Raw genomic sequence first — 57,671 nt, forward strand, 5'->3', positions numbered from 1 at the left:
TTTTGTTCTTCCTACTTCAATGCCAAAATACTTTTCTGCGGATTCTATTTCCTGTTCCATATCAAGAACATCTTGCGCCGAGTCTGTTTTGGGCAATCGAACAACATTTACTCCTGCACTTACTACTGCTTTCACATCCTCTTTTCCATACTCAGAGGTTAGAGAATTCACCCTTACAATTTTTTCAATCTCTCTATAAAAGGGGTGTTTTAATGCTTGCACCACTAACATACGTGCTCCATCCTTTTCTTTTAGTGCTACTGAATCCTCTAAATCAAACATAATTGAATCTGGCTTGTAAATAAAAGAATTACTTATCATAGCTGCGTTTGCGCCAGGTACAAACAGCATGCTTCTGCGTAATTTTATTGAATTTTCTCCCATAATGTTTGATCTTTGGTTGAACGTATTAGTGCAGTTATTAGGCGAGCTCTTAAAACGCAGTCCAAGGCTCCCTTATCGTCTATCAATATTTTAATTTTATCAATGTTTAGCTTTGAAAGAATTTCTTTTACGGTTTTCAAAATTTCATCTCCAAATTGTGCTTCTACCGTACTGTTAATCACTATATCAAGCTCATCAGAGGGGGATACTCTAATCATTATATCACTGGATTCTAATGTACCGGCAACAGCTTTTTGTACTATTTCCATAATTTTACACTCATTTATTTTTTACATTTTTATTTTTCTCAAGAAATTCATAAGTTGTTGGTGGAACATACAGTTTCAGCTCTTCCATTTTATCCGCTAAATACAACTCTCTTACTTTAGATGCTGAAATGGGCTGACTGTTGACTGTTTTTCTTTCAATAATTGTAGTTTTAATTGGGGGATAGGCTAAAGGTGCTTCTTCTAGCCAATAATTCATCTCGCTATTATATTTGTTAGTAATTGGAGATGTCGGCTCTGTTCCTACAAATCGATGGGTTATATTTAAAGACGGTGCTATATAATGCCTAAAGATTCTTAGGTCTAATTCTGCATAATTTTCATCTGCTATTTTTTCATCTTTTAAAAAATAGGTAGGAAAGGTTACTCTGGAAATTATGTATCTTGATCCTTCGTGTAGAGTTACATTTTTTAGATGTGATATTCCTTTATTCACCAATTCAAAACGATCTTCCCATGAAAAGTAGGAAGCATCTTCTTTGACAACAAATACATGCAGCCAATCGCAAAGTGATGCTGCACTCTCAACTAAAAATTGATGTCCTAAAGTAAAAGGGTTAGCATTTAATACTACACTTCCTATTTTTGTTGCATTTATACGACTGTTTATTTTTTGAAGATCTTTGCAATAATTAGTTAATCTGGTTTTACTGTTTTCCATTAAAATAACTTTGGAGGCTATCTCTATGGGAAAAAATCCACAATTCCTAAATATTTTTTCGTTTTCGGGTTTTGTATAGATAAATAAATCTTTAAAGCCTAGATCAAAACATAAATACGTAAGTTCTGTAAATAGTTTGAGGACTAAACCTTCTCCTCTATAATTGGGATGTATAGCTGTACATTTAATTATACCGCCTTCTGCTATACCTGCGCTAGCTACAATTTCTCCACCTATGGAAATTGTTAGATATTTAATTACATCTTTTCCTAGCTTTAAATCGTTATTGTTTAAAAATTTTTCAATCTCAGCGATAAGTTTATCCTGACCTGCATCTACTTCTCTTACTTTGTAAATAGTATCTATATCCATCATAACCTTAAAAATTTATTTAGTAAATTCCGTTTAAAGCTTAGTTTAAAACTCCTAGCTCTATTAGGAATTTCCACCATAAGATTCCTATTGTACAATGAACGATAAGTGTACCATAACCTATAACTCCACCTATTTTCCACCATGATTTTGTATCGTTATATCCGCAAGCCATAACTATGGGTGCAGCTGCTCCTCCATAGTGACTGGTTGTTCCTCCGTAGGAATTGGAAAATAGTAATCCTATAGCTAACAATTCATAAGGTACTTTCATTGCTACTCCTAACAATCCGAATACCGTAACCATAGCTGCTACATAAGCACCCCCGGATGCGAATAGATATCTAATAACTATACTGATTGTTAAAATAATTACAATACCTACCATACCTCCTCCTAATTGCATGGTTGGTGTTATTCCAGATAGTTGTGTGGCTAAAGCTTCTCCTAACCATTTAAAAAAGTTTACTTGGCTTAACACTCCAGACATTCCTATGATACCTCCATACCATATTAAAGTACTCCAACCTCCTTTACTTTTTAATACTTCATCCCAATTGATTACATTGGTAATTAGTAGAATAGACATTGCAGCTATGGCAACTGCAGAGGAATCAATTCCTAACATACTTCCGAATACCCATCCTAATAATGCCAATATAAAAACTATCGTTAATATTTTTTCTTTAACGGTCATTGGACCTAATTCTCTAAGTCCTTCTTCAGAGATTTTTTTATTATCTACTTTTTTTAATTCTGGTGGACACAATAGATAAATAACTATAGGAGTTAGAAACAAACAAATGATTCCTGGTACGGATGAAAATAACAGCCATTGAATCCATGTTAAATTAAACGCCGGATTCACTTGATGTAATAAACTTAAGGCTAATGCATTGGGTGCCATACCTGTTAAGAATAAATAACTTGTTGTTTTAGTTACCATATATACGTTTAGTAGTAGATATCGTCCTGCTTTTTTGGGTGATTTTTCTGGATCTGATCCTAAAGCCAAGGCTATACTATTAAATATAGGAGTAACTACTCCACCAGCCCTTGCTGTATTGGATGGCATTGCCGGGGATAATAGAAGTTCTAAAAATACATTTACATATCCTAGCTTTAATGTACTATTTCCAATCAACTTGATTAATAAATAGGCTATTCGTTTGCCTAGCCCTGTAACTACAAATGAAACACTTAAAGAAAAAGCAGAAAAAACCAACCAAGTAGTGGTGGAAGCATACCCCCCTAAAACTTTTTTCATTTCTATCACTTGTTCTTCCTTTGGAATATAGAACTTATTATAAACACCTATAATTAAAGCTGATATAGCTAAGGCTGATAATAGTATTACAGGTTCTTTATAAGGTTTCATGATCAACCCTAATATTGCTGCTAAATATACTCCAAAGAGTTTCCATGCCAACGGATTCAATCCTTCTGGATTGGGGGTCATACAAGTGATTACTATAACCAAGGCTAAGAGTCCTAATTTATAAATTTTAGATTTATCCATATTTTTTGCTTATTTTTTAAATTTTAAAAACTACATTCTAAAAATAAATAGATTGTATTAATATTTATGTCTTTTTGATTTTGATTTGCATTTTTTAGAGTTCTTAACATATAAGCTGGTGCAATTTTAATATTCTTAATAAGCTTATATTCAATTCCAAACATTGCTAAATTGTAATGTCCTGCAAAAGCCCCGTTTTCCCCATAAATATCGTATCCACTAAATGATTTTGAAGATTCTGTGTTTTTTACTTGATCGTATCTGGCAATTAGTTTAAATTTTTCATTTAATTTACCATTAATAAAAATAGAATAACCGTATTTATTCAAATCGTCCTTACCGTCGTTAAACGTTTCAGCAAATTCAACACCTCCTGATATGAATTTATTTTTATAACCGGCTAAAAATGACATAAACATTTTATCTTTAAGGTGGTTATCTTCACCTGTCTTTATACTAAATAAGGGTTTGAATTCAAAGTTTTTTGTAATTTGTAATGGCACTGACAATGTATATAAAAAAGAACCATTTTTAGAAATTGTTTTATACCCCTCCCCATTCATGATCGACGCTTCAACAGAGATCAATTTATTAAATCTATAATTTCCAGCGATACCTATATCCGTTCCTTTGTCCATTTTACTATCTACAGCCAACCCTTTGGATATATATCTATTGCCCCAATATTTTAAGTAACCGGTATTTTCAAGTGTTGTGAACATTCCGCCCATTATGTAATACTTATTCTCTTTATCTTGGTATTTAATATATGCATTTTTTAAAACTGGATTTTTTAAACTTGCTGTATTAGATTTTCCTGTCTGTGCTAAAATTCCTTCAGGTGCGGCATCGATCATTACTCTTGCAGATAATTCTTGCGTCATTTGATAATCATAGCCTAAATAAGCTCTTGAAATATCAATTCCTTGTCTCCTATCTCCTGCATGGGTAAGATTATTAGCATAATCCATAAAAATTCTAGCAAAAACTTTCCCCTTATTTATATAAACCGGTCCTTTTTTTAATTCTTGCTCAGGAGATGTTTGAGATGATTTATCCACATTGGCAGGAACTTGTGTTCGATAAAGTTGTTCTTTCAACATTCTCATTTCTTCTTGTAAATCCTGAATTTGTTTCTGTTGGTTTTCAAGTTGTTTTTGTGGATTACTAGATTCTTGATCTACAACTTGCGATTCCAAATGGATTGGTAAAAGCATTGATAAAAAAACACATAAGCTAAGTAGTAATTTTTTTTTTTTCATATATTTTAATTCACGTCTATTTTTTCATAAATTAATTATAAAATTCAAATTATAAAATTCAATTTTTTTAATTATTTAAAATCATATTTAACAATAACAAAGTTAATATTTTAACTAATTCATTTTCCAAAGGTGATTAATATCAGAATTTCGTACTTATCATATCTATTAATATTTTTTTTTAAGTATTTTTTAATATAAAAACAACAATTTCCATTGTTGTTAAAAATATCTTCAATACATTTACAATGTAAAATCATAGTTAATATATTAAGTGTAAAAACATAGTGTATTGGCGTATTTTTTAAGCCTTACATATAGTATTCCTGAATATTATTATAAGTCTAATTCATTAAGTTACATTAATATTTATTCTTCTTCAAATATTTAATAATATGATGTAAAGTTTAAAATATAGATAAATAATTTAATTATTATCTTCGCAACTATTTTTTCACAACACTATATCTTAATATTTAAAGGCATAAATCATGTTTATAAACTCTACTGGATATTACATACCTGAGAAAAGAATAGATAATCAATATCTAGCTCAAATAAATGATTCTACAGAGGATTGGTACGTTAAAAGGACTGGAATTATAACTAGAGCTAGGGCTAATGAAGGTGAAACGGTTAACTATATGTGCATTGAAGCTGTAAAATCGGCGATTAAAAATTTACCTTATGATATTCATGAAGTGGATTTAATAATTTTTGGTTCTTACACACCCTCTGACACTATAAGTACAACGGCACATGTTATACAAAAAGAATTTAATATAGATAAAGCTAAAGCTTTCTATATCTCCTCTGCTTGCTCTTCAGCTGTAAACGGAATGGAAATTATAAAATCATTTTTTGAAACAAATATCTCTAAAAGGGCCTTATTAGTTTGTGCTGATCAAAATTCTCAGTATTCAAACGATCATGATAGAGAATCTGGACACTTATGGGGCGATGCCGCGGTAGCTTTATTTTTCTCTAATGAAAAAATTACCTCTAATGATTCCAAGGTAATTGATGTTATAACTAGAGGATTAGGAAATGTAGGCAAAGGCCCGGATGGAATTACTCTAAATCCTAAAGTTGGTATACAAATGCTTTATGGCAAAGATGTATTTACTAATGCTTGTACTTATATGAGTGAATTTACTAAATATATTGTTAAAAAAAACAATTATACCATTGATGACTTATCTTATTTCATTGGCCACCAAGCCAACAAAAGAATTATCTCGTTTGTTTGTAATGAATTAGGTATATGTGAATCTAAATCTTTAACCAATATTGAAACCTTGGGCAACACTGGATGCGCTAGTGCCCCATTGGTACTCGCCCAAAATTATGATAATTTTAAAAGTAACGATCTAATCTGTTTATCTGTATTTGGCGGAGGTTATTCTTCAGGTACTTGTTTAATTAGAAAAGGTTAATTATTTAAAATTCAATCTCATAGATTATTTGGTAGTATACTTATAATAAATACATAGATATGTATAATTAATGATGGATATTTAAATATTCCATCATTTTTTTTAATAGTATCGTATTTATTTCTTCACTCTTTCTTAACCAATCTCTAGACTTGTTTTACATACTTTTACACTATTAAAATTAATTTAAAATTCTTAATTATTTATCAATTTTATTAAGAATAACAAGAAATTTTCACTAAAAAACAAGAAAAAAAAACAATTCTAAACCAGAAATTTTTATGAAAAAAAAGATTTTAAACCTAACTTCATTACTTTTTATCATTTATTGCCTAATTCCATTAAATTTATTCTCTCAAGAGAATAATGATTTTAAACCTAGTGGAAATGTAATCTTACGTACTTTCTTTGATTACCATACAGATTTTCACGATCATAGAGGTTTTGATATAACAAGAGCCTACATAGGGTACAATTATAAATTCACTCCAACTTTACAAGCGAGAGTTATTGTAGATGGTGCATCAGGCAAAAACTCTTCCAATCAATTGGTTCCTTTCTTAAAAAATGCCTATGTAAATTGGAACTACAAAAATTGGGATGTTAATGCTGGATTAATTAACTCGCTAATTAATCCAACACAGGAAAAATATTTTGGACTTAGATATGTTATCGAAAATATAGCTACTTTGAATAAAATTGGACAAAGTGCTGATCTAGGTATTAATGCTACTTATAAGTTTAACAAAATTGTTTCTGTAGATGCTAGTATTACCAACGGAGAAGGATATAAAGATATTGAAATGGATAATACTATGAGATATGCTTTGGGTACAAATATTAAACCTGTTAAAAATTTATTAATTAGAGGATACGTTGACTATTACAATAAACCTTCTGATACTGTAAACCTTAATAGCAAAAAAGATTTAATGACTATGAATGTTTTTGTAGGATACGACAACTCTAAATTAGCCGTAGGAGCTGAATACATTCAGCAGTTTAACAATAAATTTATTAAAGAAAATGATTTTCAAGGTTATTCCGTTTTTTCTACGATAAAAATTGCTCCTAAGTGGAAACCATTTATCCGTTACGATTATATGAAATCTACATCCATCAATGATAAACCTTGGAATAAAACGGATGGTAGTCTGGCTATTTTAGGTATTGAATATCAACCTACAAAACTTCTTAAATTTGCAGCCAATTTCAGAAACTATAACTACATCAAAAAAGATGCGGAACAATTTATATATTTAAATGCAGAATTCAACTTGTAATAATTTCCTATATAATTTTCTTAAAAGCTGCCTCTATTTCATTATGAATTAGAGGCATATATTTATTTATATTTATAAGCTCGTGTACATCATCCAAATCCAAAGTCTTAAAATCATCTCCAAATACTATTTTATAATACTTATTATTCAAAGTTTGATCATTTTTAGAAATAATTAAGTGTAAATTTTTATTCATAATAGAATCAGAGGTAGCCTTAAATATTTTAGATTTTAATTCAGGTTGAATTCTACTTTGATCTATAATTTGATCTGCTGCAAAAACAGGGTTCGTCATTACATAATGCATGGATGGAAAGTGATTAACGATATGCCAAGCCAAATTTGCCCCCATACTATCCGCAAATATAATTTTCTCTCCTTCATCTTCCATTAAAACTTTAGATTTTTCAAGGATAAATTTAGCAATATCTAAATTTTCATCCCATTCCCAATAAATTGGTAAATATTCCTTAGAATTTTTATAATACTCTTTAATGGCTAAAAATTTCTTACCTGAGGTTTTATATCCATGAAGAAAATATATTTTTTTCATTTCTTTATAAGGTTTATCACAAACCTAATCAATTTCATTAAATTTGTTGATTATATTTAAAACTATTTTTATTAATCAAACAATAAAATTAATTTTAAGCTCCAAAATAAATCTATTTTGTATAAAAAATTATTTAGTCAAACCTTAATTTACGGATTAAGTAATGTATTGGTTAGAGTATTTCCTTTTGTTTTAACTCCCATGTTAGTTAAAGCATTTGGACCTTCAAAATATTCAGTTTATGCCGATTTTTATTCCGCTGCAGGAATTATATCTGTTCTTTTAACACACGGCATGGAAACAACTTTTTTTCGTTTTTTTCAAAAGTTTAAGGAAGACCGTTCTCAACAAAATATGGTCTATTTTACTTCTTTAACCTCAGTATTTATTGTTTCTTTAATTTTTTTGGGTTTTGGTTTACTTGCAAGGGTTCCCTTAGCAAATGTATTTAAACATCCAGATCAAGTTAATTTTCTCGTCTGGTTTCTTTTTATATTGGCTGCTGATGCAATGTCAGCTGTGCCGTTTGCAAAATTAAGAATAGAAAATAAGGCCTTACGATTTGCTTCACTTAAGATTATGAATTCTATAGTTATGTTTTTTTTAACCGTACTATTTATATTCGTAATTCCTAAACAAATTGAGAGTTATGGAATTGGATCGTCCATATTTTCAAAATTTTATAATCCTGAATATGGAATTGGTTATGCTTTTGTTGCCAATTTAATTGCTAGCATTGTTACATTTTTAGCGCTCACTCCCACAATGTTTAATGGTAAATATTCATTTAATATTCCACTTTGGAAAAAAATGTTGCTATATGCATGGCCGATTACTATTGCTGGCTTGGCAGGTATTATTAACGAAACGATGGATAGGCAATTTCTAAAATACTTATTACCGGAAGGAACGGCAGAAATAGAAATGGGGATATATAGTGCAGTATATAAAATTGCAACTTTTATAACCTTATTTAAGACTGCATATTTGTTGGGGGTTGAACCATTTTTCTTTTCACATGCCGGTGAAAAAAATTCTAAACAAACATATGCTTCATTAATGAAGTATTTTACTATTTTCAGCGCATTAATTCTCTTATTTTTAGTAGCTAATTTAGATTGGATTGGAAGATTATATATCCGCAATCCTGAATATTGGTCTGGACTTAAGGTGGTACCCATTTTACTAATAGGTTCAACATTTCTCGGTATATATCTAAATCTTTCCATTTGGTATAAACTTTCTGATAATACTCATTATGGTGCTATTATATCTGTAATTGGTGCGGGTATTACTATTATTTTTAATTGGATAGGTTTAAAATACACCAACTTAGGATATTGGGCTTGTGCTTACGCCACTTTTCTTTCTTATTTAGTTATGATGGTTATTTCTTATGTTTGGGGACAAAAAAATTATCCTATACCTTACAACCAAAGAAAGCTTATCTTCTATATAGGTGGTAGCTCGTTACTTAGTATTCTCTCTTTCTATACAAGCAATAGTATATTTGTTCATATAGTTTTAGGAAATTTTTTGTTTTTTATTTTCCTGTATTTTATGATTAAAATAGAACAAAGAGATATTAAAATAATTAAAGAAAAACTAAAAAATTTTAAAAGAAAGGGAAAAGGCTAAACATTATTTTTCCTAAATGTTTTGTAAATAAAATTGATCAATAGCAAGGCTAGGAAAAAGTTCATAATTGTAGTAACTATTATATTCCCAATCATCCATAGATGCATGTTATCGTAAAAACGAATCAACGTAAAACTCCCTGTGAAAAATACAACCCAAAACCAATATATCATAACATTATTAGTATAAACATTCAAATTACATACTACAGGCATTTTTTTTATGGAATAATAAATAAGCCATGCTCCAACTATTGAGCTTAAATGTTGCAAAATATTATAAATAGGTCTTTTAAAAATTGTTTCTTTCAAAATAGGAATTTTTTGTACAAAATATCCATACTCATGGGTAAAAGCATCCCAAAACAAATGGGAATAAACTCCTAATAATAGTGAATAAACTACAACGAAAAAATGTTTCTCTACATATTTATTCCAATTGAATTGTTTAAAAAAAATAAATCTTTTTCTAAAAAAATTAGGCAAATGATCAATAAAAGTATTGCGTATGCAATAATGATAAATATAGGTAAACAAAAATCCGATAGGTAAATCAAAATAATATACACCTAAAGCTGTATGTCCATGCTCTCCCACTATACGCATTCTTAGAAAGTATTCAAAATCTGGCATCATACTTCCAACAATTAATCCCGTACAAGAAAAAATTTTCAAATTCCTTAACGGCAAAACTATGGCCGGATGTGAAAATGTGAATGGCATATTTATAGCTCGTCCATGTTTATTTTTAATTTATTACTTTTAGGATAGGCAACACAGGTAAGAATTTTATGATTTTGTAAATCTTCATCCGTTAAAACTAAGTTTTCTCCTAAAACAACATCTCCGCCTTCTTTTGTGCATTGACATGTTCCACATACTCCACCTTTACAAGAATAAGGAGCATCAATACCCAAATCAAGCAAAGCATCTAAAAGAGTGCTTCCATTATTCAACCACTGAATTGATTTTGTTTCGCCTTCATAGGTGAAAATAACTTCCACCTCATCAACAGAAGACGATACAACCTCATCATCCATAAAAACTTTATCAACCGGTTCATACAATTCATAATGAATATTTTCTTTGGGTATGCCTTGTTTATAAACGGCATTGGCTAAAGTAACAGTCATACTGGTAGGTCCACATATCATAACTTTATCCACTTCATTCCAATCCACAATTTGGTTAATAATTAATTTTAATTTATTTTCATCTAATTGACCTTCATAAAATTTATCATTCACTTTTTGCTGTGAGTAAAAATAATGTACAAAAAAATTATCTGGATTTTTAGATCTAAGCAAATCCAAATCTTCTTTAAACATTACATCACTCTCTTCAGAGTTGCCATAAAATAAATAGAATTTTACATCCTTTTCTTTTTGTAGGGTATCTATAATTATACTTAAAATGGGTGTAATACCACTCCCAGAAGAAAAAGCTACCAATGTTCTTTTTTCATTAGGACGTGAGTCAATCCCGAAATTTCCTAAGGGTGCAGAAACTTGTAAATGCATTCCTTCTTTTATATGCTCATTTAAATAAGAAGATATGTACGGATTTTTAGTTTTTTTAATAGCTAATGTAATACATTCATTGTTAGGCGCATTGCAAATGGAATAATCTCTTTCCACTTTTTCACCATTTATAGAGAATTTCAAACACACAAATTGTCCAGGTTTCCATTTAAATACAGCCTTGAGCTCTTCAGGAATTTGTAAATCAATGGATTTACTGATAGATGTTAATGGTTTTACTTTTTTTACGGTTAATGGATAAAATTTCATATTATATTTACAAAGAATTAGTAAATATAATAAATTGTTTTCAGCAAAGTTGTTATTGCAATTTTGATAAGATTTTAGTATTAAATAAATTTAATATATGCCATCATCAAACGTTCAACAAACCCATTACGAGTGGATTGATTTACAAAACCCGAATAAAGACGAATTACAAGAAATTGCATTAAAATATAATCTAAATTACTATAATTTGGCTGATAGTCTAGAACCCAATCATTTACCTAAGTATGAATCTGGAGAAGATATAAACTTTTTAATTGTACGAATCGTTAATATAAATGCTAAAAAAGAAGCAAACATACAATCAATTACCAATAAAATAGCCATATTTTACAATGATAAAGTTATTATTACGGTTCACCGAGTTAAAATTGATTTTCTTTTAGATATTAAATTGAAGTTCGTAGATTCAAACAAAGCAAAAACTACCCTTGCAATAATTATAAAAATACTGTCAGAATGCCTTCAATCCTATAATCAAGCACTCTTAAGCACTATGAATAAATTAGAATCTTACGAGAATAATTTATTTGCAAGTAAGAATACTTCAGTCTCATTAAAAAACATTTACTCTTTAAAAAGAAAAACCAGTTTATGCTCTAAACTTCTCATACTTTCAGATAATGTTATCAGCGCCCTCAAGCCCAATAAAAGTGAAAAACCAGAATTTCAAGATTTAAAAGATCTCTATACAAAATTAACCACCCTGCATGAACAGGTTTCAGATGATTTAAATAACTTATTGAATTTGTACATATCCTTATCTTCTCAAAAAACCAATGAAATTATGAAAACTCTTACCGTTTTCTCTATCTTTTTTATGCCACTAACTTTCATTGCTGGTATTTATGGAATGAATTTTAGTTATATGCCTGAGCTTCAAAATCGATGGGGATATCCTATAATAATGATTGTTATGGTAGTAATTACCATTTTAATTTATTTCTGGTTAAAAAGAAAAAAGTGGTTGTAAAATATTCAGATTAATAGTTAAAATCTTTAATTAAACTATATACATTTTTATGACTATCGTAGTAGAAATATAAATGATTCAACCCATTAGTTAAAAGCAGATAAGGAGCTTTAATTTCCAAATTGTATCTTGCTGCTTGTTCAAATACTGCTTCACTTATAGAAATTTCTGGAGCCTTACATTCTACAAGTAAAAAGGGTTCCGTTTTTTTTAGTATTAAAAGATCCAGTCTTTTTACCTGATTATTTAATTGTATTCTTCTCTCAATTAAATAAGCAGATTTAGGTATTTTTTTTTCTTTTTGTAAATACTTAATCACATTTTGTCTAACCCACTCCTCAGGAGTTAGTATTAGCCATTTTTTTCTAACTTCGTCAAAAATATACCAAAGAGAACATTTCTCTTTAATTTGAAATTCATATTTTTCAGGAAAGTTTAATACCGAAAGCTCCATTGATTTCGCCTATGAAAGAATACAATAATTTGGTCAAAGATATTAAAAACAAAAAGTTTTTACCCATTTATTTTTTAGAAGGTGAAGAACCTTTTTATATAGATAAAATCAGCACATTATTAGAAGAAAATGTACTATACGAAGAAGAGAAGGCTTTCAACCAAACCATCGTTTATGGTACAGAAACTGATCTTGATTCTATTATCTCCTTAGCTAAACAGTTTCCAATGGGTGCAGAACGGCAATTAATAATTGTAAAAGAAGCGAAAGGACTGAACTTTGATAAATCTGAATCTTTTGAAAATTATATTAAAAACCCTCAATCATCCACCATATTGGTGATAAACTATAAGTACAAAGCCTTAGATAAAAGAAAATCTTTGACGAAACAACTAAACCAACGAGGCTATATTTTTTCATCAGATAAATTATACGATAACCAAGTCCCCGCTTGGATTGGTAGCCTTTGCCAATCATCAGGACTAGAAATAGATGAAAAATCTAAAGCTTTATTGGCTGAATTTCTAGGATCAGACTTATCAAGAATTGATAATGAAGTACAAAAATTAAAACTTATTCTTCGTGATTCGAAAAAAATTACTCCTGAGATCATTGAAAAAAATATAGGTATAAGTAAAGAATATAACAATTTTGAGTTAAGAAAAGCGATTGTTGAAAAAAATGCTACACAAGCTTATAAAATAATAGATTATTTTGAAAAAAATCCTAAAGCAAATCCTATAGTTCTAACATTTGGTACAATGATTAGTTTTTTTTCAAATTTATTAATCGTGCACAGCTTACCTGTGAAAACCCCACAAAATATTGCTAAAGAACTAAAAATTAATCCTTTTTTTGCAAATGAATATATAACAGCAATAAAAAACTATCCCTTAAAAAAAACTACTTTATGCATTTCCTACCTAAGGGATGCAGATATAAAATCCAAAGGAGTACAAGTATCCTCGCAAGCAACCACCAAAGATATCCTTATGGAAATGATATATAAAATCCTACATTGACTTTAAAAATTAAAATATTGAAATTATTTTAAGCAATTTAATAATACAATCATAATTATACACATATATAATTTAGAAATATACCTGATAGTTAAAAATCTATTATGTAAAATGTTACAAATTTTTAATTATGAAAAAAATTATTGATTAATCAATAATTTCTAAACTTATATATTAAATCATTAAGTATATGTAAGCTATAAATTCTATCAATAAACCCATCAAAACTTATAAAATCTTATTTTTGTTATTTCATAGGAATTAATGTAAATTTGTGGCACAATACAGAAAAAGGATGAAAGAATTTAACAAAGAGGTTTATCTCAAATGGTTTGAAGATATGACCAAATGGAGACGTTTTGAAGAAAAGGCACGTTCTCTTTATTTGAAAGATAAAATTAGAGGTTTTCTACATCTTTATAATGGACAAGAAGCAGTTGCAGCTGGGTTTACCCATGCTATGGATATAAAAAAAGATAAAGTAATAACTTCCTACCGTTGCCATGCACATGCCTTAGCTATGGGAGTATCTCCCGAAGCAGCTATGTCTGAACTTTGTGGTAAAGCTACTGGTACTTCTAAAGGATTGGGAGGCTCCATGCATCTTTTTAGCAAAGAGCACAATGTTTACGGAGGTCACGGAATTGTAGGTGGACACATTCCTTTAGGGGCTGGTATCGCTTTTGCAGATAAGTACTTTGATAGAGATGGAGTTACCATCTGTTACATGGGAGACGGTGCTGTTAGACAAGGAACCTTACATGAAACTTTCAATATGGCTATGAATTGGAAGCTACCAGTGGTATTTGTATGTGAAAACAATCAATACGCTATGGGTACTTCGGTTGAAAGAACTACCAACAACTTAGATATTTATCAACTAGGATTGGGTTATGAAATGCCTTGTGCTCCCGTAGACGGGATGAACCCCGAAATAGTTGCAGAAGCAGCTTACGAAGCTATTGAAAGAGCACGAAGAGGAGATGGACCTACTTTCCTTGAAGTTAGAACTTACAGATATAGAGGACATTCAATGTCTGACGCTGAACCTTACAGAACTAAACAGGAAGTTGAAGAGCATAAGAAAGAAGATCCGATCTTAATGGTTAAGCATAAAATTCTTTCAAACCAATGGGCTACCGAAGAGGAATTAGATTCTTTAGATAAGAGTATAAAAGATTACATGAACGAAGTAGGAAATTTTGCAGAAAATGCCCCTTATCCTGAACCTAATGTCATGTATGATTATATTTATTCAGAACCTAACTATCCTTTTTTAGATAAATTTGAAAATCAATAAATAATTAATCGAATCATAACCAAATTATGGCTGAAAAAATAACAATGCCCCGTCTAAGCGATACAATGACAGACGGAAAAGTTTCCAAATGGAACGTTAAAGTTGGAGATCCTGTTAAAGAAGGAGATGTTCTTGCTGAAATTGAAACGGACAAAGCAGTACAAGATTTTGAATATGATGGTGATGGAGGTGTACTTTTATACCAAGGGGTTAAAGAAGGGGAATCTTCGCCCGTGGATACACTATTAGCGATTATTGGACAAGAGGGTGAAGATATAAGTGGATTAATTGAAGGCGGTGTTTCTCAAACTTCAACTTCTAATACCACTGAAAAAAAAAATGAACCCCAAACACAAGAAACTTCTCAGCCGGCTGCTAGCATTCCTGAAGGGGTAGAGATAATTTCTATTCCTAGATTGAGTGATACTATGACTGAAGGTAAAGTTTCTAAATGGAATATAAATGTAGGAGATCAAGTTAATGAGGGTGATGTTATAGCAGAAATTGAAACTGATAAAGCCGTACAAGATTTTGAATATGATGGAAATGGTGGGACTTTACTTTATCAGGCTGTAAAAGAAGGAGATTCTGCTCCTATAGATTCACTTTTAGCCATTGTTGGTCCTCAAGGAACAGATGTAAGTGGGGTAATTAAAAATGGTGGATCAGTATCTGCATCTACTACTCCTAAAACATCGGAACAGCCCGAGAATAAAATTTTTCCTACTTCTTCTAACGAGAATAAAAACTCTATTTCGTCCGATAATAAGAGAATATTTGCTTCTCCTTTAGCTAAAAAAATCGCTAATGATAAAGGTATTGAACTCGCTCAGATACAAGGTAGTGGAGACAATGGTAGAATTACTCGTAAAGATGTTGAAAATTTTGTACCGGCAACTAGCAGTTCAACACCTAAAGTTTCTACCACTAAACCTTCCTCACCAGCCGTTACGTTACAAGTGACACCTGGAGTAGATACAGAAACCCCTAATTCTTCCATGAGAAATGCTATTGCAAAAAGCTTAAGCAATAGTTTATTTACAGCCCCTCACTATAATTTGGTGTTTGAAATTAATATGGACAATGCTATTCAAGCCAGAAAAGCAATTAATAGTCTTCCAGACACCAAAGTTTCATTTAATGATATGGTGATTAAATCTGTAGCAGTAGCTCTAAGAAAGCATCCACAAATTAATAGCTCATGGACTGATTCTAAAATTATACATCACGGAAATATTAACATTGGAGTAGCCGTAGCTGTAGAAGATGGTTTAGTGGTTCCAGTGATTAAGAATACTGACTATTTATCTCTTTCACAAATTTCTTCATCTGTGAAAGATTTAGCTGGAAGAGCTAGAGATAAAAAATTAAAAGCAAATGAAATGGATGGATCTACATTTACAATTTCTAACTTAGGAATGTTTGGAGTAGAATCTTTCAATTCTATTATTAATCAACCCAACTCTTGTATTCTTTCAGTAGGAGCTATTAATCAAAAACCAATTGTAAAAGATGATCAAATTGTTATAGGCAATACCATGAATATTTCTTTGGCTTGCGATCACCGAGTAGTTGATGGAGCAACCGGCGCTCAATTCCTACAAACTTTAAAATTATATTTAGAAAATCCAGTTTCTTTATTGGCTTAAATACCCAATTAAATAATTATACATTTAATTTTTATATATACACTTCATAATCAAGAATTATGAAGTGTTTTTTTTAATTTTAATAAAAAATATACACTTATGATAAATAATAAGAATTTAACCCTAACCATGATAAAACCTGATGCAGTGAAAAATGGTTATATGGGAAATATTATTAACGATATAACGAATGCAGGATTTACTATTATAGCCTTAAGATTGACTCAACTTACTTCTCAAGATGCCAAAAAGTTTTACAGCATTCATAAAGATAAACCATTCTTTAAAAACTTAGTTGAATTTATGACTTCTGGTCCTATAGTTGCTGCTGTTTTAAAAAAAGAAAACGCTGTTGAAGAATTTAGAAAATTAATAGGTGCTACGAACCCTAAAAATGCAGAGGAAGGAACATTAAGAAAAAAATACGCAGAATCCATGGAAAGAAATGCTATTCACGGGTCCGATAGTGATGAAAATGCCCGCATAGAATCACTTTTTCATTTTGCCGAAAAAGAAATATATTTAGATTAAAGTATATGTATATATTTTTTAATGAATTTAAACTACAAAGTTAATTTACTTAATTCTATTTTTAAAATTCAAATTTAGAATTATTAAAAACTAAAAAAATACATATTAAAATTTAATCTTTAAGATTTAAATTTTTAAAGAATCATTTTTAGTAGATACTTAAAAAGCATATATTAAACTTAAAAAAATATCATAAATAATATAACTATATTTGCCAGATTTTGAAGAAATTTTAGTAATTGTATGAAAGTTATAGAGCATATTGAACAAGCCCAAGGAAAAACGTTATTTTCATTTGAAATTCTTCCTCCTAAAAAAGGTGATAATTTACAAAGCATATTTTCAAATATTGAACCCTTAATGGAGTTTAATCCTCCATTTATAGATGTCACCTATCATAGAGAGGAATACGAATATAAAGAATTTTCCAATGGATCCATTCAAAAAATAGTTACTCGTAAACGCCCTGGAACCGTTGGTATTTGCGCTGCTATTCAACATCGATATGGAGTGGATGCTGTTCCACACGTTATATGTGGTGGATTTGATAAAGAAGAAACTGAAAATCTATTAATAGATTTAAATTTTCTAGAGATTGATAATATTCTAGTTTTACGTGGAGATCCTATAAAAAGCGAAGGTACTTACCAAGCGCATCCCCAAGGGTATTCTTATGCCAATCAATTAATTCATCAAGTAGTAGATATGAATAACGGAAAATATTTGCACGATGAATATGCTAACGGCGCCACAAATTTTTGTATAGGCGTAGCCGGCTACCCTGAAAAACATTTTGAGAGCCCTAATCTAGATACCGATTTTTATTACCTAAAGAAAAAGATAGAAGCAGGTGCGGACTATATAGTTACTCAACTTTTCTACGATAACAAAAAATATTTTAGCTTTGTTGAAAGATGTAGAGAAGCTGGTATTACTATACCCATAATCCCTGGTATTAAACCTATTTCAATAAAAAAACATTTAAACATTTTGCCCAAAATTTTTCATATTGATATTCCTCAAGAATTAGTTTTAGCCATAGAAAAATGCAAAAATAATAAAGAAGCAAATGAGATTGGTATTCAATGGTCCATACAACAATGCAAAGAATTAATTGAATATGGGGTACCTGTTCTACACTTTTATTCCATGGGTAGAAGCAATAATATACAAAGAATAGCAAAAAGTATATTTTAATGGAAAAAATTAAATTAAAAAATATTAGAATCTATGCCAATCATGGTTGCATGGCTGAAGAAGCTAAGATAGGTTCTTTCTATCTAATAAATTTAATTGTTTGGATGGATTTAAAAATGGCAGGTTTAAGTGATAACCTTACAGACACTGTGAATTATGGAGATCTAACAAATATTATTAAAGCTCAAATGCATAAGCGATCAAATTTATTAGAAAATATAGCTCATAGAATTTTATTTGAAATAAATTTACAATTCCCTACGATAAATAAAGCTAAAATTTCTGTTGAAAAAATTAATCCTCCCGTAAATGCAGATCTAGATACTGTGAAGGTAACTTTTAAAAAGAAGTTCAATTAATTTTGTATTTTATAAATAAAAATTTGTAAATTTGCCTTCCTAAGAAATAGGGCTTTGTGGCCGAGTGGCTAGGCAGAGGTCTGCAAAACCTTGTACAGCGGTTCGAATCCGCTCGAAGCCTCTAAAAAATCACCTTATCTAAGGTGATTTTTTTTATACTTCCTAAACAAAAAAATTCAATTTTAATTTACTACCTTTAAAAGAACTATAATAACTTTAATTTAATGGTTACAGTAATAGCTAAAATAACCGCTAAAAAAGATAAAATTAATGAAGTTGAAAAATTGCTTCAATCTTTAATTACTCCTACCCTAATGGAAATAGGTTGCAAACAATACGATTTGTACCGAAGCATTACGGACAATAATATTTTCTTTTTCCATGAAATATGGAACCATAAAAAATATCTGGATATTCACTTAAAAACTGAAAGATTTTTAAAAACTACTCAAGAAATTACACCCTTATTAGAATGTCCCATTGAAATTTCACTAGTAAATAAAATTATCAATTAAAAAATAATCTTTATGAATTGTTGTACAAAAAATTTAATAAAAGGGGTCGCTGTTGGAATTTTAGCTTCATGGGTTAAATCTATCGTAGAACCACCTTTACAAGATTTAGGTGAAAAACATTTTCCACCTACACCCAAAGAATTACAATTGAAAGGTGCAGATGTAAAGCACCAGCCTGAAAATATGCCTCCAGCAATTTTAGCCAAAAAAATATATTCAGCGGTTACAAACGAAGAACTACAGAACCAAGAAGCAGTGAAATCTATGAAATTTATTCACTATGCTTTAGGGGCAGTTATTGGCGTTGCCTACGTAACTTTAGTGAATTCTAATAAAAGATTGAAAGTAGAAGAAGGGATTACTGCAGGTGCTGTGGTTTGGGCTGCTACACACGGATCCACAGTTCCTGCTTTAGGCTTACAGGGAAAAGTGAAAGACATGCCTAAATCTTGGTGGGTATGGGAATTTGGATCTCATTTGGTTTTTGGAGTAGCTTTGGAACAAAGTAGAAAATTATTAAATAAACTATTCTAAAATTTTATTTTACTTTATAATACTCAAATATTAATTACTAATCATTAATACAATTGTCCGTAAGGTATATAAATCTATTATTACATGAATATATTTAATTAAAGATTTAAATATACCCTGTTGCTATGATAAATTAGTAATTAAAGTGTAATTATCAATGAAAAATAATCCATAAATATTGCCATTATATTTAATTCGTGATATTGTACATTTAATTATAAATAAGCTATTAAAAATGAACCAACCCAAAGCAAAAAAAATACCTAAAGAATTAAAAATTCATCAAGACATACGAATAGATAATTATTATTGGCTGAATAATCGAGAAAATCCTGAAGTCATTCAGTATTTGGAACAGGAAAACAAATACACCGAAGAAAAACTAGAATCTACTGAAGAATTACAAAGAAAATTGTTTAAGGAAATGAAATCTCGAATTAAAGAAGAAGATGAGTCAGCTCCTTATCAATACAATGGTTATCTTTATAAAACTAGATATCAAAAAGGTGCAGAATACCCTATATATGTCAGACGTAAAGATGTTCCTACTGCATCCGAAGAAATTATGTTTAATGTAAATGAACTAGCCCAAGGATATAGCTACTATCATTTAGGAGGCATAAACGTTAGCCCTAACAACCAATTGGCTTGCTATTCTTTTGATTCTCTAAGCAGAAGAATCTATACCATACGAATTAAAGATCTTGAAACTCAGGAAATTCTTCAGGATCAATTAGAAAACACAACCGGAAATATTGTGTGGGCAAATGACAACCAAACCTTATTTTATTCCACTCAAGATTTAGAAACTTTACGCCCGAATAAAATTTTTAAACACCAACTAGGAACCCCTCAATGCGAGGATACTTTAATATACGAAGAAAAAGACGAAACATTTAATGTAAGTGTTGCGAAAACTAAATCCATGGAATATTTGATAATTGCTTCCGGTAGCACTGTTTCAGATGAATACAGGATTATTTCAGCAGATCAACCAAACGGCGATTGGCAAATTTTTCAAACTAGAGAGAGAAATTTAGAATATTCATTTGATCATTTTGAAAATCACTTTTACATTTTAACTAATAAAGATAAATCTTACAACTTTAAGTTAATGAAAACTCCAGTAAATAAAACTCAAAAAGAATACTGGCAAGAAGTAATTCCACATAGAGAAAATATTTTACTTGAGAATTTTGAACTTTTTAAAAATTATTTAGTTACTGAAGAAAGAGAAAAGGGATTGGTTCGCATATTCATTGAATCTTGGAATAAAAAAGTTAAATACTTTCTTCCTTTAAACGAAGAAGTATACACGGTAGGTTTATCTACAAACCTTGATTTTAATACCGATAAATTACGCTATAAGTATTGTTCATTAACCACTCCTTGGAGCGATTTTGAATTTGATATGAATACTCAACACAAAACTTTGCTTAAACAACAAGAGGTATTGGGCGATTTTAACCCTGAAAACTATGAAACCAAACGCTTATGGGCAACTGCTCGAGACGGTATTAAAATCCCCATTTCAATCGTAAGAAAGAAAACAACTGCTATATCCAATCAAACTCCTTTACTTCTTTATGGCTACGGATCCTATGGTTATTCTATAGAACCTACCTTTAGCTCTTTACGATTATCCTTATTGGATCGAGGATTTATTTATGCAATTGCTCATGTTAGAGGTGGAGAGGATTTAGGTAGACTTTGGTACGAAGATGGTAAGATGCTAAAAAAGAAAAACACTTTTTTCGATTTTATTGATTGTGCTAAATTCCTTATAAATAATGAATATACTTCTCCCCAACATTTATATGCGAATGGAGGTAGTGCTGGAGGTTTATTAATGGGTGCAGTAATCAATATTGCTCCAGAAATTTTCCATGGAGTTGTTGCCGATGTTCCATTTGTGGATGTGGTTACCACCATGTTGGATGAATCCATTCCTTTAACAACAGGAGAATATGACGAATGGGGAAATCCCAATGATCTAGAGTATTACGAGTATATGAAATCTTATTCTCCTTACGACAATATTGAGATTAAAGATTACCCTAATTTATTGGTAACTACAGGTTTGCATGACTCGCAAGTGCAATATTGGGAACCAGCCAAATGGGTGGCTAAATTACGGGAATTAAAAACTGATTCTAACTTACTTTTGTTACACACAAATATGGATGCCGGACACGGAGGTGCAAGCGGACGTTTTGAATCACTTAAAGAAGTTGCTTTAGAATATTCTTTTTATCTATTACTTGAAAATAAAATTGCTTAAGAAAACCGTTTATTTTTATATTAAAAGTGAAATTTTATTAAATTGATTCATCTAAAATTTAAGTATAGATTTATTTTATTCACACATTTAGTATTTAAATGGAAAAAATTTAATTAATATGGGATAAAGACTTATCTTTACCATATAGATCAATTTAAATAAAAAACTTTTAAGGATATGAATAGAAAAAAATTAACAACTACCGCTGGAAATCCAATTTCCAACAATCAAAAATCATTAACCGCTGGGTTTAAGGGGCCTGTATTATTGCAAGATTTTAAACTAATAGAAAAATTGGCTCATCAAAATAGAGAACGTATCCCTGAAAGGGTTGTACATGCTAAAGGTTGGGGAGCTATGGGAACTTTTACCGTGACCCATGACATCACTAAATACACACGAGCAAACATTTTTTCTGAAATTGGAAAACAAACTAAAATGCTTGCAAGATTTTCAACAGTCGCCGGTGAATTAGGGGCTTCCGATACTGAACGTGACGTTAGGGGGTTTGCTTTAAAATTCTATACAGAGGAAGGTAATTGGGATTTAGTTGGAAACAATACCCCAGTATTTTTTGTAAGAGATGGATATAAATTTCCAGATTTTATTCATACACAGAAAAGACATCCTAAGACAAATTTACGTTCGAACGAAGCTATGTGGGATTTTTGGTCTTTAACTCCAGAAAGTTTACACCAAGTAACTATTTTAATGTCAGACAGAGGAATCCCTAAAACTCCTATGCATATGCATGGATTTGGTTCTCACACCTATTCTTTTTGGAATAATAATGGTGAAAGATTCTGGGTGAAATTTCATTTCAAAACCCAACAAGGAATTGAAAATTATACCAATAAAGAGGCTGAACAAATTACGGGGCAAACCAGAGAAAAATATCAAGAAGAACTATTTAATGCTATAGAAAATGGTAATTTTCCAAAATGGAAAGTTTATATACAGATTATGGGAGAAGAGGATGCACTAAACTGTCCATTCAATCCATTTGATGTTACTAAAGTTTGGCCACATGCAGATTTTCCTTTAATTGATGTTGGAGTTATGGAACTTAATGAAAATCCTAGTAATTATTTCCAATTTATTGAAAACGCTGCATTTTCACCTTCAAACATAGTTCCTGGGATAAGTTTTTCTCCAGACAAAATGTTACAAGCTCGTATTTTTTCATACGCCGATGCCCATAGATACAGATTAGGTACACATTATGAAATGTTACCTCCCAACCGTCCAATCTCAGAGGTAAATCACTATCATAAAGATGGAGCTATGAGATTCTTTGAAAATTTCAATTCAAATCCGGATGCTTATTACGAGCCTAATAGTAAAAACGGCCCGGTGGAAGATCGATCTTTGGAAGAACCTCCACTGAAAATTGATGGAAATGCTGCTAGATATGAAGAAAATGATACCTACGGCAACTTTAAACAACCAGGAGATTTATTCCGTTTATTTACTCCTGAGGAAAAACAAAGATTATTCCAGAACATAAAAGAAGCTATGCAAGGAGTATCTAAAGAAGTTGTAGAACGTCAATTAAACCTTTTCGATCAAGCTGATCCAGAATATGGCGCAGGAGTAAGAAAAGCTTTAGGTATTTAATTATTACTTAACATCATATATTGCACAAAATTTTATAGAAACTGCATTTAGCAGTTTCTATTTTTTAAACTAGAACATGAACAATCAAGAAAATTTATTTCAAGCCATACGTTTGGAAGATTTAAACAGCGTAAAAGAAATATTAGAAGAAAATAAAGACCTACTAAATTCCAAGGATCATCGTGGTTCAACACCTTTATTGTTGGCGTCCTACTATGGAAATATAGATATCGTTGATTTTTTATTAAAGCTTAAACCCAATCTTGATGAAAAAGATGGATCAGGGAATACAGCGCTAATGGGAGTTTGTTTTAAAGGCTTTTACGATATTGCTAATAAATTGATTGAAGCTGGAGCGGATGTAAATGTTACCAATTCTAATGGGGCAACTGCCTTATTTTTTGCTGCTACTTTTAACCGTATGGAAATTGCTAAACTACTTTTAGAAAAAGGAGCAGATACCTCTATAAAAGATATAAGAGGAAATACAGCATCTTCTCAAGCTCTAACGCAAGGGTTGAATGATATTGCTGAATTAGTAAAGTAAAGATTAAATTCGTTAAAAAATTTACCGTAAATATTTAGTTATGTTTACGGTAATTTTTTACAATAAAATTTAAACCCGTTTCAACAATCTCCCCCATAGTATCACAGTGCTTAAAATGATAACTATAAGTTAGTTTATACAATGCTAATTTTAATTGATTAATTTTTTCATCTGTTGAAATGTGATCTTCTTTCATAATAGAAATTAAATCCGAATATCTTTCAAAACTATTTAATATACGTTTAGCTATCACCGATCGCACCTCTTTTCTATATTGCTCCACAGAATTAGCTTCTAATTTTTCATCAATCAATTCTAACATTAATTGATTTTCTTTAAAAAATTGAGGCATATAAAATGATAAATCTCCTTCATAACTTTGCTGATCAAAATCAATCGATCGTATTCGATATACAATTTGATCATAATCATGAGTTACAACAACCACATAATTATAGGAACGCATATCTCCTAGCAATCCTAAAAGACAACGCTCATTAAACTTTACAAATTCCTTAGCAATTTGTGATTTTTCTAAATCAGAACAAAGAGGTAAATGTCTCTCTATAAAAATATCTCCAGGTATCCCCAATATATGCTCTTCAATTAATGTATCTTTATAAACTAAATAATTAACCCGATGGGGAGAAAGTAAATCTTCCAATTCTAAACCATAAATTCTGGAAGCATCTGCTTTCTTTATGTAAAAGTTTGTGTAATTTTCATTAAGGATATTCTTCACCCTTATACGGAAAGGTTTGGAGTTTCCAAAAGTACAAAATTCAATAGACTCAACTTTTAAAAAGGGTAAAGTTGTACGGTCTCCATCGGAGTGCAAATACGTGTAAATAATCTTTAAATTCTGTTGAATTTCTTCCTGCTCCCATTGAGAATAATATACACTCAACCACAAGGTATCCTTTCCATCTTTATCTTCAATAACTGTATAATCTTTAAATCTCAATAAATCCTCATACAACATAGAGATTTCTGTCGTTTTATTGTATTTATCAAGGTAAGTCAATAAATTATTTTTTATGGGAAATATTGGTTTTCTTAGTTGCATTTAATAACAATATATATTTAATACAATTATAGTTAAGTATATATCTAAAAATTATTATATAGCTTTGTAAATAATTAATTATTAGCTCGCTAAAGATAATGAAAAGTAACAAAACTAAAATACTTTTGTACATTTCTCTTTTATGTATAGGTATAGTTATTGGTATAGCAATTAGACATTATTATAATCTTCCACTCTCTGTAGATATTAATATTATTGATGTTGCCACTTTAGTAGCTACAGTTTTTTTAGCGGTTTATATACCTGAAGTTTTAGATAGAAACTTTCAGGAAATCAAGGATAAAAAAGACGTTATTTTAAAGAAAGTAGAAGAACTACACTTTCTTAATAGAAAAATTAATATCTTGGTACAGAATGAAATACAACCAAACACTAAAAGTATATTAATTATAAACAATACTTTAGATCTTATTGAGAATAAGTTACAAACACTAAAAACATTAGTGAAATTAGGTAATTTAAAAATAAACTTTTCTCCTGAAATTAATAAGATTGAAACTTTAATTAGGGAACATAAAGTGCTAATTTTTAATAATACCAAAAATTTATCCAATTGTAATTTTAATGAAGAAATAAAAATGAAAGAGGAAATTATTTTTAATCATCTCGATCATAATTTCTGCTTACTTATATTTAAAATTGCTTAAACAATTATTCACCTTTTTTAATCCGTTCAGCTTGTGCTTCAAATAGTTTAGTCACATCAAAGTAAACTGAATCATATCCTTTTGAATTTTCATGTAGTTTTTGTAAATCACAGTAGGCTACTGGGTCTTTCAGAAAAATAAGTTCTTGAGAAATGGGCTTTTTATTAATCATTTTCAAAAGTACATATTCATGATCTGTAGAAGTTACATGGAAAGCATTTCTACAAGTACTTCCATCCCCACTATTTGTTATTACTTCTAAAATATCATAAAGTCTAAAACGAATTTTTAAATAATTTTCTGTATCTCCTTTTAATTTATAAATATAACTTAAAATAGCCATCGCATCTAAAGCAAAAGGATATTCTTGTATAGATTCTGTTGTAAGTTTTATGATTTCCTCATAATCCTCTTCTTGTATTTGCGAATTTTTCTTTAAAATAGATAAAAGAGCTGTTTCATTTTTTGCTTTTTTATAAGGTTTATACTCTTTTTGATAAAGATATCCATAGTATAAATATTCATAATCTTTTTTAGTTAAGGTACTATCAAAAGCATAAAATCTAGACAATAAATTTGAGTAAAGAAATTCCGATTTTTCGTTAAAAGTTTCTTTTTTAATAAGATCATAATCTGGAGAATGCCATTCATATTCTTGGGCACATAAAGATGATATAAAATTGAATAAAAGAACGAACATAATTATTTTTCTCAGCATGATAGATAGTTTTAGAAATAAAAGTAAGAAAATTTCATTAAAGTTGCTTACTTTAGGTATATTTTAAGGCAAAAAATAGTACATTTGAGTAATTTCATATTAAGTGAACATGAAAATAACAGATATCAAAGGAACCGTTAATTTATCTAATGGGGTAAAGATGCCATATTTAGGTTTAGGTCTATATAAGGCAGAGGATGGACAGGAAGTTATTAACTCTATTCATAAAGCATTAGATGCCGGCTATAGACATCTTGACACAGCTACTTATTATTTCAATGAGGAAGGGGTTGGAGAAGCTATAAAATCTACTTCGATAGCAAGAGAAGAAATTTTTATTGCCACCAAAGTATGGTATACTGAACAAAAATATGAAGACACTAAAAAAGCTTTTTATTCCTCATTAAATAAATTAGGATTGGATTATATAGATCTATATTTAATTCATTGGCCTCATCCGGACTATTACCTAGAAGCGTGGAAGGCCATGGATGAATTATATAAAGAGGGAAAAATAAAAGCCATTGGCGTATGCAACTGCATGCAACACCACTTACAAAAAATCATCGACCTAGGAGGTACTAAACCCATGGTTAATCAAATGGAGTTTCATCCCAATTTAGTGCAACAAGAACTATTAGATTTTTGCAAAAAAAATAACATTCAGTACGAAGCATGGTCTCCTTTAAAAAGAGGCGGACTTTTTGAAGCACCTACCTTAAAACAAATTGCTGAAAAATATGAAAAAAGTGTGGCTCAAATAATTTTACGCTGGGATTTGCAAAAAGGGGTGGTTACAATTCCTAAAAGCACAAATCCAGAAAGAATCTTAGCCAATGCGGATATATTCAATTTCATACTTACAGAGGAGGAAATACATACAATAGATTCTTTGGATAATGGAGATAGAACTGGAGCTCATCCCGATCACTTTTTAGAATATTTTGCTAAAAAAAATAAATCATAAACATTAGTTTTAATCATAGATATATTTTTTATACATTAAATCAATTAGAACACCTAATTGATTTAATGTATATTTGCAAACTTTTATCTATAAACTAATATTATGAAAATAGCTTATTGTGTTGAAAATATACACAATTCTGGAGGAATAGAGAGAATTTTATCTACTAAGTCTAACTACTTAGTTTCTCATGGGTATCAAGTACATATGGTTGTTATATGCCCTGCTCCTAGCAAGCCTTTTTTTTATTTTGATCCTAATGTTAAATTCCACTATTTAAATTTAGACATTAGAAAAGATCACGGACTTAGAAAAAAAATAAATTTTAATAAAAATAAGAAGATATTTTTAGATTCACTATCAAAGTTATTTTCAGAGATTAAGCCAGATATTACCATTTCCACTTTTTGCATTTTTTCTAAATACATATATGAACTTAAAGATGGAAGTAAGAAAATATTAGAAAGACATTTTGCTAAATATAAACGAGCTTATTATTACGCAAAATTAGATAAATATTATTTAGGAAGGCTTATTACTTATTTTTATAGAAGACAGGAATACGCCATCATCCAGAAGTTTGATAAGTTCGTGGTATTAACGCATGAAGATAAAGAATCTTGGGGAAATCGATTATCCAATATTGAAGTTATTGAAAATGCTCTTACCTGTATACCTAAAAGTACCTCGGAATTAGAAAATAAAAAAGTGATTACGCTTGGTCGCTTAAATCAACAAAAACAATTGGATCATTTAATTGAAATATGGTCTGTTATAGCAAAAAAATATCCGGATTGGAAACTTGAAATCTATGGAAGCGGTAGCCAAGAAAGAAAATTAAAACAGTTAATATCAAAATTAAAGTTAACAGGGTTTATTAAAATTTTACCAGCAACGCCAAACATTGAAAAGGTTTTTTTAGAGAGTTCCATCTATGCAATGACTTCTAAATACGAAGGCTTTGGCTTGGCTTTGGCTGAAGCCATGTCTTACGGGGTTCCTCCTGTTTCTTATGCATGTAAATGTGGTCCTAGAGACATCATCAATAACAATAAAGACGGGTATTTAGTAGCCTTTAATGATAAGAAAGAATTTATTGAAAAATTATCTCTTCTCATTGAAGATGAAAATAAACGTAAAGAAATGGGAAAAGCTGCCTCTACTAATATTCTCAGATATTCGCCAGAGGCTATAATGAAAAAATGGATGAATCTTTTTGATAAATTGGTTAATACCAATTAAAACTCAACTTTATGAATTAAATATTCGATTGAGCTTACTATTTTTTCTTCCATAAAGAAAATAAATCGTTAAACCTATTACTAACCAAACAATAAACATAATCCAATTGGACCAGCCCAATTCAGTCATTAAATAAAGGTTAAATAAAATTCCTAAGATCGGTAGTAAAGAAAATTGATATTTTAGCGAGCCTATACCTAAACCTAACCATACCAACCAAAATACATACAATAGAGGCTTGTCACTTAACATTTTCAACCCATTTACCTGAAATAAAAAAACATACATAGCAAATATAAATAAAGGACAAATAATATATTTACCGTTTATGTAAGGCAGTTTAAATTTCGCTTGTTTAGAATATCCTTTATAATCAAGAAATAAAACCCCAGAACAAACCAATATAAAAGCAAAAAAAGTTCCAACACTGGTTAAATCTACAACTACTTGCATATCTATAAACATAGCGGGAATTGCTACAAATACACCAGCAATTATGGTTGAGAAACTTGGGGTATGATACTTTTTATGTATTTTGCTAAAAGGCTTCCACAATAGACCGTCTCTACTCATCGTCATCCAAATTCTGGGTTGCCCCACTTGGTAAACTAAAATTGCTCCCGTCATGGCTATAACTGCACTAACAGAAATAATTCCAGCAATAAAATTCATTCCAATTTTATCAAAAACATAAGCCAAAGGATCGTCAACTCTTAATTCTTTGTAATTTACCATACCCGTCAAAACTAAAGCAATGGCAGCATACAGCACAGTACAGATAATAATACACAAAATCATAGCTCTGGGTAAATCTCGTCTAGGATTTTTACATTCTTCGGCCGTTGTAGATATAGAGTCAAACCCTATAAAAGAAAAAAATACAGCAGCTACTCCACCCATTACTCCTTCAAAACCATTGGGTAAAAACGGAGTCCAGTTGTCTGGTTTAACATAGAAAGCACCTATAAGAATAATTCCTACAATAACCACCAATTTTATCCAAACCAAAGCATTGCTAACTTTGGTTGATTCTTTAATTCCTATATAGGCTAATATGGTTACAAATAATGTAATTAATCCTGCCGGTAAATTAAATAAAACTTTTATGCCACCAAAGCTAGGAGCAGATTTATAAACTTCTGCAAGTTTTATATCATTATTGGTAAGTGTCTCATGCGCTTGTTGGGCTAAAAATGCCTGATGGGCATTCCAATAATCTACTGCCAACCATTCTGGCCAATGAATACCAAAACCTTGCAGCATTGAAACAAAATATCCCGACCAAGAAATGGAAATTACAATGTTGGATACTGCATATTCCAAAATTAGAGCCCAACCAATGGTCCAAGCAAAAATTTCGCCTAAAGAAACATAGGTATAAGTATAGGCACTCCCGCTAACCGGAATCATGGAAGCAAATTGAGCATAACAAAGTGCTGTAAAAATACAGGCGATAGCAACAAAAAGAAAAAGCATGGAAACTGCTGGACCTCCCTCGTAAGAGGCTCTTCCTATAGTACTAAAAATTCCTGCTCCAATAATGGCAGCTATTCCAAAAAAAGTTAAATCTTTTAAATTTAAGATTTTATTTAACTGAGAGGAGTGGTTTTCATTTTGTAAATCTGAGATATTTTTTTTTCGTAAAAAGGAATTTATATTCATTAAAATTTTATTAGAGGTTCTAGAAGTGAGGGTTTACCCAAGCGCAAAAATATAACTTTTTGCAATTTATTGGTAATAAATCAGTTTTTTTAAAAGCAAAAAGTCACTATTTAAATCAATAAATAGTGACTTTCTTAATAAATTTAAATTTTAATATTTATTTAGGAGGAAAATTCGTAAAAACTTGTTGAATAGCTTTAATTATTTGAGCTTCTTTACTTGCTGCATCGCTAACGTTAAACCCGCCAACTACCCCTTGCCAAACCAAAGTATTATTTCTAGTATCTATTAAATGTATGGTAATTTGTCCAATTCTATCTTCAGAGATGGTTGTATCTTGACCGATCCATCCGGGACCCCAGCCGTATCCCCATCCCCAACTGTTTTGCCAAGGACCGCCCCAAGGACCTGTCCATGGAGAATTCCAATAAGGATTATTATTATAAACATTTACCACTTGCTGAGAAGAAGCTAAAATATTTACCAATAAACTTGGATCTGTAGATTGGCTTAGACCTTTACTTTCCAATTGATTGGTAACTGTAGAAATAATTACATTTTTATCTAAATCATTTAATTTTAAACTATCCATCCCTTGTTTATAAAAAGCAAAGGTTTTAAACTGGGAAAAGTCAACAGTTTTGTTGTAATCGTAAGAGGTATTTATAGTAGCGCAACTGGTAAAAAATAAAAGTGCTGCACTAAAAAATAAAATTTTAAATTTCATTTTGTAAAGTTTAATGGGTTATTAATTTAAAATGATATAAAGCGAATATTATACCAAACTTTACACATTTATATTTTTTTCATAAAAATAGCCGGTTTTACAACCGGCTATCCTTTAAAAATAAATTAAAAATTAAAATTATTTTTTCATAATTTTTTTACTAACTGTTTGTCCTTGAGACTGTACTTGTACAACGTACACCCCAGCCGGAAAACTTTGAATATTTATAGATATCTCAGATTCTGCTTTAAAAGATTTAGTATAAACTTCATCTCCGGTAAAGCTAAATACTCTTAACATACCCTCCGGTATATCTGTCAACATCACTTTAAATATTCCCGAATTTGGATTTGGGGTTACTTGCACTTGTGATTCTGTTAATTTACTATTAGAATTAATCTCAACTGCTTCAGATCTTAAATTTCGATTGATCGGTACTATATATTCCGGAGAATTTGCTATTGATTCTGCTGTAAATCTTGTTTCATCTTTTGCGCAACGAACTGAAGCTCCACTCCTTGGTCTAAATAAAGAAGAGGGATCAACTGAAACCTCTCCCATAGAAAATGCAGATGCTAGTAGTCTTAACCAAGTTTGTGAGCCCATAAACATATTAGCTGACCAATTAACTCCATAATATAATAAACCTTCAAGACCTATAGGATTATTATTATCAATAGTTCCTCTGGTTCCAACTGCTGGATAGTTTCCTACATTATACTGCTGACTATTTAAACTAATTCCTACAGTCCCTAAATTATTCTTAACTGTTACTCCTCCTATTTTATCTAAAGCTCTATTACTATCTGATAATTTAAAAATACTTAGATCATTATTATCTTTATACCAATACCCCATTCCTTCTTTATACCAAGGTGAGCCTAAATGATCGGAAGCACTAAAATCTGGAACTCTCCAACCATCAGGACAGGGATCAAAAGGAGATTTTTCATTAGCATGTCCCCACAATTTAGGATATACTTCTGGCAACCAGCTAGGTGAATTCCCTCTATATAAATGATGTAAAGGATTTCTAACTGATTTTAATAATACTTCCTCCAAAGTATTCTCCCATGACGTCATTGTATATTGCTTTTCATATTGCTCAATATGATCTAATATTTTAGGAAATTGTTGGTTTCCCAAATTTGTAGATCCTAAATAAATTTTATCATGAATTCCCCAAATACCATAGTAGAAAGGTATAAAAACAGGCATAGGATCTTTTCTCCCCCATTGGTATAGCAATCCTTTAGTGTTTTCATAAATATTTCTATCAGTAGAAGAAATATCTGATTCAGTAGCACCTAAATTACGATCCATAAAGGTTGTAGTTAAAGGGACTGTTCCATTTAAAGTATTATATGCAAAAAGAGGTAATTTTTCTTTAGAAAACTTATTCTCTGTAGTATGGGTGAATGTATTTAAAGTGGGATCTGAATTAGAGACCCAAATATGCCAACTCCAAAGAACTGGATCGTTAGAATTACCCTGATCTCCATTATGTAAAGATATAACCGCATTACCAGATTGGTTAGGATTAATTGTTACTTGCAATATTCCATTTTCATTTGATCCTTGCAATGCTATACTTTTAATCAATTGTGTATTAGTTGTCCAATAAATATTTTCAGATAGTTTTCCTGTTGGCCATTCATGATCTGTCAAAAGTTGATTATATGCGGCAAAGGCTTTATTTACAGGTATATTAATTTTTTGTTCTAATTCACTTTTCACCAATAGATAAGAATTTGGATTATATAATCCTTCACTATATTCCTTAACAGTGTTAGGTAAATAAATAGTTTGCCAATCAAAGGCTGGTAAAGCTTCTTTAACACAACGTACTGCAAATAAAGAGGAATTATGTCCTGCTGTTATCTCATTAAAGTCTAAAGTATATCGCCCAGTAAAATTATCTTGTAAAAAATCACTTACTAAATGCAACATATTAGCTGTACCTCCATGTCTAGACTGCGTACCTAAAGTAGCTGTCCACAGTTGAGCCTCTGATCCCTGATCTTGATAGAGTAATCTATTAGTAACGTAATAATGTCCAGAAGCGGGAATAATTCCAATATTATATCCTTTTACCTCTGTAAAGTCATAACCTAACCCCGGATAAATTTTTAAACCTGAAAAATCTTTCTCTGCATTAGAATCATTTTTAAAATCATATTTGGAATTTTGATTTGATCCTAAATATTTCCCCCACGGTGATCCCCAATAAAAATGAGAATCTGAACCGGCTGAAGGTACCCTCCAACCCGCTGGACAAGGATCAAACGAGGATTTTTGTTTTTGTTCTGATATTATACCCGCTGTTGCATAACCTTCTGTATTACTTCCCCATAAATCAAATGTTCTTCCATTTTTTTGTTCATAACCAACCAAATCATTAGTAAACCATGCATATTTAGAATGATTATTTCTATCTTGGATTTCCTCAGGAGTCATTGTAATGATTGAATAAGGAAGTTGTACACTTTCTTGTATATTACTATTAGCTTCATTATAGTTTCTATTATGAAATATAGGAGTATTTATTACTGATCCATACTTAAGAGTATGAATTATAGGAGCATTCCCATCTAAATAGACACCAGGAGGGAATGGATCCTTTCTTCCCCATTGATACATAAGTCCTCCTGCACGATTCCAATCATTTCCTAGAAAATTATTGGATAAAGCTCCTAAGTTCCTGTCCATAAAAGAATTTACTAATGTTCCATTATCATAAGTTATTCCTTTAGTGGGATCATCCGTTACCCATACATGCCAGCTCCAATAAACAGGGTCTTGTTTAGGATCCCCAGTATCTCCTACATGGAAAGCAATGACAGCATTTCCTTTCCCTTTGGCTTGATTGATTTGAACATTAATTTGAGAATTGGATCCATTCTGATCGATTTCAGTAGAACGTATAAGACCTTCTACATCCTCCCAATATACGGAAGAAGATAATTTTCCAGATGGGATACCTTTGTAATCTAGGTATTCATTATTTTCCCACATAGCATAGGCTTTAGCGACAGGTATCGCTATCCCCCCGTAATTATAAGACTTTGCTTGCTCTATATCAAATATATAGCTATTAGGTGCATATACATTTAAATCATATGGATTTATTGGTGCAGCTTCACAAATATTAGATTCTATTATTTGAGTAAATTGGCTCCATTGATTAGCTTTTTTATAACTAGATATTGTATTTTTTGGTACCGCTAATTCAACATTGTTTACAGGTACTCCACTAAATACATTGCTTCCTAAAGTTGGAGGAGTTGTAGCGCAAATAGAGAGTTTCTCCAATTGTTTCATATCACTAAAAGCTCCTACTCCTATAGTTTTTAAACTTTTCGATAACGACAATTCTTTTATAGTGGAATATGCAAAAACATAATTTTGAATTTCTTCTAACTCTTCTGGTAAGGTTACACTTCCTTTAAAATAACTAAATAACCTTGAGGGTATAAGCTTTAAAGTTTTAGGTAGTATAACATGGTTGGAATTGCCGGTAAATGCTCCGTTTTGATTATAATAGCTTAATCCAAATGCCTGTAATTTTGTATTATTGCTAAAATCTAAGGTGTTGCTTTCTAGTTGTAACTGTGAAAAGGCTTCTCCGCCTATAGTGGATAAATTCGGACTATGAGAAAAGTCTATGGATGGCATTACTGCTCTTTGAAAAGCATAGGCTTCTATTATTTCTAATTCTTCTGATAAGGTTATACTTCCCTTAAAATCACTAAATAATTTACTTGGTATTATTTTTAATGCTTTGGGTAATATTACATGGCTTGTATTCCCTGTAAAAGCTCCATTATTATTGTAATAACTAAGTCCAAAATTTGATAGTTTGGAATTGGTAGTGAAATCCAAAACATTATTTTCTAATTGAATACCAGTAAAAGCTTCTCCGCCTATAGTGGATAAATTCGGACTATGAGAAAAGTCTATAGATGGCATCTTAGCACTTAAAAAAGCATAGGCATCAATAATTTCTAAATCTTCTGGTAAGGTTACACTTCCTTTAAAATTACTAAATAATTTACTTGGTATTATTTTTAATGCTTTGGGTAATATTACATGGCTTGTATTCCCTGTAAAAGCTCCATTATTATTGTAATAACTAAGTCCAAAATTTGATAGTTTGGAATTGGTAGTGAAATCCAAAACATTATTTTCTAATTGAATACCAGTAAAAGCTTCTCCTCCTATAGTGGATAAATTCGGACTATGAGAAAAGTCTATAGATGGCATCTTAGCACTTAAAAAAGCATAGGCATCAATAGTTTCTAGATCTTCTGGTAAGCTTATACTTCCTTTAAAATTACTAAATAACCTTGAGGGTATGAGCTTTAATGTTTTAGGTAGTATAACATGATTGGAATTGCCTGTAAATGCTCCATTTTGATTATAATAGCTTAATCCAAATACCTGTAATTTTGTATTATTACTAAAATCTAAGGTGTTACTTTCTAATTGTAACTGTGAAAAGGCTTCTCCGCCTATAGTTGTTAAATTTGTACTTTTACTAAAGTCTATAGATACAATTTTACCGTTTGTAAAAGCGTATGAAGCAATTACATCTAAAGTTTTTGGTAAAATTATTTTCAACAATTTAGCTCCAGAGAATGCTCCCCCAGGCAAAGTATTATCTACTAAATTTGCCTTTTCTAAATTTAAATTTTGCAGAGCCGCCATGCTACGTATGGTTGCAAAATCTGCTGCATTTAAGGTACCGGTTAAGGTAAGATCTGTAATTGTGTGTTTTTCGGACGATACCAGGGATTCTAGACCTCCCGGCGCGGTTACTTCATATTCTCGTGATGTCTGTCCCCAACAGAGAGACCAACTCAGAAAGAATAGAAAAAATAGAAAATGATAATTTTTTCTTTTCATAAGCTTTTTTAAATGAATTTATAGTTTAGTTCATGGATGAGGAAATATATAAGAAAATTCTTACACTTTTCACTTATCCATTGCAAAATTAGCAATACTATTCCATGTAAACAAATTTTTTATTAAAGAAACGTTAATAATTTTATATTTTAATATATTCCGAATGAATTTATATATCTAATCTACTATTTAACAGATTTATAGATTAAAACCTATTATTAACATTTTTTTTTAATTTTTATATGGTAGTAAATATTCAATTAATGAAAAGTAGAAATGTAGAAAAAAAGAATAGTAACAAAACTTAATTTTAAATTATTAAGAAATTTATAAAGATGTTACAATTATTCCCCAATCATAGATTAAATAAAAAACATTATTTTTAAAATTTAGTATAAAAAAAGCTCTTAATTATTTTTAAGAGCTTTCTTATATTTTAAAAATTATTATTTATGCATCTAATTCACCGGCAATAACATTTAAACTTCCTAAAGTAATTATAGCATCTGATAGCATTTGATCTTTGATTATTTCTGAATAGGCTTGATAATAAATAAAGCAGGGTCTTCTAAAATGTAATCGGTATGGACTTCTTCCTCCATCGCTAACCATATAAAAACCTAATTCGCCATTTCCTCCTTCTACTGAATTATAAATTTCTCCCGTAGGTATATCTACTTCTCCCATCACTATTTTAAAATGGTAAATTAATGCCTCCATACTGGTATAAACCTCTGGTTTATTCGGTAAATAAAAATCTGGAACCTCCACGTGGTGTTCTCCTTCTGGCAAATTTTCGTAAGCATTTTTCACTAAGTTATAGCTCTCTCTTATCTCTTGTAAACGAACCATAAAACGGTCATAGGCATCTCCTGCCGTACCGATAGGCACTACAAAATCAAAATCCTCGTAAGAGGAATACGGATTCATCACCCGTGCATCATAATCTACGCCTGCGGCTCTTAGATTAGGTCCTGTAAAGCCATAATTTAATGCTTTTTCTGCTGAAATTGCTCCCACTCCTATGGTTCTGTCCATAAAAATACGGTTTCTTTCTAGAAGATTGGCAAATTCTTCAATTCTTGCCGGAAACTCTTTAATAAATTTTTTGATCAGTTCATGAAACTTAGGACTAAAATCTCTTTCAAAGCCCCCAATTCTACCTATGTTAGTAGTCATTCTTGCTCCACAAACCTGCTCGTATAGGTCATATATTTTTTCTCTGTCTTGAAAAACATATGTAAATCCGGTTAATGCTCCTGTATCTACTCCCATGACTGAATCGCAAACCAAGTGATCTGCAATTCTTGCCAATTCCATAATAATGATACGCATATAATCGATTTTCTTGGTAACTTTAATCCCTAAAAATTTTTCCATCGTCATATGCCATCCTATATTGTTAATAGGGGCAGAACAATAGTTCAACCGATCGGTTAAGGTGGTTATTTGTGAATAAGTTCTTCTTTCAGCTATTTTTTCGAAGGCACGATGTATATACCCAACGGTAGATTGTGAAGAAACTACCCTTTCTCCATCCATCAATATTTTATTTTGGAATATTCCGTGCGTAGAAGGATGGGTGGGACCTAGGTTTATGTGTTGCAGTTCACCATCTACTTGCTCTTTCACTATATATTTATCTACTAGGCTAGATAAATGCTGCAACTCTTTTTGATTATTTTCGTTAGACATTTTTCCTTTTTTTGAATAATTAGTTACCGACCAAACATTGCGTCATTCTTATCTGTACGGGTAGCGTCTTCCAATTCGTATTGTTTTAGGAGTGGATGGTAATCCATATCGTCGCAATTTAAAATCCTTACCAAATTGGGATGTCCAATAAATTTTATACCATAAAAATCAAAAGTTTCTCTTTCTTGCCAATTGGCTGATGAATATAGAGGGGTTAAGGAATCTACTTCTGGATTTTGAATAGAAAAAAATATTTTTAGTCTAATTCTGAAATTGTGTATTAAACTATGCAAGTGATAAATTACTCCCAATTCCGCTCCATGATTGTTGGGATAATGAATTCCACATATATCCGTTAAAAAATCAATTTTTATGTTATCTTCCTTCATCCATTGTACCAATGGCAGCAAAATTTCTTTTTTAATTTCTAGGGTCAAAATTCCATCAGGCTCGTAAGCTCTTAGTATAGAATCTTCAAATTTATTTGAAATAAGTTCTAGTACGTACTGGTTATCGATAACTTTCTCTTCCATTTTCTATACAATATTACTTACGATATTTGGTAAGATTCTAGAAGATTTTTATATTCCTCTGAATCTCTTCTTCTCAAGCTTTCATTTTTAACTAATTCCTGAATCTGCATAAAACCTTCTATAATTTGTTCCGGTCTTGGGGGGCAACCAGGGACGTAAACATCTACAGGAATAATTTTATCAATTCCCTGCAATACTGAATAGGTATCAAAGATTCCTCCACTGGATGCACAGGCTCCAACAGCCATCACCCACTTAGGCTCTGCCATTTGGGTATATACCTGTTTTAACACAGGAGCTAATTTTTTTGAAATGGTTCCACAAATCATTAACAAATCTGCCTGCCTGGGAGAAAAACACATATTTTCTGCTCCGAAACGAGACAAATCGTAATTGGAGGCTTGAATCGCCATAAATTCAATTCCGCAACAAGAAGTTGCAAAAGGTAGAGGCCATAAAGAATAAGACCGAGCCAATCCTATTATTTTATCAAGGCTACCGGCAAAAAATCCTGGTCCACTTATTCCTTCCGGTGCTTCTACTATTTTTACTTTTTTTTCTGACATTTTTTTTATTTAATTCATCTGAATTTTATTTTTCCCAATTTAAAGCGCCTCTCTTAACTACGTAAAAGAAACCGATTAGAAAAATAGAAATAAAGGTTAATACAGCTAAAAATCCTTCAACACCAAATTCCCGAACGTTTAAAGCATAGGGGTAAAAAAATATGATTTCGATGTCAAACAATACGAAAAGTATAGCCGTTAAAAAATATTTAATTGAAAAGGGGGATCTAGCATCTCCTTCGTAAGCTATTCCACACTCAAAAGTATCGTCTTTTACTTTCCCATGTACCCTTGATCCTAGCATTGCAGATCCGATTAATGTAACTACACTAAATGCGAAAGCGACAGCTACTTGGATTAAAACCGGGATATAATCTACTGGTAAACTCATGCTAAATTATTATTTACATTATAATGTTTTGCAAATTTAGTGTATTTTCAAACTTAATCTCTACATTTTTTATAATAAATGATTACACTTATATATATGCTATTTTCCTGAAAACTTTAACAACTAAATCACAGATATTCAGATTATTATAACAAAATCAAATTTATTATAGAATTTTATTTGTAATTAGTCTAAATAAAAATTAATTTTGCTTCAATAATTTAAACACATCTAATGAAACATATCTACACTAGTTTTAGTTTATTTTTTTGCTGTATAATTACGTTTGGACAAAATTTAAGTTCCATTCAGGGGTTTATACTAGATGAACAAGGTATTCCAATTGAAAATTCAACCGTATATATCGATGGAAACCCTTCACATAAAACCAGTGATTCCAAAGGTTTTTTCTTTATTGAACAATTGGAAAAAGGCACGCATTCCATGTCTGTATTTCACCCTAATTATTCTCTACACAATCAGGAAATTTCTTTAATATCTGACTCTTTGAAACAAATCTTTATTGTATTAAAAGCTAATAAGGATTCAATCGCTAACCATAATTCGGGAATTGAAGGTTATATTTTTGATGAGGATCATCAACCGGTGGTTAATGCAAATTTATATGTAGATGGCAATACTAATTCTATACAAACAGATCCTTCCGGTTACTTTAGCATTTATGGATTAAAGGAAGGAGCTCATAATTTATTTATTCAAAATAGTTCTTTATATTCGGAACATTTTGAAAATATTTTCTTAAGTCCTAACGAAATAAGAAACATCACTATCACTTTAAATTCCTTGGCTAAAACCGATAAAAATTTAGACGAGGTTGTAGTTTATGGAAAAAAGAAAGTACCTAACGGACTTGATATGGTTACTCGTATCCCGATTGACCCTCAAGATATGATTCAGAATATATCAATTATTCCAGAAAAAATAATTAAAGAACAAGGAGCTCTATCTTTGTCAGACGCTACACAAAACGTAGCTGGGGTTACTTTATTTGGTTCCTACGGTGGTGTTAGAGAAAGCATGTCTATACGTGGATACAGAGGTACTCCGGTTCTTAAAAATGGGGTGCAGGTAGATTCTGATTTCCGTACAGCTTCTATAGCCTCTGATATGCAAGGTGTAGAAAGCGTACAAGTGCTTAAAGGTTCAGCAGCCTTAACGCAAGGAATTGGAGACGGATTGGGTAGCCCTGGAGGAGTTATTAATGTAGTTACTAAAACCCCTAAGTTTAAGGACCAAGGCAATATATCTATAAGAACAGGAAGTTGGGGTATGTTTAGACCTACGCTTGATTTTCAAACTGTATTAGATAAGAAAAAGACTGCTGCAATAAGAATTAATTCCGCTTACGAAAGATCTGATAGTTATAAATCTTATATAAACAAAGAAAAATTTTATATCAATCCTTCTTTTGAATGGAGACCGGACGACAAGACTAGAATAGTTTTGGAGATGGATTATTTAGATTCTAATGTTACTCCTGATATTGGCACGATTAATCTTGCTCCTGATAATATTGAAGCGTTGTTTAAAATGCCACACAATAAATTCCTAGGGTTCAAATCGGATAATATGCATAACAAAACTACCACTTATAGCACCCGATTGTACAGAGATTTAACCGATCAATTAATGCTAAGACTTGCCTATGCTGGATCTTCTTATCAAACTGAAAGCACGGCAGCAAGTTTAACTAAAAATAAGTTTTCTGAAAATGGTGTCATTGATTACAGTAAAAGATATAGAACTTTAAATAAATCTGCCAGAGATGACAAAAATCAAGTAATCCAGCTAGATTTAATCGGGAAAGATGTAAAAACCGGATTTATGAAACATACGTTTCAAGCAGGGTTTGATTTTAAGAAAACAGATTTAAATACCACTAGTTATTCTCTATTAGATTCTAAAGGAAAATCTGTAAAATATATTGATGTAATTGATGTCTATTCTCCTATCTCCAACGTTAAACCTGCGGGTTACACTTTTGGTGACGAAAAAGTAAGTTCATCCAATACCTCTTCGTATGGATTTACAGTGCAAGATGTTGTAAGTTTTAATTCTTATATTAAAGCGATGCTAGGCGTTCGTTATAGTTCAAAAATTAGCCAGAGTAATTCTACTATTGGGAAAACCCAAGGGAATGCTTGGGATCCTTTTTTTGGTGTAATGATTACTCCTATAGAAAATATAAATATTTTCGGATCTTATACCACTACCAGCGATTTAAGATCTGCAGCTAATAGAGATATTAATGGTAAAGAAATGGGAAGCGCTGTTTCTAAACAATGGGAAATGGGTTTTAAATCTTCTTGGTTCGAGAATCGTTTATTTTTCAATGCCACTTATTTTAATATTAGAAATTCTGATTTACAGTATGGAATTACCGATGGCGTAAGTAACGTAGTTCTATATTATATTCTTGCCGGAGATTTAAAGAGAAGCGGTATTGAACTTGAATTAACTGGGAAAATACTACCTAATTTACAAGCTATTTTAGGTTATTCTTATCTAGATGCTAAGTATGAAGATAGCCCTTCTTATGTTGATGGATCTAGACCTATGAATGCACCGCATACCACCTTCAACGGCTGGTTACGTTACGCCTTTGACAAAGGAGCATTGAAAGATCTATCGTTGGGTGCAGGAGTGTATTATGTTGGAAGTAGACCTGTGAATGAATGGTCTTTAGTTGCTGACGGTCATGGTACAACCCCTGGAGTGAAACCTTTTTTAATGCCTTCTTACCTGACTGTAAATGCACAAGCAGGTTATAAAATCAAACAATTTGATATACAAGTTTTCTTTAATAATATATTTAACGAGCTGGGGTATAATTCCTATTATCGAGGCGGATTTATAAACCAAATTGATCCTAGTAACTTTGGCATTCAAGTAGGATATAATTTCTAATTTTCCCATTTACTAAATAAAGACTACCCTACTAGTTATGGTAGTCTTTTTTAAATTACTTGCACATCTAACTTAATATGAAAGAAAAAAATAAATTCAGGAAATTCATTAATGACATACACCTTTGGCTGGGATTGATTGCCGGAATCGTATTATTTATCGTATGTTTATCAGGAAGTATCTACGTCTTTAGAAGTGATATTGAATATTTTGTAAATCCAAATAAATACAATGCCTCCGACTTTAACAATAATTCACCGTATCTACCGATTGAAAAGTTAGTAGCTACACTTGAAAAAACTGAAAATGGAAAGGTTTCTTTTATAGAAATTCCTGAGAACCGCGAAAAAAATATATTGTTTGGATTGTCTAAAAAAACAACTCCTGTAAATAACAAGATCAAAAGTAAAGGCGATGAAAATATTCAACCTAAACGACAAAGACCCACCACCTATTATGTAAATCCTTATTCGGGAAAGATTGCTGGCAAAGATGGTGATAAAGCTTCTGAGTTTTTTATGATCGTAATGAAGCTCCATAGATTTTTATTATTGGATCCGAGCATAGGTCGCCCCATCATTGGAATATCAACCCTAATTTTTATTTTATTATCAATTTCAGGATTAATCTTATGGTTTCCAAAAAAGTTTAAATATTGGAAGCGATGGAATCATTGGAAACCTGGATTTAAAATTAAGTTTAAAGCTAGATGGAAAAGAATCAATCATGATTTACACAATACCCTTGGGTTTTATTCATTATTTTTACTTTTATTAATGGCTATTACTGGGCTGTGCTGGTCTTTTGAATGGTACAAAAATGGATTGGGAAAGATAATGGGCAGTGAAGTTTTTGCTGGAAGAAATGAAAAACCATTAACTTTAAAAAATACTTCAGATCAAACCATTTCTTTTGAAGAAGTTGAACGAATAGTAAATCAACAATTGCCTTACAAGGGAGATGTTAGAATAAATATACCTAAAGATTCTGCACATGCATATAGTATTTCTAAAAGCAAATCAGGCATTTTCGCAATAGCAGCTCCGGATAAGATGAATTTAAACCCATACAATGGAGAAATTATTTCTTTAGACTTATTTAAAGATAAGCCTTTAAATGTTCAAATAGTTTCATTAATCAAACCTCTACATATTGGTGATATAATGGGAACTTTCTCAAAAGTGTTATATTTTATTTGCTGCCTGATTGGAACTTCTTTACCTGTAACCGGTATAATTATTTGGTTTAATAAGATGAAAAAGAAAAAATAATTTTCACAAAAAAACAGATTCTTATCTTAAGAATCTGCTATTCTATTTATTTAATATAAATGGTATTATAAACTAAAATCTTTGTCGGAAAATACAGGATTAATCGTATAGCTATCTACTGTTTGCGTAGCTATCTGTCCAGGTACTATGGTTTTAATTTTTGTAGCTAATTTTATTCCTTGAAAATCTTTATAGTCTGAATATTCTTTTACCATATTCTCTCCTGTCTTTAAAATTTCTTCTTTAACTTTCAACCCTGTTTTTGCATCAAAATAAACAATGGTCTCGGCATCTTTATCTTTAAATTTAATTTTATGCACTTCATTTCCATTAAGAATACTTTTACCTAAATATTCTGAATTTTCATCAGCAAAATACAGTTCAGTAAAAATACCTTTTTTTTCTCTCATTTCTTTTTCTTTATCCTGTGTAAGAGCAGATAAATTGGAAATAGGCTTTAAACCGTCAAAACCCTGAACTACTTTTTGCCCCATAAAATCTACGATAGAAATGTATTTATTAGGTACTTGGTATTTAGTAACAATGTTTGCTTTAACATCCGTTGTACTAAATGTAATTTCTCCTTTAGATTCAAGGGTTTTTATACTTTCTAATTTTTCTTTACTTCCTGCTACCGCTTTATAATAATTATTCAAAATGGATTGAAGACTTGGTTCCTCTCCTTGTAAAAAATCATTTACAGCAATTACATCTTTAAGCTTAAAGCTTGATGCATTTAATAAATGAAATGAAATGAACAGAATTATTATAAATATCTCTCTTCTCTTACCTATAAATTTATTACTTGGTTGCATCTTTTCTTTGTTTAATCATTTCTTTTAGCACGCATAACACTCCATCTTCATCGTTAGTTTTAGTAACATAATTGGCATTTTCTTTTAAATAGGGATGTGAATTTTCCATAGCAAAACTAAACTTAGATTCTTGAATCATTTCTAAATCGTTCAAGTAATCACCAAAAGCCATAGTTTCCTCTTTATGAATTCCTAAAAGTCTTTGCACTATTTGAAGAGCTTTACCTTTATTTGAATCTTTTATTGATATGTCCAACCAATTCTTACCTGATACTTTTACCAAATAATCCTCTTTTAAATGTTCCACCAAAGGATATACATTTTCTTCTGACCCTTTAGTATTAAACACAGCAATTTTAACAATTTGATCGTCATTAATTGGTTCTCTAAAATTTGAAACAAATTTTCTTTTTGGATAATAAGGCGCTACAAATTTTTCAAACTCTTTTTTTTCTTCTACCATATAAGCACTTTTAACTCCACACAACAAAATTTCTGTACCTGGAAGATTTTCTAACGCATCTACCACCTTATATATTAATTCTTGAGATAGCTCTCCTACAAAAATTTTTTTATCTCTAAAAATTACATTCCCTCCATTCTCTGAAATAAAATAGATTTCATTCTTTATTGGGTTGAAGATTGAAGCTAAACTATCATATTGTCTACCACTTGCAACAACAAATTGAATTTGTAATTCTTTTAATTGTTTGTACAGATCAAAAAATTCAGGATTCAGTGTATAATCAGTATGGAGCAATGTCCCATCCATATCTGTAACCACTAATTTAACATTACTATAATCTATCATTATTGTACTTTTATATTATTTTTATCTATAAGCCCGTTAATAAAATCTGAAATATTCATTCTTTTTTTACCTTCCAATTGAATTTCTTTTGGAAAATAAAAGCCTTCTTTTATAGCTATTTTTAAAATATCTTTTCCTTCTATTATTATTTTCCCTATTGGATAATTATGAGTTTCTCTGCTATAATAGCCACTAAATATTTTAAAAATTTTAAATTTTTCGTCGTCGATAACTAAATGAGTGTAGGCTACCGGATAAGGACTTAAACCTCTTATTAAATTATGAATATTTTCTATACTATCTTCCCAGTTTATTATACAATCTTTTTTAAAAATTCTAGGTGCATATTTATATTCAATATCTTTCTTTAATTCTTGTTTTTCGGATTTTAATGTTCCGTCTTCCAACCCTTGCAAAGTTTTAACTACTAAATGAGAGCCAAGTTCTTGTAAGCGATCATGTAATTCTCCAGCATTTTCATTTTCGTTGATTGCTATTCGCTCTTGAAGTAAAATTTCTCCGGTATCTATCTTTTCATCTATAAAGAAAGTTGTTACTCCTGTTTCATTATCTCCATTGATAATTGAAAAGTTTATTGGTGATGCACCCCTATATTGTGGGAGAAGCGAGGCATGCAAATTAAATGTACCTAAACTGGGTAATGACCAAACTTCTTTCGGTAGCATACGAAAGGCAACCACTACCATTACCTCTGGTTTTAGTTTTGTTAATTCCTCTATAAAATTATTGTCCTTTAGTTTTTCAGGTTGCAATAAATTCAAATTATTCTTTAAAGCATATTTTTTAACTGCTGATTCAGATATTCTTTGTCCCCTCCCTGCTGGCTTGTCTGGAACTGTTACAACCGCTACTACTTCATAACCAGCTTGTATAATTTTATCTAATGGTGCTACTGCAAATTCGGGAGTTCCCATAAATACAACACGTAAGTTTCTTTCTTTCATTTATTAAATTTTTAAACTTAGCTCTTTTTGTTATTCTTACAAATATAAATAACTGTTTGCAGAAATGCATTCTTTATAATTTTATTTGTATACTAATATTTAGCTAATTACTTATATTTATAGAATTATTTTATTATATTTGCTGTCCAAAAAACAAAAAACGGATATTTTATGTATGCAATTGTAGAGATAGCAGGGCTTCAATATAAAGTTGAGCAAGATCGAAAATTGTTCGTGAATCGTTTAAAAGCTAATGCCGGGGATGAGGTTACTTTTGATAAAGTATTACTTACTGACATTGACGGTTCCGTAACAGTAGGCGCCCCAGCTATAGAAGGAGTGACTGTTGTCGCAAAAGTTTTAGACCAAGTAAAAGGAGACAAAGTAATTGTCTTTAAAAAGAAAAGAAGAAAAGGTTATAAAGTTAAAAACGGACATAGACAGCAATTTACTCAAATACAAATTGTTTCTATAGGTGGTGTTGCAGCTCCTAAAAAAGCAGCAAAGAAAGCAGCTCCTAAAACTGAAGCAAAGGAAGAAGTAAAATCAGAAGATTAATTTTAACTAAAAAGAAAATTATAGCATGGCACACAAGAAAGGAGTTGGTAGCTCCAAAAATGGTAGAGAATCTCACTCTAAAAGATTAGGCGTGAAAATTTTCGGAGGTCAAGAAGCCAAAGCAGGAAACATTTTAGTAAGACAAAGAGGTACTACTCATCATCCTGGAGATAATGTAGGAATCGGTAAAGATCATACTTTATTTGCTCTTATTGATGGTGTTGTTGTTTTTAGAAAAAAACAAAATGATAGATCTTACGTTTCTATAAAACCCAATGAGGCTTAAGTAAAATTTTTTATAATAAAAAAAACCGATAAAATTTATCGGTTTTTTTTATTATAATTACTATTAAAAAAATCTAATGGATGCATTATAAATTGTATTATTCTAAAATTACTAATATAGATACATAAAGTTATAATAATTATTGTACTAATTATATTTATAAGTAAATTAGGTTGAATTGAAAATCTTGGGAAGATTATACTGTAAATAATTACTTCAAAAATAAAATGCATTAAATATATCTCCAAAGTTTTAGTTCCAAACTTACCTATATTTTGAGGTGTAAGATTTATAACCGCTATTGAAGTAATAATGGCTAATAAATAAGCTTGAAGTCTATAAAATAATCCTACTAAATTGGATTGAAAATATACTAGATAACTTCCTTCTCCAAATAAAGAGAGTCTATAGCGTATATCCATATTTTTATAAATAAATACAAATAAAATTATTAAATATAGAATAGAATAAAATTTATTAATCTTTCTTATTCTAACCATAGTAATTTTAGAACTAAGAACACCTAACAAAAAATAGGGAAAAAAGGTTATTAATCTAAAAAATTCAATATTAAAGGGTAGAAATCCTAGTATTATTGGCACTAAAAAAGATATAAATAATAAATTTATAATTGAAATCCTACCTTTAACGATTACATAAATAAATCTCCATAAGAACAATCCTAATATATACCAACCTTTAGGTCTAATAAAGACTTGCAACCAGTTTTCAAATCCTAAGAACATCGATGGTATTGAGTATATGAATTGAAATATAGTAAATGTAATAGATAATCCTATAAAAAATTTCTTATATTTTTTCCAAGTAATATTTTTTGAAAAATATCCTGAAATAAATATAAACAAAGGCATATGGAATGTATACAAAAAACCAAATAAAATATGATCAGATTTAGTAGTACTAGTATCTATAGTGTGCCCAAAAACTACTAAGCATATGAGTAAAAATTTTAAAGAATCAAATAATTTATCTCTTGCCACTCTTTATAATTTAAAAATTTTTAATGCATTTTCAGTAGTTTTCTTGCCTATTTCATCAATATTAATTTGATAGATATCTGAAAGTTTATCTGCTACATATTTAATATAAGAAGATTCATTCCTTTTTCCTCTAAATGGTACAGGTGCTAAGTAAGGTGAATCTGTTTCTAAAACAATAGATTCTAAGGGAATTTTATTTAAAAACTGATCTATTTTTCCATTCTTAAAGGTTACTACACCACCTATACCTAAAGAAAACCCTAAATCTATAAATTCTTTTGCTTGTTCTAAAGTTCCACTGAAGCAATGAACAATCCCATATAAATCGGAAGACTTTTCTTGCCTTAGAATTTCTAACACTTCTTCAAAGGCTTCCCTAACGTGAATAACAATAGGCAACTGGTATTTCTTTGCTAATTCAATTTGTTCTTTAAAAGCTATTTTTTGTATTTCCAAGGTAGAAGTATCCCAATACAAGTCAATTCCAATTTCTCCAATAGCTGCAAATTTTTCTTTTTCTAATTGATCTTTAACAAAAATTAGCTCTTGTTTATAATTTTCAGGTTTTACATCGCAGGGATGAATTCCTATCATTAAAAAAATTTTATCTGGATGATTTTCTTGTAAATTCTTCATTTTAGAGTAATAAGCTGAGCTTATTGAAGGTAAATAAAATCTTCCTACTCCTTCTTCAACAGCTCTTTTTATAGCCTCTTCCCTATCTTCATCAAATTTTTCTGAATATAGGTGTGTATGTGTATCTATAAATTCCATATTTACTTTATTATTAAAGACTTAAAATAGAATTACGTATTCTCTATTCTGTTTTTTAATAAATGATATTCTAACTGCATAGATCCTTTAGGTAATAAAGGTTCTAAATCTTGTATATTTTTTAATATGTTATATAAAAATTTTTTATGCGCTATCGTACTTTCATTTTGTGCTTTATGCTGTAAGGATAGTTTAATTTTATCAATTCTTTGCATAATTGATTCCACTTCATTACTCATAAAGGAATTTTTAAATTTATTCCATATATATTGAATAGCCACCTCATTGGGATGAACTAAATCTTCTTTATAAAAACGATAATCTCGCAAATCATCCATAATAAATTCATAAGCTGGGAAATATTCACAATTATCATACAAGTCCACCACAGAATGTATGACGGATAACAATTGAGCCTTACTTCTATTATTTTCTACTAAACCATCTTTAATATGCCGTACAGGGCTTAAAGTAAATAGAATTTTCACCTTATCTTTACCTAGATCGTTAAGCATCTCCACTATATTTTTTAATGAAGTTTTAATCTGGTGTTCGGTGAGTAATAGTTTGTTAAAATTGGAATTTGGAATTTTATGACAATTAGCAACAATTATATCAAACTGCTTTAATTTGTAAATCCAAGATGTTCCTAAAGTAATAATTATTAAATCAGTATTTCTTAGAAAATCGTGAGCGGTTTGTATATTTTTATTTATTTGGTTTAAAATAGTTTCTGCATTTACTGAATCAAAAGTAGAGCTATGATCCCAACTTATATAAAGTTCTTCATACTTATATATTTCAGAACTTATGTACTCTTGATTGGAATAAATTCTCATCAACGCATTTTCAATCGCTAAGGGGTGAAATAATATTCCGAATGGATTATGATAAGTATTAAATTTATAATGTATCAGTTTTTGGGCTATTTCTGTAGCAAAGCAGGATCCAATAGTAAAAATTTTGCTATTATAATCTAATTTTAATTCATTGGTTTGATATTCAAGCTCTGTTCTAAATATCATAACTTAACTTTTTCTTATTAATAAATTATCAATAAGCGTTAAAAGAGGTTGTTTTTTCTCTTCCGTTAAATTTATTGCATTTAAATGTTTTTTTGCTTGATTGTTATATTCATTGACCAATTCTAAACATTTTCGATCAACTTTTAATTTTTTAAATAATTGAACAACGTTAGATATTTTTTCTTGACTTTCTTCTCGTATTTCATACCAATATTGTAACTCTTTCTTTTCTTCTGGATTAGCGTTTTCTTCTGCTAAAATGTATAAAATTGTTTTTTTATTCTCATAAATATCCCCTGCATACTTTTTACCAACCTCCTGCTGTTCTCCAAATACATCTAAATAATCATCCATGAATTGAAAAGCTATTCCTAAATATTTACCAAATTCATACAAGTTTGAAGCATTTTCACTTGAAGTTTCTGCTAGCAATGCCCCCATCTTCATAGAACAAGCACATAATACTGCTGTTTTACCCGTTATCATATGAATGTATTCATCAAAAGAAACTTTATTTTGGGTTTCAAAATTCATGTCGTATTGTTGACCTTCACAAACTTTCAAAGCAGTTTCACTAAATAACTGAAAGCAGGGCTTAAATAATTGTGGTTCAAGATCCTCCAACATTTGAAAAGATTTCACTAACAATGCGTCTCCTGATAAAATTGCTGTATTTTCATTAAACTTTTTATGTACAGTGGGTTTTCCTCTTCTTAAAGGTGCTTTATCCATAATATCGTCATGCATCAAAGAAAAATTATGAAAATATTCAATTCCTAACGCTGGTTTAATTACTTTGTAATAATCTTCTTTAAATAAATGGTAAGTCATTAAAACCAAAACTGGACGCAAATGTTTCCCCCCTAAATCTAAAATATAGTTCATAGGCTCATACAATTCTTCCGGTGCTGTATTAAAGGCATTTTTAATTATTTCTTCTTTTATTAAACCTCTATATTTTTCTAAAAAATTCATTTTGCATCCATTGTATCACACAAAGATAGTGAATATCTTTTTCCATCTTATTTTTGATATCCTCCATTTAAATATAAAATTTCTCTCTTATATTAAAATTAATTGGGTAATTTAGATTTTAATTCTAATGAAATGAATACCGACTTAATTGAAATAAAAAATGCAATTCCAAGAATTAATTTTTTTTCTTTTTCTACTCCCATTAACTGGAAAATAAAAAAAGGAGAACAGTGGGCTGTGATAGGAGCCAATGGTTCTGGTAAAACCCTACTCATAGAAATTTTAACCGGGAAATATGGATTGAAATCCGGAGAAATTTCATGTAAGGATGAATGCGGTAAACAATACTCAATTAGAAATTTTGTAAAGTATGTTGCTTTTAAAGATATTTATTCTCTTACCGATTGCAGAAATAGTTATTATCAACAACGATGGAATATAGGCTTAGAAGAAGATATTCCTTTAGTAAAAGATTTTCTAAAACAAGAGGATAATCAGGAATGGGTCAATCATTTAATTTCTACTTTTCGAATTAATGATCTTTTAAATAAAAAAATTAATCTTCTTTCAAGTGGAGAACTTAGAAAGTTTTTATTAGTAAAATCTTTAGCTTCTAAACCTAGAATTTTAATTATAGATCAGCCTTTTATAGGGCTTGATTCACATTCAAGACGTGTTTTAAATGAGGTATTCAATGATTTAATTAAATTCACAGATTTACAAATCATTCTTTTAGTTTCCGATATTGCTGATATACCACCTTTAATTACGCATATTTTACCTATAATAGATTGTAATATTTTACCTTTTCAAAATTTTACAGATTTTATCAATAATAAAGACCTTCATAAAAACTTGTTTAAGTCTAGAATTGACAATCATTTGTTTTCTAAATTGCCAAAATCACAAATTGTAATAAGCTACAATAACGCTATTTTATTTAAAGATATAAATATTTCCTACGACAAACGAACTATATTAAATCATCTATCTTGGACAGTTAAAAAAGGGGAAAAGTGGGCTCTTTTAGGTCCTAATGGTTCTGGAAAAAGTACTTTATTGAGTTTAATTGTTGCGGATAATCCGCAAGCTTATGCCAATGATATTACCCTTTTTGATCAGCCACGTGGTACGGGTGAAAGCATTTGGGATATAAAGAGAAATATAGGTTATATTTCTCCAGAAATGCATTTGTACTATCAAAAGAATGTTTGTTGCTTAGATGTTGTCAGTTCCGGTTTCTTTGATACCATCGGCTTGTATAACAAATGTTCTGAAAGCCAAAAAGAAATTGCTTTATTATGGATGAAAATTTTAGGCATTGAATCTCTACATTCAAGCTCATTTTTAAATATATCCACAGGTGAACAACGCCTAGTTTTACTTGCCAGAATTTTTGTTAAAGATCCTTCTTTATTGATTTTAGATGAACCTTTGCATGGATTAGACATGGATAATAAAAAGAAAATTATTAAGTTACTCAATTTATATTGTTCTTCTGATAAAACTGTAATATTTGTTAGTCACTATAAAGAAGAAATTCCTGAAATTATTAATCATGAATTAGTATTAACGAAACATTAATTATTTATTTATTTTTTATGAAAAGAATTTCATTACTAATAATCTTTGAAATTATTATTTCTGCAATTGCTGGGTATTTAATGTCCTTAATGTCTTTTATCGGAAGAATGGGAATAAACCTTGTACGTACTGAGTATAAAGTTTTTAAAACTTGGTGGAAAACTGCTTTAATAATTTTCAGTATTCAAATTGTGTTAATTTTTATTCAATGGATCGTAAAAAGAGGTTGCACATTAAGTGCTTCACGGATAGTGTTCTTTTTTCTCTTACTAATTGGCGTACTTGGATTAGCATATACATATTATGATTTTTCAAGTGTTTTTGAACATCGCTTGATGAAAGACAAATTCCACCTAGGTGGATATTTATTTTGGATTGGATGGATTTCGTCTAATCTATATTTTTTAGTTACTCCTTACACTAGAAATAATAAAATGGTAGAATCTTAAAATGGTCATTAAAAAAAGGTTGGCTTTCAAGCCAACCTTTTTTACTTTATCTTTAAACTATGCAGAATTACGGCTTGCATTTATAATTCCAAACAGTGTTCGTACTAACATTCTTTCATATACGATTCTTTCCTCATCATTCTCAGTCTCGTTTATTTTCTGTAATGCAAATTGCTGAATTACTAATAAAGGAAGCATTATTTTTTCTCTACATAAAACTGACATTCTATTGATTTCTTCCTTCTCCATTAAAACCTTTTGCTTAGAAACTTCCAATAACAAATCATACGTTAATTTAAATTCCTCGTTTAAAATATTCCAAAAATCAGAGAATTTATCATTATCTTTCATGTAAGAAGTCAATTTGAAATTACATTTTATCATTGACATCATACTATTTTGAACTAAGGTTCTAAAGTACAATGAATGTTCGTACAAATCTTGCAACTCAGACAATCTTCCTTGTTCTTTAAATTCTTGTATAGCAGTTCCAAAACCAAAATATCCTGGAACATTTTGTTTTGCCTGGCTCCATGCCCCCACAAATGGTATAGCTCTTAAATCTTTAAACTGAAGTCCTGAAGAATCTTTTTTTCTTTTCGATGGGCGACTTCCTATATTAGCTTTACCGTAATACTCCACCGTAGTCCTTTCTTCTAAATAAGCAATAAACTGTGGATGCTCTTTGAGTTCCTCATATTTTTTATAACTTATTTTGGACAATTCATCCAAAATATACCGATCTTTAGGACTAAGTATCAATTGTTTATTTTCAAACACTCTGTTGGATATACCCGCTGTGATAAGCTGTTCAAAATTGTGTTTGGCTTGATTTATTGATCCATATGAAGAAGATATAGTTTGTCCTTGAATCGTGAGTTGTATTTGATTGGATGCAATGGTTGGTCCTTGGGAAGCATAGAACTGTCTTGTTTTTCCTCCTCCCCTTGCTGGTGGACCTCCTCTACCATCAAAAAATAATACCTCGATCTCATTATCCTTAGAAACCTTAGTTAATTCTTCTTTTGCTTTGAATATAGCCCAGTTGGCTTTCACATATCCACCATCTTTGGTTCCATCGGAAAATCCTAACATAATCGTTTGTCGTTTTTCTCTCCTCATTAAATGTTCCCTATATAAAGGTAGATTATACAATTGTTGCATGATGCTTTCTGCATTGTCTAAACCTTCTACTGTTTCAAACAAGGGAATAATATCTAGCTCTATATCTTCTTTTTTATATCCACAAAATTCAAATAAGGCAAATACCTCCAATACACTAAAAATAGAAGTAGAATTACTAATTATATAGCGGTGAATTGCATGAACACCATTTTCTTCCTGTATTTGTTTAATTTGTTTAATGTTCCTAATGGTATCTTTTATAATATCTTCCTCAAAATCTGATTCTTGAATTAAAATATTGGACTGGAATAAAACATAAAATTTTTCTTCCTTATCCATTTCATCGTAAGATTTTTCAGAAAGATTGTACCTCTTTACAATTGCATTTAAAATCTTTTGATGAATACTACTGTCCTGCCGTATATCTAAGGAGGCAAAATGCATTCTAAATGTTTGTACCTGACGTATGAATCGATCTAATTCATTTAAAAAAATACCGTCATGATCATCTACCAAAATTCTTCTTATTTCTAAAGCTTTTTCAAGAATAATTTCTGTAGTTAAACCTTTTTTAACTCCAAAAGAATTATCGTAAATCAATTGACTTAGTTCTCTTAACTTCTCATATACTCCTCTAAATGTGAGTCTTCTGGATATTTTTTTAAGATCATTATAATAGCATTTCATAATGCTAGTTCTTAATTCTTGTGTAACTTTTTTGGTGATACTTGAAGTTACATATGGGTTTCCATCTCTATCACCTCCCGGCCAAAAGCCAAGTTCCATAATTGGTATAAAGTCTTTATTTTCTGAATAATATTCAGAAAATAATTTTTCATGCAGTTGTCCTATAGCATCGTAATACACATATCGTAAATAATAGATGATACTATTGGCTTCTTCCAATGGAGTGAGTTTATTTTTATTTATAAAGGGGGTTCTTCCTAATTGTTGTAATAAATTGTTAATCTGAGTAATATCGTTATCTTGTATCGCCTCTGTAAGGTCTGATATTATTCTTAAAACCGTATTTGGATAAAACTGTGTGGGGTGCGCAGTAAATACTACACGTACTTTAAAAGTTTTTAGTTCTTCGTAAACTTCTTTTAATTTGTTTTGCTGCTGAGCTACTTGATAAAGATTCTCTAAAGTTCCATTCTGATGGTTAACGGCTATAATTTTATCAAAAGATGCGTCTTCAACAGAATCAAATAAAACAACTTGTCTTTCTATAAATTGAATGATTCTAAATAAAAGTTCATTTTTGTCCTCTTCTTTATTTAAATATGCATATTTGTTTAAGAAAAACTCTATAATATCTTTAGGATTTTTCTCTTTATTCAATTCTTCGTTAGCCAAATCGTATAACATAGGGGTTAAAGCTCCTAACTTCCCCATATCATGATAAGGCAAATTGGCAAATAAGCTATTGTATACTATGTATTTATTTTCTACTTCTTGTCTAAAAGTAGATTCAGAAACATTTTGATCCATATATCAACTCGTTGTGTTTAATGATTTTTAAAATTCTATAATTTATACTTTTAAATGAACGACCAAAATATCCATAGAGTTTAGTTAAATTTTACTATTGTTTGAGTATATAAATATCATAATTTTTTTATAGAATTCATAATTTTAAGTGAATTATTTCAACTGATAAATTGAATTATGAACAATATCCTGAGCAATAAAATTTTACAAGTTATATAAAGAATAATTGGAACTTATGTTTTGAATTATACTCTCTGTTCTATCTTTATGAGTATCCGATAGAAAAATTTGTCCAAAATTTTCATCTAAGACTAGCTTTAACAATTTTTCCACTCTTTCCTCATCCAATTTATCAAAAATATCGTCCATTAAAAGAATAGGATTTTTCTTAGAATAATTTTTTATAATTTCTAACTGAGCCAACTTCAATGAAATTAGAAATGATTTTTGTTGACCTTGAGAACCTATCTTTTTTATCGGATGGTTAAATAACTTAAATAATAAATCGTCCTTGTGAATTCCTTTTGAAGTATAGGTGGAATTTCTGTCTTTTAATAGATTTTCTTTTAATAGATTTTGAAAAGTTGTTTCGTGTAAATCAGAAATATATTGAATATCTACGGATTCTTCTTGATTGGATAGAATTGAATAATATTTGCTAAAAACCGATACAAAATCTTGTATAAATTGTATTCTAAATTTATAAATAGTGTTTCCGTTTTTAATTAATTCATCATCATAAATTCCTAGACTAAAAGCGTCAAAAGTATTTTGTACCGAAAACAATTTTAGTAATGCATTTCTTTGCAATAGTACTTTTTGGTATCGTATTAAACAATGTAAATATTCAGGATTTAGTTGACAAATCATATTATCCATAAACTTTCGCCTAAATTCACTACCCTCAGCTATCAAATTTTGATCATAGGGAGAAATCATCACACATGGATATTTCCCTATATGTTCTGACAGCTTTTCATAAGATTTATTGTTTTTTTTTAATACTTTTTTCTGACCGGTTTGTACTAATAACTTGATGATATCTTGGTTATCCTGATTTTTAAAAATTCCTTCTAGTGAAAAAAAATTCTCTCCAAAACGCACATTGTTTTGGTCAGAATAATTTAAATAACTCTTTGTTAAAGATAAATAATAGATAGCATCTAAAACATTAGTTTTCCCCTTGCCATTATTACCAACTAAACAGTTAATTTTGTTTGAAAAGGAAAAATGTTTTTCTTCAAAATTTTTAAAGTTAAATAATTTAAGGCTTTCTAAAGTCATCCTATAGAATAGTTATCTAATTGGTGGATATTCCGTTGGATTTACTTCATGCATAATATTGTAAACTTTTTCAATAACATCATCAACTGAAGGTTTAGAAAAGTAATCCCCATCTGTGCCATAAGCCGGGCGGTGTTCCTTAGCTGTTAGAGTTACAGGTGCAGAATCTAAATACTGAAAACCTCTCTGCTCTTCAATAACTTTATGCAATAAATAAGCACTTGCACCGCCTGGTACATCTTCGTCAACGATTAACAATCGATTGGTTTTCTTTAAGCTTTCGACTGTTTGATGTTTAATATCAAATGGAATTAATGATTGAGCATCTATAATTTCTATGTCAATTCCTAAAATGGATAATTCTTTTGCTGCTTCTGTAACTATTTTCCAACATGCGCCGTAAGTCAATATAGTTATATGTTTACCCTCTTTAGTCACTTCAACTTGTCCTACTGGTGTTGTAAACTCACCAAGATTTTTTGGCAATGGTTCTTTTAATCTATAACCATTTAAACATTCAACGATCATACAAGGATCGTCCGACATCATCATAGTATTATAAAATCCAGCTGCTTGTACAAAATTCCTAGGCACCAAAAGATAAATTCCTCTTAAATAATTAAGAATACCCGCCATGGGTGAACCTGAATGCCATATCCCTTCTAAACGATGTCCTCTTGTACGAATAATTAAAGGCGCTTTTTGCCTACCTCCTGTTCTATAACGCAAACTTGCCAAATCATCGCTCATGGTTTGAATTCCATACAATACATAATCAATATATTGGATTTCCGCAATAGGTCTTAATCCTCTCATTGCCATACCTATTCCCTGCCCAATTATAGTTGCTTCTCGAATTCCTGTGTCAGAAACCCTAAGTTCTCCATATTTTGCTTGTAGACCTTCAAATCCTTGATTTACATCTCCAATTTTTCCCAAATCCTCTCCAAAAGCAATGAGCTCAGGATATTTCATCAATAGTTTATCAAAATTGTCTCTTACAAT

The 57,671-nt window shown here is 30.3% G+C and carries 52 protein-coding genes and 1 tRNA gene (2 of these 53 running past the window's edge); 25 read left to right on the plus strand and 28 right to left on the minus strand.

Features of this window, described 5'->3' with window-relative positions:
* The 5 genes in view from citE to ETU08_RS05890 are tightly spaced (at most 37 nt apart) and all read right to left on the minus strand, a layout consistent with a single transcriptional unit that may run on beyond the window.
* A protein-coding gene (gene citE, locus ETU08_RS05870) for a citrate (pro-3S)-lyase subunit beta (RefSeq protein ID WP_146262094.1) crosses the window boundary here: on the minus strand, window positions 1-384 show its start. Its footprint begins 507 nt before the window's first position; the window shows 384 of its 891 coding nt (coding positions 1-384); it begins with the start codon at window positions 382-384; the stop codon falls past the left edge of the window.
* Window positions 366-653, minus strand: coding sequence for a citrate lyase acyl carrier protein (gene citD, locus ETU08_RS05875; RefSeq protein ID WP_146262095.1), 288 nt, complete (start codon window positions 651-653; stop codon window positions 366-368). Before citD ends, citE begins: the two co-directional genes overlap by 19 nt.
* A gap of 10 nt (window positions 654-663) precedes the next feature.
* Entirely contained in the window at window positions 664-1,707 is a 1,044-nt protein-coding gene (gene citC / locus ETU08_RS05880) for a [citrate (pro-3S)-lyase] ligase (protein WP_221410540.1), read from the minus strand.
* Window positions 1,708-1,744: 37 nt separating this feature from the next.
* On the minus strand, window positions 1,745-3,223 hold the full coding sequence (locus ETU08_RS05885; RefSeq protein WP_146262096.1) for an anion permease: 1,479 nt from the start codon (window positions 3,221-3,223) through the stop codon (window positions 1,745-1,747).
* A gap of 23 nt (window positions 3,224-3,246) precedes the next feature.
* Window positions 3,247-4,485 carry a porin family protein gene (locus tag ETU08_RS05890; protein ID WP_146262097.1) on the minus strand — a complete coding sequence of 413 codons (1,239 nt, stop codon included), beginning with the start codon at window positions 4,483-4,485 and terminating at the stop codon, window positions 3,247-3,249.
* Between the two features lie 491 nt (window positions 4,486-4,976).
* Between ETU08_RS05890 and ETU08_RS05895 the strand changes: the two genes are divergently transcribed.
* A complete protein-coding gene (locus ETU08_RS05895) occupies window positions 4,977-5,921 on the plus strand; it encodes a 3-oxoacyl-ACP synthase III family protein (RefSeq protein ID WP_146262098.1) in 945 nt (314 codons plus the stop codon).
* Window positions 5,922-6,202: 281 nt separating this feature from the next.
* Complete coding sequence (locus tag ETU08_RS05900; RefSeq protein WP_146262099.1) at window positions 6,203-7,204, plus strand: hypothetical protein; 1,002 nt, start codon at window positions 6,203-6,205, stop codon at window positions 7,202-7,204.
* Between the two features lie 7 nt (window positions 7,205-7,211).
* Here ETU08_RS05900 and ETU08_RS05905 read toward each other — a convergent pair whose 3' ends face one another.
* The gene (locus ETU08_RS05905; protein ID WP_146262100.1) at window positions 7,212-7,757 is read right to left on the minus strand and encodes a hypothetical protein; all 546 of its coding nucleotides are present in this window, start codon (window positions 7,755-7,757) and stop codon (window positions 7,212-7,214) included.
* 117 nt (window positions 7,758-7,874) lie between these two features.
* Between ETU08_RS05905 and ETU08_RS05910 the strand changes: the two genes are divergently transcribed.
* Complete coding sequence (locus tag ETU08_RS05910) at window positions 7,875-9,395, plus strand: lipopolysaccharide biosynthesis protein (protein WP_146262101.1); 1,521 nt, start codon at window positions 7,875-7,877, stop codon at window positions 9,393-9,395.
* On the opposite strand, the gene ETU08_RS05915 is transcribed toward ETU08_RS05910, so the two are convergent.
* Window positions 9,392-10,117, minus strand: coding sequence for a DUF4184 family protein (locus ETU08_RS05915; RefSeq protein WP_146262102.1), 726 nt, complete (start codon window positions 10,115-10,117; stop codon window positions 9,392-9,394). The genes ETU08_RS05910 and ETU08_RS05915 overlap by 4 nt on opposite strands.
* 2 nt (window positions 10,118-10,119) lie before the next feature.
* On the minus strand, window positions 10,120-11,184 hold the full coding sequence (locus tag ETU08_RS05920) for a 2Fe-2S iron-sulfur cluster-binding protein (RefSeq protein ID WP_146262103.1): 1,065 nt from the start codon (window positions 11,182-11,184) through the stop codon (window positions 10,120-10,122).
* Window positions 11,185-11,281: 97 nt separating this feature from the next.
* On the opposite strand from ETU08_RS05920, the gene ETU08_RS05925 reads away from it, so the two are divergent.
* The gene (locus ETU08_RS05925; protein ID WP_146262104.1) at window positions 11,282-12,175 is read left to right on the plus strand and encodes a magnesium transporter CorA family protein; all 894 of its coding nucleotides are present in this window, start codon (window positions 11,282-11,284) and stop codon (window positions 12,173-12,175) included.
* Window positions 12,176-12,185: 10 nt separating this feature from the next.
* Here ETU08_RS05925 and ETU08_RS05930 read toward each other — a convergent pair whose 3' ends face one another.
* Window positions 12,186-12,629: a type I restriction enzyme HsdR N-terminal domain-containing protein gene (locus tag ETU08_RS05930; RefSeq protein WP_146262105.1), complete on the minus strand. Its 444-nt coding sequence runs from the start codon at window positions 12,627-12,629 to the stop codon at window positions 12,186-12,188.
* An 11-nt stretch (window positions 12,630-12,640) separates the two neighbouring features.
* Here ETU08_RS05930 and holA point away from each other — a divergent pair, with 11 nt between their 5' ends.
* The 12 genes from holA to ETU08_RS05990 all read left to right on the plus strand — a co-directional run bounded on the left by holA (window position 12,641) and on the right by ETU08_RS05990 (window position 24,181).
* Window positions 12,641-13,651: a DNA polymerase III subunit delta gene (gene holA, locus ETU08_RS05935; RefSeq protein ID WP_146262106.1), complete on the plus strand. Its 1,011-nt coding sequence runs from the start codon at window positions 12,641-12,643 to the stop codon at window positions 13,649-13,651.
* Between the two features lie 295 nt (window positions 13,652-13,946).
* A complete protein-coding gene (gene pdhA / locus ETU08_RS05940; protein ID WP_146262107.1) occupies window positions 13,947-14,951 on the plus strand; it encodes a pyruvate dehydrogenase (acetyl-transferring) E1 component subunit alpha in 1,005 nt (334 codons plus the stop codon).
* A 26-nt stretch (window positions 14,952-14,977) separates the two neighbouring features.
* Entirely contained in the window at window positions 14,978-16,600 is a 1,623-nt protein-coding gene (locus tag ETU08_RS05945; RefSeq protein WP_146262108.1) for a dihydrolipoyl dehydrogenase family protein, read from the plus strand.
* Window positions 16,601-16,699: 99 nt separating this feature from the next.
* Entirely contained in the window at window positions 16,700-17,131 is a 432-nt protein-coding gene (locus ETU08_RS05950) for a nucleoside-diphosphate kinase (RefSeq protein WP_146262109.1), read from the plus strand.
* Window positions 17,132-17,374: 243 nt separating this feature from the next.
* Window positions 17,375-18,328 (plus strand): methylenetetrahydrofolate reductase [NAD(P)H], encoded by a 954-nt coding sequence (metF, locus tag ETU08_RS05955; RefSeq protein WP_146262110.1) that lies wholly within the window; start codon window positions 17,375-17,377, stop codon window positions 18,326-18,328.
* Entirely contained in the window at window positions 18,328-18,687 is a 360-nt protein-coding gene (folB, locus tag ETU08_RS05960; protein WP_146262111.1) for a dihydroneopterin aldolase, read from the plus strand. The genes metF and folB overlap by 1 nt, the downstream gene beginning before the upstream one ends.
* Before the next feature lie 50 nt (window positions 18,688-18,737).
* Window positions 18,738-18,808, plus strand: a tRNA-Cys gene (locus tag ETU08_RS05965).
* A gap of 103 nt (window positions 18,809-18,911) precedes the next feature.
* Complete coding sequence (locus tag ETU08_RS05970; RefSeq protein WP_146262112.1) at window positions 18,912-19,202, plus strand: putative quinol monooxygenase; 291 nt, start codon at window positions 18,912-18,914, stop codon at window positions 19,200-19,202.
* Between the two features lie 12 nt (window positions 19,203-19,214).
* Complete coding sequence (locus ETU08_RS05975; protein ID WP_146262113.1) at window positions 19,215-19,736, plus strand: DUF1440 domain-containing protein; 522 nt, start codon at window positions 19,215-19,217, stop codon at window positions 19,734-19,736.
* 235 nt (window positions 19,737-19,971) lie between these two features.
* Window positions 19,972-22,017 (plus strand): S9 family peptidase, encoded by a 2,046-nt coding sequence (locus ETU08_RS05980; protein WP_146262114.1) that lies wholly within the window; start codon window positions 19,972-19,974, stop codon window positions 22,015-22,017.
* 177 nt (window positions 22,018-22,194) lie between these two features.
* A complete protein-coding gene (locus ETU08_RS05985) occupies window positions 22,195-23,634 on the plus strand; it encodes a catalase (protein ID WP_146262115.1) in 1,440 nt (479 codons plus the stop codon).
* 76 nt (window positions 23,635-23,710) lie between these two features.
* The gene (locus tag ETU08_RS05990) at window positions 23,711-24,181 is read left to right on the plus strand and encodes an ankyrin repeat domain-containing protein (protein ID WP_146262116.1); all 471 of its coding nucleotides are present in this window, start codon (window positions 23,711-23,713) and stop codon (window positions 24,179-24,181) included.
* A gap of 34 nt (window positions 24,182-24,215) precedes the next feature.
* Here the strand turns inward: ETU08_RS05990 and ETU08_RS05995 are convergent, their stop codons facing one another.
* The gene (locus tag ETU08_RS05995; RefSeq protein WP_146262117.1) at window positions 24,216-25,247 is read right to left on the minus strand and encodes a hypothetical protein; all 1,032 of its coding nucleotides are present in this window, start codon (window positions 25,245-25,247) and stop codon (window positions 24,216-24,218) included.
* 98 nt (window positions 25,248-25,345) lie between these two features.
* Between ETU08_RS05995 and ETU08_RS06000 the strand changes: the two genes are divergently transcribed.
* Window positions 25,346-25,915: a hypothetical protein gene (locus ETU08_RS06000; protein ID WP_146262118.1), complete on the plus strand. Its 570-nt coding sequence runs from the start codon at window positions 25,346-25,348 to the stop codon at window positions 25,913-25,915.
* Between the two features lie 4 nt (window positions 25,916-25,919).
* On the opposite strand, the gene ETU08_RS06005 is transcribed toward ETU08_RS06000, so the two are convergent.
* Window positions 25,920-26,633, minus strand: coding sequence for a DUF4919 domain-containing protein (locus ETU08_RS06005; RefSeq protein ID WP_146262119.1), 714 nt, complete (start codon window positions 26,631-26,633; stop codon window positions 25,920-25,922).
* 109 nt (window positions 26,634-26,742) lie between these two features.
* Here ETU08_RS06005 and ETU08_RS06010 point away from each other — a divergent pair, with 109 nt between their 5' ends.
* Complete coding sequence (locus tag ETU08_RS06010) at window positions 26,743-27,600, plus strand: aldo/keto reductase (protein WP_146262120.1); 858 nt, start codon at window positions 26,743-26,745, stop codon at window positions 27,598-27,600.
* Between the two features lie 102 nt (window positions 27,601-27,702).
* A complete protein-coding gene (locus ETU08_RS06015) occupies window positions 27,703-28,842 on the plus strand; it encodes a glycosyltransferase family 4 protein (protein WP_146262121.1) in 1,140 nt (379 codons plus the stop codon).
* A 9-nt stretch (window positions 28,843-28,851) separates the two neighbouring features.
* Here ETU08_RS06015 and ETU08_RS06020 read toward each other — a convergent pair whose 3' ends face one another.
* The 7 genes from ETU08_RS06020 to ETU08_RS06050 form a co-directional block, all read right to left on the minus strand.
* On the minus strand, window positions 28,852-30,504 hold the full coding sequence (locus tag ETU08_RS06020; protein WP_146262122.1) for an amino acid permease: 1,653 nt from the start codon (window positions 30,502-30,504) through the stop codon (window positions 28,852-28,854).
* A 157-nt stretch (window positions 30,505-30,661) separates the two neighbouring features.
* Window positions 30,662-31,231, minus strand: a complete 570-nt coding sequence (locus ETU08_RS06025) for a DUF4136 domain-containing protein (RefSeq protein WP_146262123.1) — start codon at window positions 31,229-31,231, stop codon at window positions 30,662-30,664.
* A 138-nt stretch (window positions 31,232-31,369) separates the two neighbouring features.
* The gene (locus ETU08_RS06030) at window positions 31,370-36,136 is read right to left on the minus strand and encodes a leucine-rich repeat protein (protein ID WP_146262124.1); all 4,767 of its coding nucleotides are present in this window, start codon (window positions 36,134-36,136) and stop codon (window positions 31,370-31,372) included.
* A 450-nt stretch (window positions 36,137-36,586) separates the two neighbouring features.
* Entirely contained in the window at window positions 36,587-37,831 is a 1,245-nt protein-coding gene (locus ETU08_RS06035) for an NADH-quinone oxidoreductase subunit D (protein ID WP_146262125.1), read from the minus strand.
* A gap of 23 nt (window positions 37,832-37,854) precedes the next feature.
* Window positions 37,855-38,349, minus strand: coding sequence for an NADH-quinone oxidoreductase subunit C (locus tag ETU08_RS06040; protein WP_146262231.1), 495 nt, complete (start codon window positions 38,347-38,349; stop codon window positions 37,855-37,857).
* Between the two features lie 32 nt (window positions 38,350-38,381).
* Complete coding sequence (locus ETU08_RS06045) at window positions 38,382-38,930, minus strand: NADH-quinone oxidoreductase subunit B (RefSeq protein ID WP_146262126.1); 549 nt, start codon at window positions 38,928-38,930, stop codon at window positions 38,382-38,384.
* A gap of 25 nt (window positions 38,931-38,955) precedes the next feature.
* On the minus strand, window positions 38,956-39,321 hold the full coding sequence (locus ETU08_RS06050) for an NADH-quinone oxidoreductase subunit A (protein WP_146262127.1): 366 nt from the start codon (window positions 39,319-39,321) through the stop codon (window positions 38,956-38,958).
* 234 nt (window positions 39,322-39,555) lie between these two features.
* Between ETU08_RS06050 and ETU08_RS06055 the strand changes: the two genes are divergently transcribed.
* Together ETU08_RS06055 and ETU08_RS06060 are read left to right on the plus strand one after the other, a co-directional pair.
* Complete coding sequence (locus ETU08_RS06055) at window positions 39,556-42,249, plus strand: TonB-dependent siderophore receptor (RefSeq protein WP_146262128.1); 2,694 nt, start codon at window positions 39,556-39,558, stop codon at window positions 42,247-42,249.
* Window positions 42,250-42,326: 77 nt separating this feature from the next.
* On the plus strand, window positions 42,327-43,520 hold the full coding sequence (locus tag ETU08_RS06060; protein ID WP_146262129.1) for a PepSY-associated TM helix domain-containing protein: 1,194 nt from the start codon (window positions 42,327-42,329) through the stop codon (window positions 43,518-43,520).
* Window positions 43,521-43,585: 65 nt separating this feature from the next.
* Here ETU08_RS06060 and ETU08_RS06065 read toward each other — a convergent pair whose 3' ends face one another.
* From ETU08_RS06065 to fmt, 3 genes are read right to left on the minus strand one after another with little or no spacing between them, the layout of a single operon-like run.
* Window positions 43,586-44,335, minus strand: a complete 750-nt coding sequence (locus tag ETU08_RS06065; RefSeq protein ID WP_146262130.1) for a hypothetical protein — start codon at window positions 44,333-44,335, stop codon at window positions 43,586-43,588.
* Window positions 44,322-45,146 (minus strand): HAD family hydrolase, encoded by an 825-nt coding sequence (locus ETU08_RS06070; RefSeq protein WP_146262131.1) that lies wholly within the window; start codon window positions 45,144-45,146, stop codon window positions 44,322-44,324. The genes ETU08_RS06065 and ETU08_RS06070 overlap by 14 nt, the downstream gene beginning before the upstream one ends.
* The gene (gene fmt / locus ETU08_RS06075) at window positions 45,146-46,111 is read right to left on the minus strand and encodes a methionyl-tRNA formyltransferase (protein WP_146262132.1); all 966 of its coding nucleotides are present in this window, start codon (window positions 46,109-46,111) and stop codon (window positions 45,146-45,148) included. Before fmt ends, ETU08_RS06070 begins: the two co-directional genes overlap by 1 nt.
* Before the next feature lie 171 nt (window positions 46,112-46,282).
* Between fmt and rplU the strand changes: the two genes are divergently transcribed.
* The gene (gene rplU, locus ETU08_RS06080) at window positions 46,283-46,669 is read left to right on the plus strand and encodes a 50S ribosomal protein L21 (protein ID WP_146262133.1); all 387 of its coding nucleotides are present in this window, start codon (window positions 46,283-46,285) and stop codon (window positions 46,667-46,669) included.
* Window positions 46,670-46,694: 25 nt separating this feature from the next.
* Complete coding sequence (gene rpmA, locus ETU08_RS06085) at window positions 46,695-46,955, plus strand: 50S ribosomal protein L27 (protein WP_146262134.1); 261 nt, start codon at window positions 46,695-46,697, stop codon at window positions 46,953-46,955.
* A 35-nt stretch (window positions 46,956-46,990) separates the two neighbouring features.
* Here the strand turns inward: rpmA and ETU08_RS06090 are convergent, their stop codons facing one another.
* From ETU08_RS06090 to ETU08_RS06105, 4 genes are read right to left on the minus strand one after another with little or no spacing between them, the layout of a single operon-like run.
* Window positions 46,991-47,956, minus strand: coding sequence for an acyltransferase family protein (locus tag ETU08_RS06090; RefSeq protein WP_146262135.1), 966 nt, complete (start codon window positions 47,954-47,956; stop codon window positions 46,991-46,993).
* 3 nt (window positions 47,957-47,959) lie between these two features.
* Window positions 47,960-48,730 carry a TatD family hydrolase gene (locus ETU08_RS06095; RefSeq protein WP_146262136.1) on the minus strand — a complete coding sequence of 257 codons (771 nt, stop codon included), beginning with the start codon at window positions 48,728-48,730 and terminating at the stop codon, window positions 47,960-47,962.
* A 32-nt stretch (window positions 48,731-48,762) separates the two neighbouring features.
* Window positions 48,763-49,755, minus strand: coding sequence for a GSCFA domain-containing protein (locus ETU08_RS06100; RefSeq protein WP_146262137.1), 993 nt, complete (start codon window positions 49,753-49,755; stop codon window positions 48,763-48,765).
* 3 nt (window positions 49,756-49,758) lie between these two features.
* Window positions 49,759-50,730: a polyprenyl synthetase family protein gene (locus ETU08_RS06105; protein ID WP_146262138.1), complete on the minus strand. Its 972-nt coding sequence runs from the start codon at window positions 50,728-50,730 to the stop codon at window positions 49,759-49,761.
* Window positions 50,731-50,862: 132 nt separating this feature from the next.
* On the opposite strand from ETU08_RS06105, the gene ETU08_RS06110 reads away from it, so the two are divergent.
* Entirely contained in the window at window positions 50,863-52,314 is a 1,452-nt protein-coding gene (locus tag ETU08_RS06110) for an ATP-binding cassette domain-containing protein (protein ID WP_146262139.1), read from the plus strand.
* A gap of 17 nt (window positions 52,315-52,331) precedes the next feature.
* A complete protein-coding gene (locus ETU08_RS06115; protein WP_146262140.1) occupies window positions 52,332-52,763 on the plus strand; it encodes a hypothetical protein in 432 nt (143 codons plus the stop codon).
* A gap of 57 nt (window positions 52,764-52,820) precedes the next feature.
* Here the strand turns inward: ETU08_RS06115 and ETU08_RS06120 are convergent, their stop codons facing one another.
* The 3 genes from ETU08_RS06120 to ETU08_RS06130 all read right to left on the minus strand — a co-directional run.
* Window positions 52,821-55,382, minus strand: a complete 2,562-nt coding sequence (locus ETU08_RS06120) for a phosphoenolpyruvate carboxylase (protein ID WP_146262141.1) — start codon at window positions 55,380-55,382, stop codon at window positions 52,821-52,823.
* 204 nt (window positions 55,383-55,586) lie between these two features.
* Window positions 55,587-56,666 carry a DNA replication/repair protein RecF gene (gene recF, locus ETU08_RS06125; protein WP_146262142.1) on the minus strand — a complete coding sequence of 360 codons (1,080 nt, stop codon included), beginning with the start codon at window positions 56,664-56,666 and terminating at the stop codon, window positions 55,587-55,589.
* 12 nt (window positions 56,667-56,678) lie between these two features.
* Window positions 56,679-57,671 carry the end of an alpha-ketoacid dehydrogenase subunit alpha/beta gene (locus ETU08_RS06130; RefSeq protein ID WP_146262143.1) on the minus strand. The gene runs 1,446 nt beyond the window's last position, so the window shows 993 of its 2,439 coding nt (coding positions 1,447-2,439); its start codon lies beyond the right edge, outside the window; the stop codon is at window positions 56,679-56,681.

It is taken from the genome of Apibacter muscae (assembly GCF_007845635.1).
Lineage (GTDB): Bacteria > Bacteroidota > Bacteroidia > Flavobacteriales > Weeksellaceae > Apibacter > Apibacter muscae.

Excerpts from the sequence above, each read along its gene's own strand:
- ETU08_RS05905 (WP_146262100.1), bottom strand. The coding sequence starts at position 7,757 with ATGAAAAAAATATATTTTCTTCATGGATATAAAACCTCAGGTAAGAAA.
- ETU08_RS05975 (WP_146262113.1), top strand. The coding sequence starts at position 19,215 with ATGAATTGTTGTACAAAAAATTTAATAAAAGGGGTCGCTGTTGGAATT.
- ETU08_RS05920 (WP_146262103.1), bottom strand. The coding sequence starts at position 11,184 with ATGAAATTTTATCCATTAACCGTAAAAAAAGTAAAACCATTAACATCT.
- ETU08_RS05930 (WP_146262105.1), bottom strand. The coding sequence starts at position 12,629 with ATGGAGCTTTCGGTATTAAACTTTCCTGAAAAATATGAATTTCAAATT.
- ETU08_RS05915 (WP_146262102.1), bottom strand. The coding sequence starts at position 10,117 with ATGCCATTCACATTTTCACATCCGGCCATAGTTTTGCCGTTAAGGAAT.
- ETU08_RS06120 (WP_146262141.1), bottom strand. The coding sequence starts at position 55,382 with ATGGATCAAAATGTTTCTGAATCTACTTTTAGACAAGAAGTAGAAAAT.
- ETU08_RS05980 (WP_146262114.1), top strand. The coding sequence starts at position 19,972 with ATGAACCAACCCAAAGCAAAAAAAATACCTAAAGAATTAAAAATTCAT.
- ETU08_RS06100 (WP_146262137.1), bottom strand. The coding sequence starts at position 49,755 with ATGATATTTAGAACAGAGCTTGAATATCAAACCAATGAATTAAAATTA.
- ETU08_RS05895 (WP_146262098.1), top strand. The coding sequence starts at position 4,977 with ATGTTTATAAACTCTACTGGATATTACATACCTGAGAAAAGAATAGAT.
- citC (WP_221410540.1), bottom strand. The coding sequence starts at position 1,707 with ATGATGGATATAGATACTATTTACAAAGTAAGAGAAGTAGATGCAGGT.
- ETU08_RS06000 (WP_146262118.1), top strand. The coding sequence starts at position 25,346 with ATGAAAAGTAACAAAACTAAAATACTTTTGTACATTTCTCTTTTATGT.
- pdhA (WP_146262107.1), top strand. The coding sequence starts at position 13,947 with ATGAAAGAATTTAACAAAGAGGTTTATCTCAAATGGTTTGAAGATATG.
- ETU08_RS05950 (WP_146262109.1), top strand. The coding sequence starts at position 16,700 with ATGATAAATAATAAGAATTTAACCCTAACCATGATAAAACCTGATGCA.
- ETU08_RS06050 (WP_146262127.1), bottom strand. The coding sequence starts at position 39,321 with ATGAGTTTACCAGTAGATTATATCCCGGTTTTAATCCAAGTAGCTGTC.
- ETU08_RS06030 (WP_146262124.1), bottom strand. The coding sequence starts at position 36,136 with ATGAAAAGAAAAAATTATCATTTTCTATTTTTTCTATTCTTTCTGAGT.
- citD (WP_146262095.1), bottom strand. The coding sequence starts at position 653 with ATGGAAATAGTACAAAAAGCTGTTGCCGGTACATTAGAATCCAGTGAT.
- ETU08_RS06015 (WP_146262121.1), top strand. The coding sequence starts at position 27,703 with ATGAAAATAGCTTATTGTGTTGAAAATATACACAATTCTGGAGGAATA.
- ETU08_RS05885 (WP_146262096.1), bottom strand. The coding sequence starts at position 3,223 with ATGGATAAATCTAAAATTTATAAATTAGGACTCTTAGCCTTGGTTATA.
- rplU (WP_146262133.1), top strand. The coding sequence starts at position 46,283 with ATGTATGCAATTGTAGAGATAGCAGGGCTTCAATATAAAGTTGAGCAA.
- ETU08_RS06025 (WP_146262123.1), bottom strand. The coding sequence starts at position 31,231 with ATGAAATTTAAAATTTTATTTTTTAGTGCAGCACTTTTATTTTTTACC.
- ETU08_RS06020 (WP_146262122.1), bottom strand. The coding sequence starts at position 30,504 with ATGAATATAAATTCCTTTTTACGAAAAAAAAATATCTCAGATTTACAA.
- ETU08_RS05990 (WP_146262116.1), top strand. The coding sequence starts at position 23,711 with ATGAACAATCAAGAAAATTTATTTCAAGCCATACGTTTGGAAGATTTA.
- rpmA (WP_146262134.1), top strand. The coding sequence starts at position 46,695 with ATGGCACACAAGAAAGGAGTTGGTAGCTCCAAAAATGGTAGAGAATCT.
- fmt (WP_146262132.1), bottom strand. The coding sequence starts at position 46,111 with ATGAAAGAAAGAAACTTACGTGTTGTATTTATGGGAACTCCCGAATTT.
- ETU08_RS06005 (WP_146262119.1), bottom strand. The coding sequence starts at position 26,633 with ATGCTGAGAAAAATAATTATGTTCGTTCTTTTATTCAATTTTATATCA.
- ETU08_RS06045 (WP_146262126.1), bottom strand. The coding sequence starts at position 38,930 with ATGTCAGAAAAAAAAGTAAAAATAGTAGAAGCACCGGAAGGAATAAGT.
- holA (WP_146262106.1), top strand. The coding sequence starts at position 12,641 with ATGAAAGAATACAATAATTTGGTCAAAGATATTAAAAACAAAAAGTTT.
- ETU08_RS05925 (WP_146262104.1), top strand. The coding sequence starts at position 11,282 with ATGCCATCATCAAACGTTCAACAAACCCATTACGAGTGGATTGATTTA.
- ETU08_RS05995 (WP_146262117.1), bottom strand. The coding sequence starts at position 25,247 with ATGCAACTAAGAAAACCAATATTTCCCATAAAAAATAATTTATTGACT.
- metF (WP_146262110.1), top strand. The coding sequence starts at position 17,375 with ATGAAAGTTATAGAGCATATTGAACAAGCCCAAGGAAAAACGTTATTT.
- ETU08_RS05890 (WP_146262097.1), bottom strand. The coding sequence starts at position 4,485 with ATGAAAAAAAAAAAATTACTACTTAGCTTATGTGTTTTTTTATCAATG.
- recF (WP_146262142.1), bottom strand. The coding sequence starts at position 56,666 with ATGACTTTAGAAAGCCTTAAATTATTTAACTTTAAAAATTTTGAAGAA.
- ETU08_RS06010 (WP_146262120.1), top strand. The coding sequence starts at position 26,743 with ATGAAAATAACAGATATCAAAGGAACCGTTAATTTATCTAATGGGGTA.
- ETU08_RS06115 (WP_146262140.1), top strand. The coding sequence starts at position 52,332 with ATGAAAAGAATTTCATTACTAATAATCTTTGAAATTATTATTTCTGCA.
- ETU08_RS06105 (WP_146262138.1), bottom strand. The coding sequence starts at position 50,730 with ATGAATTTTTTAGAAAAATATAGAGGTTTAATAAAAGAAGAAATAATT.
- ETU08_RS05900 (WP_146262099.1), top strand. The coding sequence starts at position 6,203 with ATGAAAAAAAAGATTTTAAACCTAACTTCATTACTTTTTATCATTTAT.
- ETU08_RS06060 (WP_146262129.1), top strand. The coding sequence starts at position 42,327 with ATGAAAGAAAAAAATAAATTCAGGAAATTCATTAATGACATACACCTT.
- ETU08_RS06035 (WP_146262125.1), bottom strand. The coding sequence starts at position 37,831 with ATGTCTAACGAAAATAATCAAAAAGAGTTGCAGCATTTATCTAGCCTA.
- ETU08_RS06055 (WP_146262128.1), top strand. The coding sequence starts at position 39,556 with ATGAAACATATCTACACTAGTTTTAGTTTATTTTTTTGCTGTATAATT.
- ETU08_RS06065 (WP_146262130.1), bottom strand. The coding sequence starts at position 44,335 with ATGCAACCAAGTAATAAATTTATAGGTAAGAGAAGAGAGATATTTATA.
- ETU08_RS05985 (WP_146262115.1), top strand. The coding sequence starts at position 22,195 with ATGAATAGAAAAAAATTAACAACTACCGCTGGAAATCCAATTTCCAAC.
- ETU08_RS05970 (WP_146262112.1), top strand. The coding sequence starts at position 18,912 with ATGGTTACAGTAATAGCTAAAATAACCGCTAAAAAAGATAAAATTAAT.
- folB (WP_146262111.1), top strand. The coding sequence starts at position 18,328 with ATGGAAAAAATTAAATTAAAAAATATTAGAATCTATGCCAATCATGGT.
- ETU08_RS06110 (WP_146262139.1), top strand. The coding sequence starts at position 50,863 with ATGAATACCGACTTAATTGAAATAAAAAATGCAATTCCAAGAATTAAT.
- ETU08_RS06095 (WP_146262136.1), bottom strand. The coding sequence starts at position 48,730 with ATGGAATTTATAGATACACATACACACCTATATTCAGAAAAATTTGAT.
- ETU08_RS06070 (WP_146262131.1), bottom strand. The coding sequence starts at position 45,146 with ATGATAGATTATAGTAATGTTAAATTAGTGGTTACAGATATGGATGGG.
- ETU08_RS05945 (WP_146262108.1), top strand. The coding sequence starts at position 14,978 with ATGGCTGAAAAAATAACAATGCCCCGTCTAAGCGATACAATGACAGAC.